Genomic DNA, 56,394 nt, shown 5'->3' on the forward strand with positions numbered 1-56,394 from the left:
ACCAACTGCACGCTGCGCTGTGCGGCGTTGAAGTCCAGGTTGACCGCGCTGGCAGTGTTCAGCCATAACGAACTGCCGTCCGCCAATCGCCATTGGCGCCGCTCGCCGGTGCTGGTGCTATACGTGGCCAACGCCGAACGCACCACAGTGGACTGCGCACCTTGCCACGACAACCCGCCGAGCAGGCCGACGGCGAGCAAGGCCTTGAGCACCTGGCGGCGTTGGTGTGGATCATTGCCGGCAGCTTCCAGCGCCCGTCGCGTGGTGGCATCCGCCAACAGCGTCGCCCCCGGCTGCAACGACAACGGCAAGCTGCTGACGCGCTGCCAGGCGTATTCATGTTCGGTATTGGCTTGGCGCCATTGCTGCAAAGCCAAACAATCGGCAGCGTTCATCAGCCCGGATTGGCTTTTCACCAGCCAGTCGATAGCGCTGTCGCGGACCTGCGGATCAACCGGCAGGCTCATTCAAAACGACTCGCGTAACACACGCTGAACGCCTTGCCCATGGCCCGCTGCACCTGAGCCACGCTGAGGTGCAACTGCGCGGCGATTTGCGGGTAGGTCAAGCCGTCGAGCTGGGACAAAAAGAAAATCCGCCGCACCGGCATCGACAGCCCCACCAGCAATGAGTCGAGTTGCAGCAGGGTCTCGATGGTCAGCAGCCGCTCCTCCGGCGAAGGCTCCAGCGCTTCGGGCCGCGCGGCCAATGCCTCCAGGTAAGCGCGTTCAATCGCCTGGCGCCGCCAGCGGTTGATCAACAGATCGTTGGCAATCTTGGCCAGAAACGCCATGGGCTGGCGCAGCTCGCCCACCTCCTGGCGCGAACACAGCACGCGTACGAAGGTGTCGTGGGCCAGGTCCTCGGCATCGGCACGGTGCCCCAGGCGTCGATGCAACCAGCCCCGCAACCAGGTGCGGTGGCGGGTATATAACTGCTCGACCGGCGAGGCGGTGCTGTCGTTGAACATGTGAGATTCGCTTGGCTTAAATGATAACTCTTCTCATCTTATGGGTTTTGGTTAAGGGTTGTACAGCGCTAAGCAGCGTACGCTTGCGCTCAAATCCACTGATCGTTGACTGCCGTCCGCTCTCCGCCTTCGTGTCCGGTGTTCAAGATGCCCCTTGGCTCGATCATCATCAGCTTGGCTTCTCCCTCGGCCGCCGTCCTGTGCTCAATGCCACGCGGCACCACATACAACTCACCCGGCTTCACATACACCGGGCCATCCGGCAGGTCGATACGCAGCGTGCCTTCAAGCACCAGGAACGCTTCATCGGTTTCCGGGTGCGAGTGCCAAATGAATTCGCCCTCGATGCGCACGACTTTGAACTGGTAGTCGTTCATTTCGGCGACCACTCTTGGGCTCCATTGCTGGTCGATGAGCGAGGCTTTTTGAGCAAGGTTTACAGGCTGTGCTTGAGTCATGCGGGATCTTCCTGTCGATGAGAAGGCCAGACTATCTGGGTCGACAGGTCAGAGGCTTGTACGATCCTGCAACCTCTCCACTCGTACGCTCCCGCATTCCCTATGGGAATGCAGCACATAAAATTAATGCATTTTTCTTACTGCCACGGTTAACGTAATTTGCGTCAAGGCCACGGAGAACCGCCTTGAACTCATCCTCACCCAACTCTGCTGACAAATTCGATACCTCAAGAGCCAACGAGTACGCGCGACAAAGTCGTATCGCGCTGGCGGGCTATGACGCGTGCCAGGATCTGGCAGCCTGCATGATCGCGGCGAGCCTTGGCGATGTCCCATCTGCCAAGATACTTGTGGTCGGCGCCGGCGGTACGGCGCAGGAAATAATCGCCATGGCCAACCTTGAACCGGGCTGGCGCTTCATGGCGGTTGATCCCTCCCAGCCGATGCTGGAAGCGGCAAGGCAGCAGTTGGAAGCCAACCACTTGCTTGATAGAACCACCCTGCATCTCGGGACGCTCGAAGATCTGGCAGCAGACGCGTCATACGACGCCGCCACCTTGATCGGTGTGCTTCACCATCTGGAGGGTGACGACGCCAAGGGCCGGATGCTGCAATCGATTCGGGCGCACCTGAAACCGGGGGCACCGCTGATCGTCGCGGGCAATCACTATGCGTATGCCAGCCAGCCGTTGCTGCTGACGGCATGGGGCCAACGCTGGCGCCAGCATGGCGCCACCCCGGACGAAGTGAAGGCCAAGCTCGGCAAAATCCTTCAAGGCGCTGACCCGCCCCATTCCGAGGCCGCGGTTCAGAAGCTGTTGCATGACGCCGGCTTCGGCGACGCGACCCGTTTCTTCAGCAGCCTGTTCTGGGGGGCTTGGTTGACGTGTAAGGTGCAATAGCGAAGTCAGCAACCCGTGGCACGATTCAGATCGCCCGGAGAGTAGCCAGCCGCCGACGCCAATCGCCGCCATGCCGAAGGTGGCATTCCTCTTCGGAGTCGAAACTGACGCAGCGGGCGATGTTCGGGACGTGCACGTCAGCGTCATCCAGCGCGGCGGTAGTCAGCTCGCGCATACGGGCGTCCGCGCCGGTCGCGAGGGCGTGAGCCTTGCTCGCAACGCTGTCGAACACCCAGATCACCCGCAGACTTTGGGGGAAGGCGCGGTAGTCGACGGTGTGGGTCAACCAGTCGAAGCCCGGGATTTCGGTTTTTGCGATCTCGCAGGCGTCGGTCAGGGCTGCGATGAGGCGGCGTTCGATACGGGCGTGGTCGCGTGAGGCTGGCGGCATAAAGGAAGTCTGTGAGTCCTGGGAGTGGGTTGGGGCTTCAGCCGATAGGCTGATCAGAGCATAGATATCTACACAACTTCGGCACGACGCTAAATCTGTGGCGAGGGAGCTTGCTCCCGTGACGGCCTGACGGCCGGCGCATATCCATCTGACGCTCCGAAATCCAAATGTGGGAGCTGGCCTGCGAAGACGGCCTGCCAGCCGACGCCAATCTACCTGACACTCAGCGATCCAACTGTGGGAGCTGGCTTGCCTGCGATGGCGGCCTGCCAGCCGACGCCAATCTACCTGACACTCAGCGATCCAACTGTGGGAGCTGGCTTGCCTGCGATGGCGGCCTGCCAGCCGACGCCAATCTACCTGACACCCCGCAATCAAACTGTGGGAGCGGGCTTGCTCGCGAAGGCGGCCTTATAGGCGACACAGCTATACCGAGTACATATCCATTCCTGCGGTAACGGCCACTTAGGGTTCCGCCCTGACGGCGGCTCACTTTGCAAAAGCGGCAAAGTAAGCAAAACGCTCTTGCCCCACCACTCGGCACCTCGCCTAGGCTCGGTGTGCCCGTAATCCGCCAGTGATTTGGGGGGCCGCCGCCACGCGCCATCCATGGCGCGGGGCGGCTAAACCGGCATCCCTGCCGGTTTACCCCCCAAATCCCTATCGAATTCCGGCCAGCGTGGTTTAACGGGGCGCCTGAGATCAAGATCAAAAGCAGATCAAGATCAACAGCGGCTCGCTTCGCATCGTGGTTACCGTTGAGCGCTACAGAGTTGTATAGATACCTCTGCTGATCAGAGCGGGCGCTATTGAAGCGAGGGACGCAAGCGTTGCCACTCATTCCAGCAATCCTCGGCAACGATATCCGGGTAACCCCGTTCTTGTTCCATCGCCAACGCGGTGGAGAAGGTTACCGCAATGCAAGTGGCCTGGTCGCGGATATTGCACACTTCGACTTCGCTGAGAGGGGCGCCTTTTTTCGATTCGGCGGCGGTCAGCACGGCTGCCAGGGCGGGTACGAAAACCAGGCAGAGGGGCTCGGTAGACATCAGCTTATTCCTGAGTGGGGTGGGGCGCTTATTGTTCAGGGTTGATCAACGATCTCAACGTATGGTCCTCCCAAACGCCAGCGATTTTCAGATAGGCCCGCGCATGTCCTTCCTTCTCAAACCCCAGCGACTCCAGAAGTCGTTCACTTCGCACATTACGGGGCAAATGATTGGCCATGATCCGATGAAGCCCCAACTGCTCAAAGCAATGACGGTTAGTGACCTGAAGCGTTTTTTTCATCAGGCCGCGACCCTGGGCAGATTCCGCCAGCGAGAAGCCAAGATGACAGGCCTGAAAAACGCCCCTCACAATGTTCGTGTAGTTACACCGCGCTAGAACCTCTCCGCTCTCAGGTTCAAGCAAGAGGAAACACAGAGCGTTGCCAGCGTGCATATTGTTCACCTGTTGCTCGACCCTGGCCTTGGCGTTGCCCATGGTGAAGTATTCCTCATCCCTGAGCGGCTCCCAGGGTTGCAGATGCCTGCGGTTGATGCGCTCGTAACGGCTGACCCTCTCGAAATCGTCACATGCCAATGGCCGAAGGCAGTAGCCCTCAACGCAATACTCCATAAACCCCTCCAGATTTATCAATGGCCCAACCTGACTGCGTAGCCGCAAAGAATAGCGCCGCTGCGCGTAAAGCGACCCCTTTCATGGCAAACAGGTCTACCATGCCAGCCCCGGCAGTGGTTTCACTCGCTCCCGAACTCCATTTTTCAAGGTAGCGATAATGTCCATCGACCAGATCTCCCTCCCCAAAGGCGTCGGCCCCCACGCCGCCAAGCTGCTTGACGCCATTACTGGCGCCTCCACCCATGAAGAACTCAACCGTGCTGGCGGTAAAGCCGAGGGTTTTGTGCTGGGGCTGGAGGCCACCAAGGCGATCAAAAGCCAAATCGCAGAGTCGCTGTATGTGGCGTATGACGACGCGGCGAGCAATCGGGCTGGTGAACTGAAGGGCTAGTGCACGTCAGCCCATGGTTCCGGAATGAGCGCCAATCGCCGGACTAGGCTGACGAACATAATAGTTGTCGAAGTCACTGCTTTCGATGAATTGAAAGCCATGGCGGGTATAAAAGCGATTCGAAGCGCTTTCTTTGAGAGCCCCTACTTTGATAGGAAGCGCAGCCGCATCCGCCTCTTTGAAAATCTGAGTGAGAACAGCAGACCCTACCCCTGACCCTTGCGCGCCCGGCCTTACATACAAGTGGTCGAGCAAGAGTTCATTGGAGTGATGTTTGACCACTACGAAACCCACCCTCTCTCCAGACGCCTCGATATAGCGTGTGTCGCGAGCTTCAAAGCCTCCAACAAACCGCTCCCGCGCACGGGCTGGATCAAATCGCCCAACACGCTCCAGACTTTCGCGCATGGCCTCAATTCGAATGGCTACCAGATTATCCAAGTCGCTTTGTTGAACCGGGACCAAAATGATGGGGGAATTTTGATTGGGTGCGACGGGCATATTGGGTGCTCCAACTACCATCCTGGGGGCTCAGTATAGAGAGCCTGATGCTGATGAAGCGACTCGCATGGTATGTTCACGGCGTACATGGAGTAACGGACCCCAGGAAGGAAATGGCCATGCCAGTGGACACCCACGCAATCCGCATTCTCTCGCAACGCCTTAGCATTGAGCCATTCTGCGAGCAGGACGCTGTTGAGTCTTTCGCTTGTATCACTGCATCTTTGACTCGCTACATGTCCTGGGAACCGTCTGCCTCGCCAGAAGAGTACGCGCAAGTCTGGGGGCGGTGGCTGCCTGCGATAGCGGATGGCAGCGACATCGTGTTCACGATCAGGGAGCGGGTAGGTGCTCGTTTTATCGGCTTGGTCGGGCTGCACCATACCGGCAGTGAAACACCGGAGTTGGGGATCTGGGTTCGTGAAGATAAACATGGGTTGGGGTTTGGTGGTGAAGCGGTGCGGGCGGTTGTTCAGTGGGCTAGCCAGTGGGTGGCGGCAGAGAGCTTCATCTATCCTGTTGCGACGCAGAATCGTGCGAGTCGACGTATTGCTGAAGCTTTGGGGGGAGTTGTCATTGAGAGGCGGATGTCGGAAAAATATGAGTCGGTTGTGTATCAGATACCGGTGGTTTAACTCTGGGTATCAGGTTGGTCGGAGGCCTGTTTTCGGCCAAAAGCGGTCACTTACCGAAGGCAAAGTCGCAGGGGATTCTCACGGAATGCCCCTGGCTGCCCTGGCTGCCCTGGCTGCCTTGAGTGAATTGCGTGTTATCTAAGGTGCATCGCCTTCGTCTTCGCCCTCATAATCGTAGTCAATCAAGCTTGCTGACACTTCACCAAGCTCAAATTTACCTAAAGCTCTGGTGCCGAGCAGCACAGTATTTTTAATTTCGATATTGAATCCAATATCGCGACCGGGAACATCATCATCCCGTCTATGAGAGCCGCTTGCTGAACCAGTAAAAGTAACATTCAAGCCATCATCAAATGTAATAGAGTCTAATTCGCCGATTTCAATTTCGTCAAAGATAGTGTCAGATTCTGCGATGGGCCCTGAGAACTCATCACCATTAAGCAAATCATACTTAAGACTTTCGCAGATATCTCTACAAACCTCTTCTACTTGCTCCTCGGTGAGTAATTTATATTCTAGATCTTCGAAGACTGATATCACATGATCAAATAGAAGGTCGGGCCCTAGGTTCTCGTTGTCGGTTCCTTCGTCTTGCACAATGGTTTCGAGGCTTGACGCAAACTCTTTAGGGTCGTAGTAGATGTATGACACTTGTGATAGCTTTTCATTGTTAAAATTTTCGTCGCGGACTAAGGAGTGAAAGTCTTCGTAGCCAAAAATCATCGCTACGATCTCACCTAGTCCAGCTAGAGATAGTTGAACACCATCTGCTTTCAGGCTTTCTTCGATTGCCAGCATGAAGCTGTAAGATGATGGGAAACGATTTGATGCCTCTGCTGATTTTAGCTGAGCACTTGCCACATTGAATCGTTGTCGTTCGAGTGCAGCATTTTTCTGTTTTTTCTCTTCTTCTAGCTCAGCTTGATTCGCTCGGCTTTTGGCTTCCGCCGCTGAGGCTGTAGCCGCTTCCGATACCGCTATTGCCGCTTCGGCTTTTTCTTTTAGCCTTACACTCCTGAGCCTCAATTGTTCGATTGTTTCTTTTCGGCGGTCAATGTCTAATTGGACGTTTTGCTCTAAAAATTTCTTGTCAGGATTTGCTAGCAGCTTTTGTTTATTCAATATTTCCTGTTGCTTAACCTTGCCGACTTCGATTGATATGGCTTGCTGGTGCAAACGTTCATTTGCAAATTTTTGTATCGATTTCAGCACGAGTGATGCCCAAGGGAAAGCAAACAAGAATAGCAGCGCCATACATAAAGGGATTATAAATATTGTATTTAATCCAATTATGTCGGTCTCCTTAAAGTACTTACCAAGAGCATTAATCCGTTCTGTGGCGGTTCCGTCGCCCCATATTAGGATTGCCAAATGACTCCAGTTGCAGAGTATCCATGCCCCTATGAATGCGCCAATAAATGGATCTTCAACCTTTGTTTTCGTGTTTCCAGAGATTGACTGCATTATATCGTCGAGAAATTTCATTCCGTATGACCTGCTTTCCTATATTCAAAGTGACGCCTGGAGTGGGCTCAAGGCGTATGCGAGTATGGCGATTTTGGGGGATGATCGATACTGCCAGATGACTGCGAAGGCTCACAAATTCGTTACGGTACAGGCCGTACCTCTGCCACTCCTTCATTCAACACACTGGCCTGATAGAGAGAAATGGCTAGTGATCGCCAGGCGTACACAGCAAGAAGGGCCGGATGCCTGAGCCAACATTGAGCCAAAGTGTCCGCTTTGGGTCGTTTTCTGCCTGTGGTGATCGGCCGAAAACGGACAAAACGAGCCAAGGGGCGAGCCTATGAGGTCAGGGCGGTTCATGAATTAAGCACCTTGAAACAGCATTGCGCGATCTAGATTCTGCTAACGTTGACCACTTTAATCCGCCCATTCATTACCTGTGAGGAATAACATTTGAGCTCAGCATATGCCTTTGATCTTAAGTTGGTCTGTGGTGGCTATGGTTACTTTTCAACGCTAACATTAGGTAGCGCACCGGATTCAACCGGCCTTGAGGTTCGCAAGCCATCATTGGTCAACAGCGAAGTGTTTCCTGCCGCCCTTGAAGAATTAGGCGTAAGTTACATCACAGTCAATAATGAAAATAGCTACTACGACTGGACTTGTATCCAGGGGTGGGCGATTGCAGATGAGAAGTTCGTAAGGGAATACATGCCACACTGGATAAAAAAAAGAAGGTGCCTGATTTCTCCTTACGGGTCTTTCACAGATATCGAGCTGGCTTCAGCATCTATTCGAAAAAGAAGTTTTCGAGGAAAGTTCAAAAAAAGAATATTAGATAGAGATGGGAACAAGTGCATTAATTGCCCCGAAACGGATGGGCTAACTTTGCAGCATGTACGACCATACTCACAGGGTGGCGAAACCAGCTTTAGGAATTTAGTGACACTGTGTGAAAGTTGCAATCAGGATATGGGGGCCGAAACTTATAGGGAGCTATACGATCTCGCAAGTTTACGTTATTCGTATGAGCCTTCTTTGCTGAGAAACTCTGAGGTGAATGAGCGAGCAATTCTTCGTGCAGCTCAGTTTTCTAGAAATATTATGCATACCCGGTGTGAGCTTTACTAGGTAGTTCTAGAAAAGGCGCGTTGTAGTGGGCACGTCAAATCTGGACCCTGACGTCCTCTTTTGGTCGACTGTAGCGGATCGCGAAAGACTGGAACCGGCTAAAAGCAGCCCCTCTCAACAGGCTGCTAACGGCCCAAAACTACTGGTCAGCATGTCTTAATCCAGCGGGAATTCCGCCACTTTTTATTCAGTTACCCTAGCGTGGGGCAGCAATCGATCAACTCAATCTTATGGCACGGTGTCATATAAGTAATTAGTCTTTACGAGTTCGCGAGTGCCCGCTTTTCCTCGCGCTGTCTCAGATATCAAAAAAAGATTCTTCCGAGCCCTGGAACAAATTACATAAAGTAGCTTTTTTGCGCTGTCGATCGGCTTGGGATCTGCCCAATGCGGAACCAAGCCCTCGAGCAGGGAAAAAGCGATAACATTGTCAAACTCAGCGCCTTTGATGCCATGAATTGTTGAAATTGTGATGCCCGACCTAGGCCGAAAAGCTCGTTTAAAGTTATCAATGCCCTCGATCAGCTCTAAACCGTCACTTTTAGCGCGCGCTATCTTTTTATGGGCCGTTTCAAAAAATGACAGATAATGATTGTGCAGGCTTGGATAAGTATCAAGTAGAGGTATTCGAATCAGCTCAAGAAATTTCTGGAAGTACTGTTCGAGATACTGCATCCCGTTCTGTTCGGTGAGTTGAATAGCGTTAAGCTCCTTCAACAGGCTTTTCGGAGTGTGACCGCACTTGATTCCCTCGTCAGCGAGAGCATCTACCACCTCTGTAGCCCAACGAACCCTTCTCAGATACATGTCCGGTGCAGGATCTGATAAACATATACGGCTTACTTTATACCAAAAATTGTCAAGTTCCCTTCCAAATGGAATCATGCCTGGACCATCGAAACTACATTCAGGAAGCCTGCTCATTAGCCGCCGGGTCATGGCTGCCAATGACTGCCACTGCGGACCGATAATGCAAATTTCCTCCGGGCGAATCCTTTGCTCGTACAGGCTATGGCGAATCAACCGCTCAACTTCGTCCTCCAGATTGTTCGCAGAGATCGTGTGATCATAGCAAACCACACTGTGATACTCCTTATGCTCGGAACAGGCGGTTATCGGCCCGGGGTGCAATCTATAGTTGGTAAAGTACTTAACAATTTTTGTCGATGAGCGGTAATTGTAGGAAAGCGAGAAGCTCTTAATCGAAAGGAGCGATTTTTGTTTAAAGTCATCGAACGCGATGGCATATCCACCGAGGCTATTAAAAATGGCTTGATCTTGATCGCCCACAATAAATGCTCGTGTCTGGTCAGGGCGGGAAGAAAATATACAGAACAAAATGAGATATTGTATTTCTTTAGTGTCTTGATACTCATCGAGCAATACGATACTAAACAAGTTGTTAAGGTTTTTGGCGATCAGAGGAAAACTGGAGATTAATTTGTGCGCAAAAAACAGAATCAGCTCAAAATCAATTTTCCTTTCTTGCTTCAAAATTGCAAAGTAGCGTCTTAAGACATCGCGCACGTTTGCGTGCTTTTTGATATCAGAGCATAAAAGCGCTATTTTTCCGTCAATAAAGTGATAGCCACAGTCATACGTTTTTATTTTTGGATAGTTTGTAGACTTACAAAGCTCCTCCAGTAACGCCTCTGCATCCGGCTGATTGATGATTGTGAATCCGCTCTCCAACCGGGGCTCATAGATCGCGTAAGGCCGGATAATCCATTCCAGGCAAAACGAGTGTATTGTACCTATCCAGAGCTGTGCAGTTACTAGGCCCAAACGCTCCACGCGTTCAAGGATTTCGTCTGCAGCCCGATGAGTATAGGTGATGGCTACGACGAATTTGCGGTGGTCATCAATTTTCCAGAGCTCTGTGGCAACTTTATAGGTAAGCGTTTTCGTCTTTCCGCTTCCCGGGCAAGCTGTTAAAAACACGCTGCCCGGATGGTTGATGGCCGCAAGCTGTTTGTCGTCAAGGCCCGCACTTGAAAGGTCCATCATTTTAAATGCCCAAGAAAGTTGCTAAGACTGAGTCCTCACTTAGCAGATCGCCAAGTGAGTCCGTCAAAGTGGAAAACGACAGGCTACCTGCTTCATACTGGACTAATAACTCCTTAGCTTGAAGGGCGTAGTTATAAAATTCCTCATAGTAATTTTCTGTGGTCAGGGTAACGATTCGATACTTCAGTATCTTGATTTTTGTCTTTTGCGGCAGTTCTTCACATGCGCCTAAGACAGACTCGAGAATGTACTCAGGAATATTCGTCGCCCGGGTAATACTGTCCGCTAACAATATGGCGAACCAACCTTTGCCGAGGTGATTGGCCATCGTCAGGATTCTTTTTCCAGCCACCCCAATGTCAGCCTCCTCTAGTTCGATTTTCGCGGTGTTACGCGTAGGCAGGTCAGTATAAACACGGTCGACAACGCTTTTAACCTCATGAGTGTTGTCAGTCATCAGGAAATCGACTTCAAAAGTATGTTGTGCGTAGTATGTATTCAGGTAGGGGTTGTCTCGGCCGAAATTTTCCAGACGTGTCCTTCTCGTACGGCCTGACTCTGCTGATCCCGCTACTTTCAATTTATATGCCCTAACGGAGCTACTGTCAGTCTCAAATATGTCCGTCCCAGTGATAGCCATGTCCAGATCAGTAACGATACTGCACCTGCGACGGATTCGAGAGGGGTGGAATACGCAGGCAATGTTTTCAAAGCCTGTACTACGGATATTAATCAAGCTTATGCCCAGCTCGTCGAGGCTCACGCCGATCACCTTCTTTACTAAAGCCGGAATCATAAACTCCTCGGCATCACCCTCAATTAATATAACTCCGCGTGCGAATAAGAGGCTGCTACGTGTCGCATCAAGGTAGCGTTGAAGATGGACAATTTCTGGATGTGTGAGTGAAACTGAAGGTTGATAGGATTCGCAACGGACGCCCTTACGAGCAAGGATATTTACGCTTTCGATGTTACTGACTTCTGCTATTTGGGTCGAGTGAGTCGAATAAATGATCTGGGTGTTGCTGTAGCTTATATTGTCAAACAAGGTTTTCTGAATGTGTGTATGAATGTGGGCTTCTGGCTCTTCTACCAATAGAAAGTTGGCGGCGGTTTCACGTTGTTTTTGATACTTAAACTCCAGAAGTTTCAGGGTCAGATAGATGAGGTTGGCTCCGCCCAAGCTCAGCTCTGAAATGTCCCCAGCATAATTCTCATCTGTTTCGCCGACAAAAAGTTTCAATGATTGAAGTAGCTTTTCTGCTTCGCTTGGTAAATCCGATCTGATATGGAGACTCGCCGGAGCGTATGCGCCACCGGCGGTTTCGCTTATTGTCGCCCTAATATCACCCCTGACATCTTGAACATCTTGGAGTGCCTCAATATCTAAGTTCAATGTTTTTACGGTATTGGTTATGCTCTCATATTTGGTTTTGTCAATTTCTTGGCTTTTGCGTGTCAGCAAGTTAAGAAGCGGGTTTTGACGGTTACCGTTGAAGTCGGACACCACATCCCTCAACGCTTTGACGAAAGTGAAAGAAACCTCCTTGGCAACCGAAAGCTGGTGAGGAATCTTGCTACCGATCAGCTTCGAGTCGAGAGCGGGAAACCAGACGGCGTCGAAGTCACCGACGATCTCCCGATAACGCGCTGGGTCAGTGAAATCGACGTCGCTTCGTCCTGTAAACCAAACTTCATAGTCGTCAATGGTCATTGATTCTTGCAAAGTAGCGAGTCCGGCTTTGTCACCCGCTGGGAGTGCTGACAATTTAGTTCTGATGTGCGAGTTCGGACGGAAAATCAGGTTGTACGTCGCCTTTTTAACCGCGTTTCCGGAGACAATTGCACCGTGATGGACAAACAACGATTGAAGGGATTCGTCGGTGCTAATGTCATCAAACTCGAGGCTGATGACTATCCAATGTCCTTTCCATGATGTCTTCTTTCTGAAGAAGTCGCCCTCAGAGAGCTCGTGTGCCGCCCTGTAGATATTGGAGTCAAGGAGCAGTCTAATAGCTCTGAACAGATTGCTCTTTCCAGAACCGTTTTCCCCGATAATCGTGTTAACACCCGGTTTAAACACGAATTTCGCGAATTCGAAATTCCTGTAATTAACGAGGGAAACCTTGGAAAGGTGCATGCGTGCGGTCCTTGGCAAATGAGTCGCAAAGTTCGACAGTAGCAGATCGCCTGTCGCATGCATTCACATTCCATACGCGTTGCAGGCTGTACCTATTTTTCATGGGTATGCTACGGGAATAACGCGGGTAAAGGACGACTTGTAGCGGGGGGGCGCCAACGAGTGTGGGGGGGGGGCGATTCGGTACCACCAATCGCGGCGAGGAGCCTCAATCTTCACTGCATGATAATTGCAGACGATCTTCAGAGGCCGCTTATGGCAGAAAGCTGACCAGTCTTGAGCGTACGCTTTTGGCCGGTTAGCTAACGTTGCTCCGATTAGCCATCCTTGTCCTTCCACACGTGGAGGACTTGTCATGAACATCATCGCTACCTGCAGACGTCAGCCCTGGAACAAAGGAAAACTGGTCGGGCAGAAAACCCCACTCCGACTGAGAGATATCTGGGCCATCCGAGTAAGGCTTCAAATTGCGGAAAGACCCCGAGATCTGGCTCTCTTCGATCTGGCCATCGACAGCAAGCTTCGCTCCTACGACTTAAACAAGCTCCGCGTGTGCGATGTTGCTTATGGCGAGCACTTATCATCACGAGCCATGGTGATGTAGCAGAAAACGCAGCTGCCTGTGCAGTTTGAGATCACTGATCAAACACGACCTGCTCTCCGGGGCCTGGATACATCGGGCCCAGCTTCGCAGCGAGGACTACCGTTTTCCTAGCCGGCTGCATACTTCAGACCATCTATCTACTCGTCAATACGCTCGTATCGTCAAAGGCTGGGTGAAAGCCGTGGGTCTTGATCCAGCCATGTATTGCACACACACAATGAGACGTACGAAGGCATCACTGATCTATCGCAGGACGAAGAACCTGCGGGCGGTTCAGTTGCTGCTCGGCCATACGAAGCTGGAGAGCACTGTTCGATACCTGGGGATTGAGGTCGATGACGCCCTGGAGATGGCGGAACAGACTGAGGTTTGACCATGCATAGCGACGGTCGAAGTTAGACCGTCGCTAACCGGCCCGCTCGTCGACAAAGACGTCGACTACGCGGACCGGATTGGTATCACTGACGTAGTCGTCAAGGCTTTCGGGAAGCAGGGTGCTTTGTTCGCGATAGTCACCTTGGATGAAACGTTTCATAGGCAATCCTGCGTTATCACTTTGGGCAATCGTAGCAACGTTGGAAGACTCTTGATGTACTCTGATGCAAGAAAGTAATGCTAGTAAATTTGGAGTTTAAGGACCTGCCCATGGATGTGATTTCAGCGCACCTATTTTCTACAAATCACCGTACTCAAATTGAAGCAAGCGATCACTGTGGCTGTTTTTACTGTTTAAGTGTGTTTTCGCCCTCAGAAATCACTGAGTGGGTTGATCTAGATAGCACCGCTCTGTGTCCGAGGTGCGGGATCGACTCGGTCATCGGTTCAGCATCCATTCTGCCGATTACCGCTGTATTTCTTTCGAAAATGCACGAACACTGGTTCTAGAAGATCCCGTCATTCGAGGGCATCCCTTCGGTTTGAGATCTACAGACTAGCTTTACCTCAGTGCCGCACGTTCCTGCTAAGAATTTACACACTCTCGGCCGAAAGTAGTCGCCGCTCTCGTCATCGCAGAGGGCTTTGTGCCGAGGCTGAATCCACCAAAGCCATCAAACGCCAAATCGCCGAGTCGTTGTATGTGGCTTACAACGACGCGGCGAGTCATCGGCCTAACGAGTTGAAGAGCTGCTCATCACCCAGGGCAGGGCGCTTCGCGATCCAGGAGTCTGGCGGTGAGGAGTACACCCAGTTCGCTCAGTTGGTGGATGGCCAGGGCGATGTCGCGGTGTTTGCCGTTGAGGTCTTCGGACAGGTCGAGCAGCAGGGTGCTGACGCTGGTGAATGTTTCGTAGCTGTTGGTGATGAGGGTTTCGTTGCTGGCGTTGGGGGCGACGGTGAAGAGGGTGGTTGAATCGTTAACCATGGTTAAGTTCCTTGCTTGGGCCACTTCCCCATCGCTACTAAACAATAAGGGCGGTAGCTGTACGCAGGTTAGTAGACCGGTGGAACCTAACAAAACCGGCGCGTCCGAGGACGCCCTACGCACAGCCACCATCAAGCACAGACGGGAGCGTCTGATGGATGAAGCGTGTGCACTTGTTAGGTCTAAGGTGGGCTACTAAACCCGATCACTGAACAATTCAGCGACCGAGCCACCTTAGAGACGGGCACTCCAGCGCACAAGCCGGCGGATTCTGACGCATGCGTAGGCAATGGAGCAAGGTGCGGCAGGGGAATCGGATTTTGCCTTCAGTCGCTGCGTGATTGTTTGGGGTTTTCGCGAGCAAGCTCGCTCCTACAGGAGTGTTCATCACCTCAGACGAAATTGTTAGCATTGAACGCGTTTCATATTGGAGGCAGGGATGGATGAAACGATATGAGGTTCAACGGATCACACACCTTCCGCGCCAGATACTAGCGCTGGAAAAGGAAGCCGTTGGCGAGGGTTTCAGGTTCCTCACTCGTCTGATTAACGAATGGCACTCTGGAGCAAACCGCTTTGATGCACCCGGCGAGTGTCTGATGGCGGCCTATTTGAATCAGCAAGTGATAGGCATCGGCGGTCTTTCAGTTGATCCCTATGCTGAAGATAATGTGGCCAGACTGCGACGGGTGTACGTCGCAGCTTCGTCAAGGGGGCAACACGTCGGGCAGGCGCTGGTAAAGGCGCTTGTTGAACGTGCCGCTCTCAGGTTTCAGGTCGTGCGTCTTTTCACGGATACGGCTGAAGGAAGCGCCTTTTATGAGCGCTGTGGCTTCAAGCGAACAGATGAGGCCCAGGCGACTCATATCATGCAGCTTGGAGGTTTCTGAGGGGGGTAGCCGCACCAGTGGACTGCGGAGTCGACATGAACGTGTTTTTGCTTTTCAGCTATGAAGGGCGTATCGAGCGTGCCCAGCGCTATCGACACCCAGTCGGCGAATTCCCCTTGAGACCGCGACCAGAACAATGCCGAGCCGCAGTGCGTGCAAAATTCGCGCAACACTGCCTCTGAGGATGCATAGGTTTTGATGCTGTTGGCGCCGGAAAGTAGGCGTAGTGCGTTACGGGGAACACTGCCGTAAGAAGCGAATGCGGCCCCGTGACTTTTGCGGCACTGGCGGCAATGGCAGTGGCTCACTGACTTTGGCGTGGCGGATAGCTCGTAAGTGACGGCTGCGCATAAGCAGCTTCCCTGATACACCGTTGTCATTCGCTTTTCCCGTCATGCGAAAAACGTCAGCGTAACCGTCCCGCGCTGAGTGATGCCACCACCTTTCCGCTACTAAACAGTGGGTGGCAGCTGTACGCAGGTTAGTAGACCGGTGGATATCTAAAGCCGGCGCGCCCGAAGACGCCCTACGCACAGCCGCCATCAAGCACAGACGCAATGTCTGATTGATGAAACTCATGCACTAATAGATACCCAAGCTCAGGCTACTAAACCCGAATCACTGAACAATTCAGCGACCGAGCCACCTTAGAGACGGCCACCCCAGCGCACAAGCCGGCGGATTCTGACGCAGGCGTAGGCAATGGAGCAAGGTGCGGCAGGGGAATCGGATTTTGCCTTCAGGCGCTGCGTGATCGTTTGAGTTTTTCGCGAGCAAGCTCGCTCCTACAGGAGTGGGTTGTTATCAAGGTGCGGGTAGCTGGACAATAGAGGCCGACGAGCCAGCAACGAAGCACCAGATGTGCGAACTTTTGGTTCGCTCGGCTGGGTTCTACGAACTGCAAGATTACTGATCGGAAAAAAACCAATGCTAGGGAAAGTCAGCAGTAAACATCTCGTCTGGGCCGCAGTCGCACTTTGCGCGACGCTTCTATCCGGGTGCGCGACGTCACGCTACGACGGCAAGCACGCACCGGACCCGAGTAAGGCGATCATCGTCGGTTCGATTGGTGAGAGCTATCTGACGCAGCCCCATGGGCTGGTGGTTGAAATCGACCAACAGGGAGCACCCGGTACCGCATTACGGCTGACGACGTTGGGCAATGAAGATGATCAGCCATCACTCCATTTGCTGGGCCATTACTTCATGTATGAAGTGCCGCCGGGTGAGTATGAGTACACGCAGTGGCATTACGTGTATTACGCGGGTAAGTCGATGCCGCGCCCGGTGCCTGCGGTTTTCTCGGTGAAGGCCGGGGAAACTCTCTATATCGGCGATCTGCGCGTCGATGCCCTGCGCTTTTGCCTGTCCAACGTGAACAATGCCGAGGACACGGTGCAGGCGCTCAAGCGCAAGTACCCGATGCTCAAGGACCGGAACATCGTGAATCTGACGCCGAAGAGCGGTTTTGCGCCTTGGCCGAGTTCTGATGCCACTGACTTCGGTAAAGGGTTGTGCACGATTTGAAGCCGGTACCGGTGACAGTCATCAAACCCGACGCCCATTGATCCACGTTCAAGGAATTCATGCATGAAGCGCTCTACGCTACTCTGGGCCAGCCTGTTCGCAGCCCTGGTCTCACTGACCGGTTGCATCAGCGGTCCGGACCTCAAAGGCCAACCGTTCTTCACGTCACCGGCTGAACCGCGTGCGGATGAGGCCACGGTTTACTTTTATCGCACGGCGGCGAGCATCGGTGGCGGGGTCGCCCCGACTATTCAGGTCGATGGCCGCACCATCGGCAGCTTGCCTTCCGGTAGTTTTTTCAAGGCCGGCATTCCCGCCGGTAAGCACAGCGTCGCCTCCACCTCGCCACCTATCATCAGCGGTATGGTTAACCAGCGTTTCGATATCACCGTCGAGAATGGCAAGGTGTATTACATCGCCGATCAACTCAGTACTTCTGACTACAAGGATGGGCAGACCTTGGGTGAAGTCGACGGCCGTCGTTTCAGCGGAACAATGTTTTACTCGCGCTACGCGCTTGTGCCTGCCGAGGAAGCGCTGCGTTCTATCAAGTGGTGCCAGGAGCTGCCGGCAACCGCACGGTAACCACCCGCCCCACTTCATCAACATCCAACTCGCGGAGTCGTTTTACGTGGATTAGGAAGACACGGCGAGTGGCCGAGCTATTGAGTGAAGGGATAATCATCAGCCAGGGCAGGGCGCTTGGCGGGCAAGCTTGCTCCTACAGGAGTGCCATATTCAGATGTTATGGTTGGCGCTGACGATGGAGGACTGAACATGACATTGACGGTCGACACCCTGCTCGAATTGGCCATGGCCAACCCTATCAATGCGCAACTCACCGCGCGCCTGCCGGATCTTGGTGTGCAGCAGTGCATGCTCACGGCGGGCTGTTTGTTCCAGGCGGTGTGGAACCATCAGGCGAATCTGCCGGCGGCTCAGGGCGTGAAGGACTACGACGTTTTTTACTTTGACGAGGACCTGTCCTACGAGGCGGAAGACGCGGTAATTCGTGCGGCGCAGGGGCTGTTCCAAGACCTGGGGGTGAATGTGGAGGTCAGGAATCAGGCGCGGGTGCACCTTTGGTATGGTCAGCGGTTTGGCCGGCCTTACCCGCAGTTGCATTCGGCTCGGCAGGGGGTTGACCGTTACCTGGTGGCGGGTACGTGCATTGCGCTGGATATTGCCTCGGGCGAGCTGTATGCGCCTTATGGATTGGAAGATGTGGAGCAGGGCGTGCTGCGCATCAATCCGCTGCACGCGGAGCCCGAGCTGTTTTTGCACAAGGCCCGGAGTTATCAGGCGCGTTGGCCATGGCTCAAGATTGTCGAGCCAGGCTGAGCCCCAATGCTGTAGGAGCGAGCTTGCTCGCGAAAATCGTTAACAATAACGCGTGCTTCCTGAATAAACGCGGCGCCTGTGAGTTTTTCGCGAGCAAGCTCGCTCCTACAAAAGTGCCGCGCCGAGTAGGCCGCAACTTATCACCACCAGCCATGGCGGCAGCTTCCACACCATCAACGCGACCAGTGCCAGCAACGCCAGGGCGAGGTCATACCCATTGAAAATCGCACTGGTCCACACCGGCTGGTACAGCGCCGCCAACAACAGGCCAACCACTGCCGCGTTTACTCCGGCCAGCGCCGCCTGGGTACGCGGGCTGCTGCGCAGGTTGGCCCAGAAGGGCAAGGCGCCGAAGATCAGCAGGAACGACGGGGCGAAGATCGCCAGCAGCGCGAGCACCCCGCCAAGCCAACCGCTCGGGGCGTGGGTCATCGAGGCGCCGAGGAAGGCGGCGAAGGTGAACAGCGGGCCGGGCACGGCCTGGGTGGCGCCGTAGCCGGCGAGGAAGACGTCGTTGCTGACCCATTGGCTGGGCACCACTTCGGCTTGCAGCAACGGCAGCACCACGTGGCCGCCGCCGAATACCAGGGCACCGGTGCGGTAGAAGGCGTCCACCAGCGCCAGTGTGGGGTTGAGCGCCCATGTGGCGAGGATTGGCAAACCCACCAGCAACAACAAAAACAGCATCAACCACAGGGCTCCGGCGCGGCGGCTGATGGCGATGGGCAGGGCGTCGGGTTCGGCGCTGCTCTCGGGCTTGAACAGCAGCAGGCCGGCCACGCCTGCGACCACCATGACTCCGACCTGAGCCCAGGCGGAGGGCGCCAACAGCACCACGCAGGCGGCGGTCAACATCAACGCCACCCGCAAAACACCTCGGCACAGGTTGCGCGCCATGCCCCACACGGCCTGGGCCACCACCGCTACGGCGACAACCTTGAGCCCGTGCAGCGCGCCAGGGGGCAGGGCGCTGCCGTAGTGGGCCAGCCCCAGGGCAAACAGGATCAGGGCGATGGCCGACGGCAAGGTGAACCCGGCCCAGGCTGCCGCCGCGCCCCGGTAACCTGCTTGGGACAGGCCCAACGCGATACCGACCTGGCTGCTGGCCGGGCCTGGGAGGAACTGGCACAGGGCGACCAGTTCGGCATAGCTGCGCTCGCTGAGCCAGCGGCGGCGGGTGACGAACTCTTGGCGAAAATAGCCCAGGTGCGCAATCGGCCCGCCGAAGGAGGTAAGGCCCAGGCGCAGGAAAATCAGGAACACTGACCAGGGGCGGCTGCGGTGATCGGCAAGCTGGGGCAAGGGGATGTCTCGGGCAACGGTGCTGGATGTTACCGACCATAACCAATTTTCATGACGCGTAGAAGCGTGGGTATTTTGCCGCCACCATTGAATTTATCCGCGGTTGCTTGAGTCACTTAAAAGCAGTGTACTGTTTTCCATCCACTGGACCTCAAGGACCGACCATGACCTTTTTCATCTTCCTGCTTGCCTGCGCCGCCGCCGCCAGCACTGGCGTGATCTTCAAACCCGGCGCCTGGTACGAATCCCTGGTCAAGCCCAGCTTCACCCCGCCTAATTGGCTGTTCCCGGTGGCATGGACGATCATCTACCTGCTGCTGGCCTGGGCCGGTTACCGCTTGACCCTGATCCCCGGCAGCGAAATGGTGTTGGCCTTGTGGGCGGCGCAGATTGCGTTGAACACGCTGTGGACGCCGGTGTTCTTTGGTGCCCATCGGTTGTTCGCCGGGATGGTAATTATCGTGCTCTTGTGGCTCACCGTCGCGGCGATGGTGGTGCTGGCCGTGCGCCTGGATTTGATCACCGGCCTGATCCTGTTCCCGTACCTGGCGTGGCTGTGCGTGGCCGCGGCGTTGAACTTCTCGATCCTGCGTAATAATCGCTGATGGCTTACCAGCATTGGCCCGCCAGCGAGCCCGAACTGGCCCAGATGCGCCGCTTCAATCAGAAACTGGCGTGGATGCCGCGCTTTAAAATCCGCAACCGCGTGACGCCGCGCATGATCCAGGCACTGCTACGCGCCAGCCAGACGTTCAAGAAGGCGCCCGTGGTTGAGCTGAAAAGGCTGGGCACAGTCCCCGTGCGCATCTTGCGCCCCAGTGGCAAGCCCAAAGGCGTGGTGCTGGATATCCACGGCGGTGGCTGGGTGATTGGCAATGCGCAAATGGATGACGACCTTAACCTCGGCATGGTCAACGCGTGCGATGTGGCGGTGGTGTCGGTGGATTATCGGCTGGCGGTGGATACGCCGATTGAAGGGCTGCTGGAAGACTGCCTGACGGCTGCGCGCTGGCTTTTGGCGGACTGCCCGGAGTTTGCCGGCCTGCCGGTGTTTTTTGTCGGTGAGTCGGCCGGCGGGCACCTGGCGGCGGCCACTTTGTTGGCGCTCAAGCAATGGCCGGAGTTGCTCCAGCGGGTCAGCGGCGCGGTGTTGTATTACGGCGTCTACGATTTGACCGGCACCCCCAGTGTGCGCACGGCCGGGCCGGACACCTTGTTGCTGGACGGGCCGGGCATGGTTCAGGCGCTGCGCCTGCTGACGCCGGGGATCAGCGACGAGACGCGCCGACAGCCGCCGTTGTCGCCCTTGTATGGGGACTTTGAGGGGCTGCCGCCAGCGTTGATGTTCGTGGGCGAACTGGACCCGCTCAAGGATGACACCCTGCTGATTGCCGAGCGATGGCCAACGGTGGAGGCTCATTTGCTGCCGGAAGCGGCCCATGGGTTTATTCACTTTCCGGTGGCGATGGCCGATCGCGTGTTGGCTTACGCGCGCCAGTGGATAACGAGCCGCATCCTTGGCGATGAGCGTTAGTATCGAGGCGGTGCAGGCCGCTGACATTCCCCAGGTGCTGAGCTTCGCTTTGCAGGCGCGGGATGAACTGTTTCCTACGCTCAGTGCCACCGGTGTCCCCCACGATCTGGCGCAGTTTGAAGCCATCTACCTTGAGGGCGGCGGGCGATTTTTGATTGCTCGTGCCGAAGGCCGGATCGTTGCCTCGGTGGCTTATCGGCCCTACGACGGCCGCTTCCCGCAGTTGAACTACCAGGGGCGCAAGACAGTGGAAGTGGTGCGCCTGTATGTGCTCCCGGCTGTGCGACGCTTGGGCCTGGCGGGCCGGTTATACCGCTCGCTGGAAGCGCTGGCGCGGGCCGATGGCGTAGAGGTGATGTACCTGCACACCCATCCGTTTCTGCCCGGCGCGATTGATTTCTGGCGCAGGCAGGGGTTTGAGGTGGTGGATGTCGAGGCCGACCCGATTTGGCAAACCACCCACATGCACCTGCCTCTGTAGAACCAATGTGGGAGGGGGCTTGCCCCCAGTGGCCGTTACCGCAGGAATGGATATGTACACGGTCCAACTGTGTTGACTGTCAAGCCGTCTTCGCAGGCAAGCCAGCTCCCACATTTGGATCGCGGTGCGTCAGTTAGATCTGCGTCGGCTGCCAGGCCGTCGCGGGAGCAAGCTCCCTCGCCACAGGTTTAGCGTCGTACCGAAGTTGTGTAGATACCTATGCTCATCGGGGGCAAGCCCCCTCCCACATTTGGACCACAGTTGGCCGTCAGACCGTCACCAGAGCAAGCTGCCCCAACGTACGGATTCAGTTGGAGCGCAGGCGCAGGATTTGCGCGCCGTCGAACGGGTCTGTCAGGTAATGCCCCTGCACCCCGAATGTCTCCTGCAAACGCTGCGGCGTCAGCACCTCCAGCGGCGCGCCCAGCGCCACCAGTTGCCCGCGATCCAGCACGGCCAGGCGATCACAGGTCAATGCCTGATTCAGATCATGCAGGGCAATCAAGGTGGTCACCGGCAAGCCTTGCACACCTTTGAGGATCGCCAGTTGATGCTGGATATCCAGGTGATTGGTCGGCTCATCCAGCAATAAAATCTGCGGGCGTTGCGCCAGGGCGCGGGCGATGTGTACGCGCTGGCGCTCGCCACCGGAGAGGCTGCGCCAGGCGCGTTGGCTCAGGTGGGTGGCGTCTACGTCATGCAGGGCCTGGTGCACGATGGCGTCGTCTTCACGCGACCACGGGCTCAGCGCCGACAGCCACGGCGTGCGACCCAGGGCCACGGCATCGAACACGCGGATGGCGTCGTCGGTGTCGGCCTGTTGCTCCACAACCGCCAATTGCTGCGCGATGGTGCGGCGCGACAACTCACCCAGCCGCTTGCCACCCAGGCGAACCTCACCGCTGGCCGGCACACGCAAACCAGCCAGCAATTTGAGCAGGGTGGATTTGCCCGAACCATTGGGCCCGACGATGCCGAGGGTTTCACCCAACTGCACGTCCAGGTCAATGTCACGCAGCAACTGCGCGTCACGCACTTTGAAGCCCAGGCCGCGGCAACTGAGTACGCTCATCGCGCATTCCTCCGGCCAATCAGGATCAGCGCAAACACTGGCGCGCCCACCAATGCCGTCACCACACCCACCGGAATCACCTGGCCCTTGATCAAGGTGCGCGACAGCACGTCCGCAGCGATCAAAAACAGCGCGCCCCCCAAGGCGCTGGCCGGCAGCAAGCGCGAATGCCCGGTGCCAAGCAACAGGCGCACCGCATGGGGAATCACCAAGCCGACAAACCCGATGGAGCCGACGATGGACACCATCACCGCCGTCACCAGCGCGGCGCAGGCCACCAGCACAAATTGCACGCGGCGCACCGGGATGCCGAGGGAGGCCGCCGAGTCGCTGCCGAAGGTGAACGCATCCAGTGCACGCCGGTGCCACAGGCACACCGCGAGCCCCACGACCGCCACCGGCACCGCCAACCACACCGACGGCCAGCGCACGCCGCTGAGGTTGCCCAGCAGCCAGAACATAATGCCGCGGGCTTGTTCGGAGCTGGCCGACTTGGTGATCAGGAAGGCCGTCAGGGCATTGAACAACTGCGAACCGGCGATGCCCGCGAGGATGATCTGCCCGGTACCGCTGGACGATCCGCTGGCCCGCGCCAGCAGCGTCAGCAGCGCAAAGGCCGCCATCGCCCCCACAAACGCGCCGGCCGACAACGACACCAGGCCACCGCCCACGCCAATCAAGGCCACGAGTACCGCGCCGGTTGACGCGCCGGCGCTGATGCCCAGCAGGTACGGGTCGGCCAGCGGGTTACGCAGCAGCGATTGCAGGATCACCCCGCACGTCGCCAACCCTGCGCCGCAGGCTGCGGCCACCAATGCACGGGTGAGGCGGTAGTTCCACACCACGCCTTCGTCGATGGGGTCCAGTACGTAGCCGGCGCTCCAGAGTTTATTGGCGAGCACCTGCAGCACCACCTGCGGTTCGATGGCGGTTTCACCGATGGCAACGCCAGCGAGCAGGGCGAGCAACAGCAGCGCCAGGGCAAGGAGGGTACGCATCATTGGCCCAGGTGGTAGCCGTCGATGGCGGCGGCCAGTTGTTCAAGGCCTTCGAAGGTGCGCAGGCTCGCCTGCAAGGCCAGAGCGTCGAGGATGATGATGCGGTTGTTTTTCACCGCGTCCATATTGCGGGTCACGGGGTCGCTGCGCAGGAAGGCGAGTTTCTTTTCATGGTCGTCGGCCGGGTAGCGACGGCGGTCCATGCGTGCGATCACCAGGAAGGTGGGATTGGCCTTGGCGATGGTTTCCCAGCCGACAGCGGGCCACTCCTCATCGGACTGCACCACGTTACGCAGGCCAAGGGTTTGCAGCATGAATTGCGGCACACCCTTATGACCAGCTACGTAAGGGTCGCTGGCCATTTCGGCGCTGGAGAACCACACCAGTGCGCTGGCTTGCTGCAAGCCCTTGCCCTGGGCCGTGGCGACGGATTTGGCCAGGCGCGCCTTGAGTTCGTCGGTCAGTTGTTGGCCGCGATCCTGCACGTCGAAAATCTGCGCCAGTTGGTGAAGGCTCTGGTAGATCGTCTCGATGCGAAAGGGCTCCAATCGCGTGCCGTCGGCACCCACCAGGTTGTCCTTGCCTTCGCAGTCGGACGGCAACAGGTAGGTGGGGATCTTCAGTTCATGAAACTGCTCACGGGTACCAACCACGCCTTGGGGGCCCACCACCCATTCCAGCTCGGCGGCCACCAGTTGCGGGCGCTTGGCGAGTACGGCTTCGAAGCTGGGCTCGTTGTTGGCCAGGCGCTCGATGCGGTCGTCCTGGGCCTTGTACTGCGCCGCCACGTTGTTGAACCACAGCGAAGTGCCGACCACCTTGTCGCCCACGCCCAGGGCGTAGAGCATCTCGGTGGCGGCCTGGCCGATGGTGACGCTGCGGGCGGGGGCGTGCTGGAAGGTCAGGGTGCTGCCGCAGTTTTGCAGGGTCAGCGGGTACTGAGTGGGCGCGGCTTGCGCCAGGGCACACACACTCAAGCCTGCGATCAGGGCGGTAACGCGTGGCAGCATGAGGCGATCTCCTTGTGAACCGTAGGTGCAGCAGGGGAGGTACGGCTCGGAAATACGCCCATGGAGGCTGCTGAAGCGCAGGGCCAGGATGTCCTTCCCGGACACCCCGCCGGTTAGTGAGTTAGCTGGGCCGGCAGGTCTCCTGACTGATGCGTCGTCGCCATGCCCCGCCTTCCCGGACGTGGTCCAGTGGCATTCAAGGGCAGGCTCGGCATCTACAGTTGCGGGGGCAGTTTCGGTTCACGCCGCGTGCGGCGTTTCGAATTCCCTGTTAGTCCCATACGGGAACCGGCGGCCGTATGGTAAGCGATCACCCCCTGTAGGAGCGAGCTTGCTTGCGAAGGTCGTCAACGATAACGCTGGGCACCTGATGCCCCGCGGCGCTTTCCTGTTCTTCGCGAGCAAGCTCGCTCCTACAAAAGAAGCGTCAGAGCCGAATATCCTGGGGGCCGCGGATCAGCGCTTCGATCCGGGTGCCTGTGGCGCGCTCTTCATTGCTGAACCCGTCGTAGTCGGCCAGGTTGGCGAAGCGGATGCCGGTCAATTGTTCGATCGCGATCACGCTGCGCTGGTAGGTTCTGAGTTGGCCGAACACCAGGTCCAACTGATCCAGCTCGCGGCGCTGGTCGATCATGTAGGCACTGGCGGACGGTTTGCCGTCGTCGCTGAGGTAGGCCACCACTTTCCAGAATGCCTGGGGGATTTTTACCCCGCGATAAACGCGGTCGTTGTCGCTGAACACCGGGCCGCTGAACACCGTGGCCCGAGCTTTCCAGCGCTGGGTGTTGTCGAGAATGTAGTCTTCGAGTTCCAGCCAGGTCTTCTGGTTGAAGCCGCTCATTTGGGGTGAGCAATTGGTGAAGTGAAAGGTGTCGAAGTTGGCGGTGGTCGCCTCGTCGCCCCAATTGGGATCCTGGCGCCGTACCAGGTGGCCGCGGTCCAGGCCATTGCCGGCATAAAGGTCTTCACCTACCTGCGCCTCCAGGGGCAAGCGACCATCGTAGGCCCAGGTGTCATTGTTGCGGGTGATGTCCACATGCTTGGCGCCGTCGATATTTACCCCCACGTACAGCGCCAGTCGTCGAGCGCGCGACATTGTGATGGAGAAATGCGTGTAGTCCAGGCGCTTGGGTTGCACGTCGCCCGCCAGTGGCTGGTCAACCGTGGGCCATGGCACCACGAAGTCGCTGAGGAAGTCGTCGGCATAGCCCGCGCGGTTTTTGAGGTCCTTGGCGGGGGTGACGCGCGGCGTCGCGGCTCTGGCTTCCAGCAGGGTGGGGCTGGCCGCGACCAATGGGCGCAGGTCGGCAAGCCTTGGGCGATGGGAAAGGTCGATGTTGGTTGTGCGGGCGGGCATGGGCATGTTCCTTATGGGCCTCGGATAAACACCACTGAAACACAAACTCATGACAATTTGGCCCAGGTGGCGAACGCAGGGCTATCCTGAAAACCGTTACCCGGACGTTCATCACACGCCAAAAAGGAGCCAGCTCATGTGTGTTCACCCGCCACGCAATCCAATTTTTTGCCTGATCCCGCCGTACATGCTCGACCAGATCGCCCGCCACGGCGACAAAGCCCAACGGGAGGTCGCCCTTCGCACGCGCGCCAAGGACAGCACGTTCCGCTCGTTGCGCATGGTCGCGGTACCCGCCAAGGGCCCGGCCCGCATGGCACTGGCCGTGGGCGCCGAGAAGCAACGCTCGATCTACAGCGCCGAAAACACCGACAGCCTGCCCGGCAAGCTGATCCGCGGTGAAGGGCAGCCCGCCAGTGGTGATGCCGCGGTGGATGAAGCCTATGACGGCCTGGGTGCGACGTTCGATTTTTTTGAACAGGTATTCGATCGCAACTCCATCGACGATGCAGGTATGGCGCTGGACGCCACGGTGCACTTCGGCCAGGACTATAACAATGCCTTCTGGAATTCGACCCAGATGGTGTTCGGCGATGGCGATCAGCAGTTGTTCAACCGCTTCACCGTGGCACTCGACGTTATCGGCCATGAGTTGGCCCATGGCGTGACCGAAGATGAGGCCAAGCTGATGTACTTCAACCAGTCCGGCGCGCTGAACGAGTCGTTGTCGGATGTGTTTGGCTCGTTGATCAAGCAGTACGCGCTGAAGCAAACGGCCGAGGACGCCGACTGGTTGATCGGCAAGGGGCTGTTTACCAAAAAGATCAAGGGCACGGCGCTGCGCTCGATGAAGGCGCCAGGCACTGCGTTTGATGACAAGCTGCTGGGCAAAGACCCACAGCCTGGGCACATGGATGATTTTGTGCACACTTACGAGGACAATGGTGGCGTGCATATCAATTCCGGCATTCCCAACCATGCGTTCTATCAGGTGGCCACCCGGATTGGCGGGTTCGCCTGGGAGCGTGCCGGGCGTATCTGGTATGACGCACTGCGCGATTCGCGGTTGCGACCCAATTCCGGGTTTTTGCGTTTTGCGCGCATTACCCAAGATATTGCCGGTCAGCTTTATGGTGTGAACAAAGCTGAGCACAAGGCAGTCAAGGAAGGCTGGAAAGCGGTAGGCATAAACGTTTGACAAAGCCGCCTGAGCGGCGAGGAAAAACCATGCGAATTTCAATCAAGGAAAGCGGCGGACCGGCGTTTTTCCCCGGGTTGGCCAAGGCGCGCACGGTAGAGCTGGACGCGCTGCCCGAGCCTGATCAGCAGGAGTTGCGGCAACTGATTGAAGCGTCGGATTTTTTCCAGTTGCCGCAAAGCACCGATCCCGAGCCTGGCAACCCAGGCCGGGTGCATTACACCCTGACAGTTGCGGAGGGCAAGCGCGAGCACACAGTCTGTGTACTCGCGCCGGTGAATCCCCCGGCACTGGACGGGTTGGTGCAGTGCGTGCGACGGCATATTAATTGTTGAAGCGCCAATGCTGGCAGGCTACTTACGATCCAGCCACACCGTCTGCGCATTGCAGAACTCGCGTACACCGAAGTGCGACAGCTCGCGGCCGAACCCGCTCTTCTTCACGCCGCCAAACGCCACCCGCGGGTCTGAGACGCTGAACGCGTTGACGAATATCCCGCCGGTTTCCAACTGGTCGGCAATCGCCCGCGCCTTTGCGGAATCGGCTGTGAAGATACTCGCGGTCAGGCCAAACTCGCTGTCATTGGCCAGGGCCACGGCGTGGTCGGCGTCGCGGGCGGTGATGATCGAGGCCACGGGGCCGAACAGTTCCTGTTTGAACGACGTCATTTGGTCGGTGACGTCAGCCAGTACGGTCGGTTCGTAGTAATTGCCCGCGCCCGCGACTTTATGGCCGCCCAGCAGCAGCGTGGCGCCTTCTTCCAGGGTCGCCTGGACCTGACCGTGCAGTTCGTCACGCAGATCAAAGCGCGCCATGGGGCCGATATAGGTGGTGTCCGAGGTGGGCTCGCCCATCACCAGAGCGCGGCTGGCTTCAAGGAATTTGGCGGTGAAGGCTTCAGCCACGCCTGCTTCGATGATCAAGCGCTTGGCGGCGGCGCAAACTTGGCCGCTGTTCTGGAAGCGGCCGATGACGGCGGCTTGCACGGCGGCGTCGAGGTCGGCGTCGTTGAGCACGATAAACGGGTCGGAGCCACCCAGTTCCAGCACGCATTTTTTCAATGCGGCCCCGGCCTGTGAGCCGATGGCAATACCGGCGCGCACGCTGCCGGTGAGGGTCACGGCGGCGATGCGCGGGTCGGCGATGGCGGTGGACACGCCGTCCTGGGTTACGTTGATCACTTCAAACACGCCTTCGGCAAAACCGGCTTTGCGCAATGCTTGCTGGATGAGGTAGGCGCTGCCCATCACGTTGGGCGCATGTTTGAGCACGTAGGTATTGCCGGCGAGCAGGGTCGGCACGGCGCCGCGCAGCACTTGCCACACCGGGAAGTTCCACGGCATCACCGCGAGAATCGGGCCCAGTGGGCGGTATTCGATCCGGGCGCTGCCGTTGTCCACCAGGGTGGGCTCCGGGGCGAGCATGGCCGGGCCGTGGGCGGCGTACCATTCGCTCAGTTGCGCGCACTTTTCGATTTCGGCGCGGGCCTGGGCGATGGGTTTGCCCATTTCCAGGGTGATCATTTGCGCCATGTCTTCGGCTTGCTCACGCAGGGCGGTGGCCAGGGCCAGCAGGTAGTCGGCGCGCTGGCTCACAGGCGTGCGGCGCCAGGTACGGAAGGCAGTGGTCGCGCGGGCGAGGGCGGCATCCAGTTGTGCCGCGCTTTCATAGGGGTAGCTGCCGACCGTTTCACCGTTGGCCGGGTTGATCGATAAGGCGTGGGTCTGGTGGGAAATAGCGTTCATGGCACCGTCCGGATGAATGAGTGGATGACGGTGAGCGTACGGGGTTGTACCTTTTCTGGAAACTGAATAATATTGATCGATACATTCACGATTGGAGAATGACTTGGATCTGGTGCAGCTGGAAATCTTCAAGGCCGTTGCCGAGCAAGGCAGCATCAGCGCTGCCGCCCAGTTGATTCATCGGGTGCCGTCGAACCTCACCACGCGCATCAAGCAGCTGGAGCAGGATTTGGGCGTGGAGTTGTTTATCCGCGAAAAAAGCCGCTTGCGGTTGTCCCCGGCCGGGTGGAATTTCCTCGGCTATACGCGGCGTATTCTCGACCTGGTGCAGGAAGCCCGCGCCACGGTGGCGGGGGAGGAGCCCCAGGGCGCGTTTGCCTTGGGCTCGCTGGAAAGCACGGCAGCGGTGCGCATCCCCGCGTTGCTCGCGGCGTATAACCAGCAGTACACCAAGGTCGAGCTGGACCTGAGCACGGGACCGTCGGGCACCATGATTGAGGGTGTGCTGTCCGGGCGGTTGACGGCGGCCTTTGTCGACGGGCCGGTGCTGCATTCCACGCTGGAGGGTGTGGCGGTCTTCGAGGAAGAGATGGTGGTGATTGCGCCGCTGCACCATGCGCCGATCACCCGCGGCCAGGATGTGAATGGCGAGAACATCTATACGTTCCGTTCGAACTGTTCGTACCGGCATCACTTCGAACGCTGGTTTTCAGAGGATGGCGCGGTACCGGGCAGGATCTTCGAGATCGAGTCGTACCATGGCATGTTGGCCTGTGTCAGCGCCGGGGCCGGGCTGGCGCTGATGCCGCGCAGTATGCTGGAGAGTATGCCGGGGTGTGCGGCGGTGAGCGTGTGGCCGCTGCCCGACACATTCCGTATCTTGAATACCTGGCTGATCTGGCGGCGGGGCACGGTGTCGCAGAGTTTGAACAGCTTCGTAAAACTGCTGGAAGAACGCAATCTGCCAGCATCCTAGATCAAATGTGGGAGCTGGCTTGCCTGCGATAGCGGTGTGTCAGTCAATGAGTCTTTAACTGAACCGCCGCTATCGCAGGCAAGCCAGCTCCCACAGGTGTCTTACATCAGCCGCCGAACTGGAGGGTGCCCATGGCCAGCTTGGCCATGATTGCCGTGGCGCCCAGTTGTACCAGCCATAACGCCAACCCACCGAGGAATACTCCCAGCGCTACCTGCAGCACCAAGCTCTTCTGGCGCTTGGCTTGCGGTGCGCGTGGGGCGTAGTCGTGCAGTTCGTCGCGGTCGGCGCGCAGGTCCAGGTCATCGTTTCTCATAGGGTTCTCGCAGCAAGGAGGCAGTCGGCGTTCAGTCTAGTGTGTTCGCCAATAAAAAGGGGGAAGCCAATGGCTTCCCCCTTCGTCTTACGTTTACCGGCTTGCTTACAGCACCTCGACAATCGCCTTGGTCACGGCACCAATGTTCGATTGGTTCAGCGCCGCTACGCAGATACGGCCGGTATCCAGTGCGTAGATACCAAACTCGCTGCGCAGACGGGTGACTTGCTCAACGGTCAGGCCGGAGTAGGAGAACATCCCGCGCTGGCGGCCAACGAAGCTGAAGTCGTGACCTGGCGCGGCCTTGGCCAGTTCGGCGACCATCTGCTCGCGCATACCGCGGATACGCAGGCGCATCTCGGCCAGTTCGGCTTCCCACTGGGCGCGCAGTTCCGGGTTGTTGAGTACCGCGGCAACGATGGCTGCGCCGTGGGTGGGCGGGTTGGAGTAGTTGGTGCGGATCACACGCTTGACCTGGGACAGGATGCGCGCGCTTTCTTCCTTGGACTCGCTGACGATCGACAGCGCGCCTACGCGTTCGCCATACAAGGAGAACGACTTGGAGAACGAGCTGGACACAAAGAAGGTCAGGCCCGACTCAGCGAACAGGCGCACCGCAGCGGCGTCTTCGTCGATGCCGTCGCCAAAACCCTGGTAGGCCATGTCGAGGAACGGTACCAGGTTTTTCGCCTTGACCACGTTCAGCACGTCTTGCCAGTCGGCCGGGCTCAGGTCGACGCCGGTCGGGTTGTGGCAGCAGGCGTGCAGTACCACGATGGACTGTGGCGGCAGGGCGTTGAGGTCTTCGAGCAGGCCGGCACGGTTCACGTCATGGGTGGCGGCGTCGTAGTAGCGGTAGGTCTGCACCGGGAAACCGGCTTTTTCGAACAGCGCCTGGTGGTTTTCCCAGCTCGGGTCGCTGATGGCGACGACGGCGTTGGGCAGCAGTTGTTTGAGGAAGTCGGCGCCGATTTTCAGCGCGCCAGTGCCGCCCACGGCCTGGGCGGTAATCACACGGCCGGCGCTCAACAGCGGCGACTCAGCGCCAAACAGCAGCTTTTGCACGGCCTGGTCGTAGGCCACGATGCCGTCGATCGGCAAGTAGCCACGGGCGGCGTGTTGCGCCACGCGAATGGCTTCCGCTTCGGCAACGGCACGCAAGAGTGGAATTTTCCCCTCCTCGTTGCAGTAAACGCCCACGCCAAGGTTCACCTTGGTGGTTCGTGTATCGGCGTTGAATGCTTCGTTGAGGCCCAGGATTGGATCGCGTGGTGCCATTTCGACAGCGGAGAACAGGCTCATTTTTGCGGCAGCTCTATGGGGGGTAGGAGGGACGTGTCGCGCTCCAGCCGAATGCACTAGAGCGGTGCACAAACGGGGAGCTAGTATAGAGGCCATCACGGCTGAGAGCGACAACGGAAACGGCTTTTCGGCCAAGTTTTTCGGTTTATTTGCTGACCGTTAGTCTTATTGCAACATTGACGAGAAAGGTCGTGTAGGAAGACGGCCTTGAAACCCGTCACATTCGACACCACTTCTACAGCTATCATGGTTTTTTCCTGCAACCTGCGATGATCATTCGCGGGTTGCTGAGCTATTTCGTCCCTGGCGGTGTCGAGTCTGGGGTGACTTCACGAGGTACGTTATGTCGGATTTCCAGCTCGTTACCCGTTTTGAACCCGCCGGCGATCAACCGGAAGCCATTCGTCAGATGGTCGAAGGCATTGAAGCCGGCCTGGCGCACCAGACGCTGCTTGGGGTGACCGGTTCCGGCAAGACCTTCAGCATCGCCAACGTGATCGCCCAGACCAACCGCCCGACCCTGGTGCTGGCGCCGAACAAGACCCTGGCCGCGCAGCTCTACGGCGAGTTCAAGGCGTTCTTCCCCAATAACGCGGTGGAGTACTTCGTTTCCTACTACGACTACTACCAGCCCGAAGCCTATGTGCCGTCGTCCGATACCTTTATCGAGAAGGATGCTTCGATCAACGACCATATCGAGCAGATGCGCCTGTCGGCGACCAAGGCGTTGCTGGAGCGCAAGGACGCGATCATCGTCACCACGGTGTCGTGCATCTATGGTCTGGGTAGCCCGGAAACCTATTTGAAGATGGTGTTGCACGTTGATCGCGGCGATAAACTCGACCAGCGCGAACTGCTGCGCCGTCTGGCGAGCCTGCAGTACACCCGTAATGACATGGACTTTGCCCGCGCCACCTTCCGGGTGCGCGGTGATGTGATCGACATCTACCCGGCCGAATCCGACCTGGAAGCGATCCGCATCGAGCTGTTCGATGATGAAGTTGAAAGCCTGTCGGCCTTCGACCCGTTGACCGGCGAGGTGATCCGCAAGCTGCCGCGCTTTACCTTCTACCCGAAAAGCCACTACGTGACCCCGCGTGAAACCCTGATGGGCGCCATCGAGGGCATCAAGGTCGAGTTGGCCGAACGCCTGGAATACCTGCGTTCCAACAATAAGCTGGTGGAAGCCCAGCGCCTGGAGCAGCGCACCCGTTTTGACCTGGAGATGATCCTGGAGCTGGGCTACTGCAACGGCATCGAAAACTACTCGCGCTACCTGTCGGGCCGCGAATCCGGGGCGCCACCGCCGACGCTTTATGATTACCTGCCGCCGGACGCGTTGTTGGTCATTGACGAATCCCACGTCAGCGTGCCGCAGGTGGGGGCCATGTATAAGGGCGACCGCTCGCGTAAGGAAACCCTGGTGGAGTATGGCTTCCGCCTGCCGTCGGCGCTGGACAACCGACCAATGCGCTTTGACGAGTGGGAAGCCATCAGCCCGCAGACCATCTTCGTGTCGGCGACGCCCGGCAACTATGAAGCCGAACATGCCGGTCGCGTGATCGAGCAGCTGGTGCGACCGACTGGTTTGGTGGACCCGGAAATCGAAATCCGCCCCGCGCTGACCCAGGTCGACGATCTGCTGTCGGAGATCAACAAGCGTGTGGCCCTGGAAGAGCGGGTGCTGGTCACCACGCTCACCAAGCGCATGTCCGAAGACTTGACTGATTACCTGGCCGACCACGGCGTACGCGTGCGCTACCTGCACTCGGACATCGACACCGTGGAGCGTGTGGAAATCATCCGCGACCTGCGCCTGGGTACCTTTGATGTGCTGGTGGGGATCAACCTGCTGCGCGAAGGCCTGGACATGCCGGAAGTATCGCTGGTGGCGATTCTGGATGCGGACAAGGAGGGCTTCCTGCGCTCCGAACGCTCGCTGATCCAGACCATCGGCCGAGCGGCGCGTAACCTCAATGGGCGGGCGATCCTGTATGCGGACCGCATCACCGGCTCCATGGAGCGTGCAATTGGCGAGACCCAGCGTCGTCGCGACAAGCAGATCGCGTTCAACCTGGAACACGGCATCACCCCCAAGGGCGTGTTCAAGGACGTTGCCGACATCATGGAAGGCGCCACCGTGCCCGGCTCGCGCAGCAAGAAGCGCAAGGGCATGGCCAAGGCGGCCGAAGAGAGCGCCAAGTACGAAAACGAACTGCGCTCGCCGAGTGAGATCACCAAGCGGATTCGGCAGTTGGAAGAGAAGATGTACCAGTTGGCACGGGATCTGGAGTTTGAAGCGGCGGCGCAGACGCGTGATGAGATTGGCAAGTTGCGCGAGCGCCTGTTGGCTGTTTGATTTGCGTTGATTGGGCAGGCCCCATCGCGGGCAAGCCCGGCTCCCACATTGATCTGTGAACGCGGTCAAAATGTGGGAGCTGGCTTGCCTGCGATGGTCGCGCCTCGGTTTTCCAGAAATCCCCCAGGCTGTTACCATTCGCCCCTTGTTTCAATTTTCAGTTTTATCGCCCATTCGAGACCTGCCATGACCACCGTCCGCACGCGCATTGCGCCATCGCCTACTGGGGATCCCCACGTCGGTACTGCTTACATCGCCTTGTTCAACTACTGCTTTGCCAAGCAGCATGGTGGTGAATTCATCCTGCGGATCGAAGATACCGATCAACTGCGTTCCACCCGTGAGTCCGAACAGCAGATTTTCGATGCCTTGCGCTGGTTGGGCATTACCTGGGCTGAAGGCCCGGACGTTGGCGGCCCGCATGGCCCGTATCGCCAGAGCGAGCGCAGCGACATCTACAAGCAGTACACCCAGCAACTGGTCGATATGGGCCATGCCTTCCCGTGCTTCTGCACCGCCGAAGAACTGGACCAGATGCGCGCCGAGCAACAGGCCCGTGGCGAAACCCCGCGCTACGATGGCCGCGCGCTGCTGTTGTCCAAGGAAGAAGTGGCTGCGCGCCTGGCGGCCGGTGAGCCTCACGTTATCCGTATGAAGGTGCCAAGCGAAGGCGTGTGCGTGGTGCCGGACATGCTGCGCGGTGACGTCGAAATCCCGTGGGACCGCATGGACATGCAAGTGCTGATGAAGACCGACGGCTTGCCGACGTACTTCCTGGCCAACGTGGTCGATGACCATCTGATGGGCATCACCCATGTGCTGCGCGGCGAAGAGTGGCTGCCATCGGCGCCGAAACTGATCCTGCTGTATGAATACTTCGGCTGGGAGCAACCGCAGCTGTGCTACATGCCGCTGCTGCGTAATCCGGACAAGAGCAAGCTGTCCAAGCGCAAGAACCCCACGTCGGTGACGTTCTACGAGCGCATGGGCTTTATGCCTGAGGCGATGCTCAACTACCTGGGCCGCATGGGCTGGTCGATGCCGGACGAGCGCGAGAAGTTCTCGTTGCAGGAAATGGTCGACAACTTCGACCTGTCCCGCGTCTCCCTCGGTGGGCCGATCTTCGATATCGAGAAGCTGTCGTGGCTCAACGGCCAGTGGCTGCGTGACTTGCCCGTGGAGGAGTTTGCCTCCCGTGTGCAGCAGTGGGCGTTGAACCCCGAGTACATGATGAAGATCGCGCCACTGGTGCAGGGCAGGGTAGAGACGTTCAGCCAGGTCGCACCCTTGGCCAATTTCTTCTTTGCCGGTGGTGTGAATCCCGATCCCAAGCTGTTCGAGTCCAAGAAGCTTTCCGGTGACCAGGTGCGCCAGCTGATGCAGTTGATCCTGTGGAAGCTTGAAAGCCTGCGTCAGTGGGAGAAGGATGCGATCACGGCCACGATCCAGGCGGTGGTGGAATCCCTTGAGCTGAAACTGCGCGATGCCATGCCGCTGATGTTTGCCGCGATCACCGGGCAAGCCAGTTCGGTGTCTGTGCTTGATGCGATGGAAATCCTCGGTCCGGACCTGACCCGTTTCCGTCTGCGCCAAGCCCTTGATTTGCTTGGTGGTGTGTCGAAGAAAGAAAACAAGGAATGGGAAAAGCTGCTGGGCGCTATCGCTTAAGCAGGCCGTTGCAGCGACGAAACCCCGGTTTTCCGGGGTTTCGTCGGTAAGTGATTGTTATCCCGGCAAAAAATTTTGGAAATTGTTGAAAATAAATTTGACACGTTTCCAAACCGCCATTAAGATTCGCCCCGTCCTCACCGATGAGGGGCTATAGCTCAGCTGGGAGAGCGCTTGCATGGCATGCAAGAGGTCAACGGTTCGATCCCGTTTAGCTCCACCAATTTACAGGTTCAAGGTTCCGGCCACACCGTCCTTGAATTGATCAGGTCTCAGCTCTGATCAGATGTACAGAAGGTTTTGTCCCCTTCGTCTAGTGGCCTAGGACACCGCCCTTTCACGGCGGTAACAGGGGTTCGAGTCCCCTAGGGGACGCCAGTTTCAACAAGCAGCTCGAAAGGTCTGCTGCGTCGCGAGACGAAAAATCCGGGGCTATAGCTCAGCTGGGAGAGCGCTTGCATGGCATGCAAGAGGTCAACGGTTCGATCCCGTTTAGCTCCACCAATTTTACAGGTTCAAGGTTCCGGCCACACCGTCCTTGAATCGATCAGTTCTCAGCGCTGATCAGTTGTATAGAAGGTTTGTGTCCCCTTCGTCTAGTGGCCTAGGACACCGCCCTTTCACGGCGGTAACAGGGGTTCGAGTCCCCTAGGGGACGCCACGATTACCCGCTCTGCGGGATTTTTAAGGGTCATTCAATTATTGAATGGCCCTTTTGTTTGTCTGGCGTTTGGCCATTTCCCTGATTGATTCCATTTTTTTGTTCTGACCGGCGGTCGTGCCTTTCGCTTGCGCAATATTATTGTGGTAATAATATCCAACCCATGAAAGTCGGAGGCCTCGATGAGCGATAAAAAAGCGCAAACCCGCGAACGAATTTTGCAGGCTGCCAGCGCTGCATTGATCCAGCGCGGCCCCGCCGAGCCGAGTGTGGGCGAGGTCATGGGGGCCGCAGGGCTGACCGTCGGTGGTTTCTACGCGCACTTTGAAAGCAAGGACGCGTTGATGCTGGAGGCTTTCAGCCAGTTGCTGGCGCAGCGTCGCGCCTCTATCGACGATCTGGACACCCAGCTCACCGGCGAAGAACGTCGGGCGTTGGTGGCGGCTTTCTATCTGTCGCGCAAACATCGAGATTCCACCTCCCAGGCCTGCCCCTTGCCAGCCACGGTTGGCGAGATGGGCCGCTTGCCCGACGCCTTTCGCGAGGTCTTGGGCGAGCATGTGGAGCTGATGATTGCGCAATTGGCCGACAGCCCGGAAGACATCGACAAAGCGCTGGCGGACCTGGCCTTGATGGTGGGGGGGCTGACACTGGCCCGTGCACTTGGGCCGGGCGAATTGTCGGATCGCGTGATACGTGCGGCCAAATCGGCGGTACGCTGAAGACGGGTCTTATCTTGCTGATACACTGCCCCGCCGACATCAATCGACTGGAGCAAGGCATGGGCTGGGATTTGGCAACGCCGTTTATCATTGATCTGCAGGTCGCGCCTGAAGACATCGACGGCCTGGGGCACGCCAACAACGCGGTGTACGTGTCCTGGCTGGAGCGTTGCGCCTGGCGCCACTCCCAGCGCCTGGGGCTGGACCTCACCGAATACCGTCGCCTGGACCGTGCCATGGCGGTTGTGCGCCATGAGATCGACTACCTGGCGGCCGGTTATGAAGGCGATGAGTTGCAACTGGCCACCTGGATCGTCGACTGGGACCAGCGCCTGAAAATGACCCGTCGATTCCAGCTTGTACGCCCTCGCGACGGCGCGACGCTGCTGCGCGCGCAAACCACCTTTGTGTGCATCGAGCTGTCCAGCGGCAAACCCAAGCGCATGCCCGCCGAGTTTATCGAAGGTTACGGTCCCGCCCTGACAGGGGGTTAACGGTTGTCGCAGGAAACCCAGTAAACTGCGCCACGATTTTTGTTGAGTGTTTTCCATGCAAATTGCTTTGGCGCCCATGGAGGGGTTGGTCGACAACATCCTGCGGGACGTGCTGACCCACGTGGGCGGTATCGATTGGTGCGTGACCGAGTTCATTCGCGTCAACGACCGCCTGCTCACCCCGGCCTATTTCCACAAGCTCGCTCCGGAACTGCTGCACGGTGCCCACACCGCAGCGGGTGTGCCTTTGCGCGTGCAATTGCTCGGCTCCGACCCGGTGTGCCTGGCCGAAAATGCCGCCCTGGCCTGCGAGTTGGGCTCTGAGGTGATTGACCTCAACTTTGGTTGCCCGGCCAAGACCGTCAACAAATCCCGGGGTGGCGCGGTGCTGCTCAAGGAGCCGGAGTTGCTCAATCAGATCGTCGAGCACGTGCGTCGCGCGGTACCTGCCCATATTCCCGTGACTGCCAAGATGCGCCTGGGCTTCGATAGCCCGGATGGCGCGCTGGTATGCGCCACTGCGCTGGCCGAGGGCGGCGCTGCGCATATCGTCGTGCATGCACGCACCAAGGCTGATGGCTACAAGCCGCCAGCCCATTGGGAGTGGATCCCGCGGGTTCAGGACGTGGTCAAGGTGCCGGTATTTGCCAATGGTGATATCTGGAGCGTCGAGGATTGGCGGCGTTGCCGTGAAATCAGTGGCGCCGAAGACATCATGCTGGGCCGTGGCCTGGTGGCGCGTCCTGACCTGGCGCGGCAGATCGTGGCGGCAAAGGCCGGTGAGGAAGTGGTCGAGATGACCTGGGCGCAGATGCAGCCGATGCTTCAGGAGTTCTGGCGCCAATCGGTGGCGCAACTGACTGAAAAGCAGGCCCCCGGCCGCTTGAAGCAATGGCTGGCAATGTTGACGCGCAACTACCCGCAGGCGGTGGAGCTGTTCACGGCCCTGCGCCGCGAAACCGACCTGCAATGCGTCAGCCGTCTGCTGGGCATGCAGCATCCGGCCCCGCTTGACCCTATTCCAGCAACCGCCTGAACCCCTCTATCGGCAGCGGACGGCTGTGCAGATAACCCTGGAATAAATGGCAGCCCAGCTTTTGCAGGAACGCCAGTTGTTCCGGGGTTTCCACGCCTTCGGCGATCACTTCCAGATTCAAACTGCTCGCCATGGCCACGATAGCGCGGATGATTTCTGCATCATTGGGGTCGTGAGTGGCATCACGCACGAACGACTGATCGATTTTCAACGCATCCACCGGCAGGCGCTTGAGGTAGGTCAGGGATGAGTAGCCGGTGCCGAAGTCATCCATTGCGAAGCTCACCCCAAGTCGTTTCAGGCGACGCATTTTCGCCACGGTATCGTCCAGATTCTGGATCACGATGCCTTCGGTAATCTCCAGTTTCAGCAGGCTGGAGGGCAGTTGATGTTGTTTGAGGCAGTGTTCTACCCGTTCCACAAAATCATTCTGGCGAAACTGCCGCGGGCTGATATTCACGCACAGGCTGAAAGTGAGCGGGTCCACCAGACCGTCGGCAATCAGCTGGGCAAACGCGCCACAGGCTTCATCGAGAATCCAGGTGCCAACTTCCAGAATCAGGCCGCTGTCTTCCAATACCTTGATAAATTCCGTCGGCGACTGCGCGCCCAACTGCGGATGATGCCAGCGGACCAAGGCTTCGGCCCCGATAATCCGGTTGCCGCGTGCATCCACCTGGGGTTGGTAATGCACGCTGAACTCGCCGCGTGACAGGGCCAGGCGCAGGTCGGTCTCCATGCGCAGGCGCTCACTGGCGGTTTTTTGCATGCTGTTGTGGAACATCTGCGTGGTATTGCGCCCTGAATCCTTGGCGCGATACAGGGCGATGTCGGCACGCTTGAGCAAATCGGCTGGCGTGGTGCCGTGGTCGGGAATCAGCGCCACGCCGATGCTGGGCGTAACCTGCAAGCGATGGCCGTCAAGGAACATCGGCTCCGACAGCAACTCGCGCAATGTATCGGCCAGGATTTGCACCTGGTCGCTGACTTCCTGGCGCTTACCCTCAAGACCGCTGAGCAGTACCACAAACTCATCGCCACCCAGGCGTGCCACGGTGTCCTCCATGCGCACGCTGGCTTCCAGGCGTGCGGTGACGATTTTCAACACGGTATCGCCCACCGGGTGGCCGAGGGAGTCGTTGATGTGCTTGAAGTGGTCAAGGTCAAGAAACAGCAGGGCGCCGCGCAGGTTGTGGCGTTTGAGCAGGGCGATCTGCTGGCTCAGACGGTCCATCAGCAGCGCACGATTGGGCAGGTTGGTGAGCGGGTCGTGATAGGCCAGGTGACGGATCTGCGCCTGGGCGTTTTTCAACAGGCTCACGTCCCGCGCGGTCAGCAGCAGGCAGGGGGTTTCATTCAGGGTGATCGGCTCGACCGAAACCTCCACCGCCAGCACCTCGCCCCGTTTGTTGTGCCAGAGCATTTCCAGGTGGTGGATGCGGCCCTTGAGCTGCAATTCGGCCAGCAATGCCGCGCGCTGGTTTTCATCAGCCCAGATGCCGATCTGATACAGGGTCAGGCCGATGGCCTCTTCGGTGCGATAACCGGTCAGGCGGCAAAAGCCTTCATTGACCTCCACATAACGACCGGTGTCGCGCTCGGTGATGGAAATTGCGTCGGGGCTGGAATGGAACGCTTTGGCGAACTTCTCTTCACTGGCCTTGAGGGCGGCTTCCGAGCGTTGCTGCTGAGTGATATCGCGCAGGGTGGTGACGATGCAGGGCTGGTCGCTGACCTTGATCAAGCGGCTGGAGATTACGCACGTCAGGCTTTGGCCTTCCTTGTTATGCACCGTGATGGCCACATTGCTCAGGGCCTGCTCGCGAATCACCTGCTCGATGCGTTGCAGACGCTTGCTGGAGTCGTCCCACAGGCCGATTTGTTCGGCGCTTTTGTCCAGTACTTCGGCGGCCGTCCAGCCGAAGGTCTGGGTAAACGCCGGGTTGATCTCGATAAAGGCACCGCTTTGAAGGCAGGTCACGCAGATCGGGTCGGGGCTGGCCTGGAACAGGCTGGCAAACTTTTCCTCGGAGGCGGTGAGGCGTTGCTCGCGTTCGACCTGATCGGTGATATCCAGCAAGGTGCCGGCCATGCGCAGGGGCTTGCCGGTTTCGTCGCGGTACAGGCGCGCACGGCTTTCCAGGTAACGTGGGCTGCCGTCCTCCAACTGCACGCGGTAGGTCAATTGGTAATTGCCGTCCGGGCCTTCACGCAAGCTGCGGTAAGCGTTGCGCATGCCCTCGCGGTCCTGGTCGGATATGCCTTCGAAAAACGCATCGAAGGATTCATGAAAAGGCGCGGGTTCGAGCCCGTGCAGTTGGGCGGCCCGGGCCGAGCCGTAGAGCATGCCGCTGGGGATGTGCCAGTCCCAGGTGCCCAGTTGCGCGGAATCCAGGGCCAGGTCCAGGCGCTCCTGGCTGTCCTTGAGCGCTTGTTCGGCGTTTTTACGCTCTGTGGTGTCCAGGAACGTGCTGATCAGGTAAGCCTCGCCGTCCAGTTCTACCTTTTGAGCACTGAGCGTACCGTCGTGGATCTGGCCGTTGCTGGCGCAGAACTGCACCTCCATGGTGATGGGTTCGCCTTTGCGCTGGGTGGCCTTGACCAGCAGCGTACGCTGTTCCGGATGGCGCCACAGGCCCAGTTCCAGGGTGGTACGGCCAATGACATCGGCCACCGGCCAGCCGAACAGCATTTCAAAATACTGGTTGGCTTCGCTGATCAACCCGTCGGCCTGGCGCGTCAGCAGCACCATGTTCGGGCACAAGTGGAACAGCGTGGCGAAGCGCTTTTCAGAGTGGCTGAGGGCGTGCTCGCGATCGCGCTGATGGGTGATCTCGCGGATTACCCCGATCATGCGACGCCGTCCGGCTTTTTCCGGCGCCAGGCTGCCGCTGATTTCCAGCCAGTGCAGGCTGCCGTCGGGCCACTGGATGCGGTGGTGCATGGCGCGTTCGAACGGCTCTCCGGCCAGGACCGCGTGAAAACCGCGCAACACCCGCGCGCTGTCCTGCGGGGCCAGCAGGTCGAGATAATCGAGGTCCTTGGGCAAAGGTTGGTGAGGGTCAAAGCCGAATAGCGCTTGAGTCCCCCGTGACCAACTGATTCTTCCCGTGTCGATTTCCCAGCACCAGGCCCCCAGCCGGGCGGCATTGAGGGCTGCCAGCAATTGCGGGGCACTGTCCCAGCTTTGTTCCGCCGCTTGGGGGTCCAGGGCGTAGATGCGGGGCAGGGGCGGTACGGGGTCGCCGGGGTTGCGCATTGTCAATGGGCCTTGGCTCGTTGAGAAGACAGCGCGGTTTTCCTTGAAACCCGAGGCCGCACAGTGTCATGCCGGTAACCCTGGCAGATCGACTTGTGCATCCAGCAGGCTCATGAAAGCCCGCGCAGCGTTCGATAGCGTCCTTTCTGTATGCACGATATAGCCTAGCTGGCGACTGAGCTGTATGCCCGGCAAAGCGATACTTGCCACCTGTTCATCGAGCATGGTGCGCGGTAAAACGCTCCAGGCCAGGCCGATGGACACCATCATCTTGATGGTTTCCAGGTAGTTAGTGCTCATCGCGATATTCGGCGCAAGCCCCTGGGCCTCGAACAGGCGGCTGACAATATGGTGCGTAAAGGTGTTGCCGCCGGGAAACACGGCCGGATGCCCGGCGATATCGGCCAGGCTGACGGATCCGTTGCTGATCAGGCTGTGTTCCGGCGCCACCACAAAATCCAGCGGGTCGTCCCACACCCGGGTAGCACATACCAGGTTGTGGGGCTCAGGCGCCAGGGTGATTACCGCGACTTCCGCACGGCCATGGAGGATTTCTTCGTAGGCCACTTCTGAATCCAGAAACTGAATATCCAGTGCCACGTTTGGGTACTGCCGCGTGAAGGTGCGCAGGATCGGTGGCAGGCGATGCAGGCCGATATGGTGGCTGGTGGCCAGAGTGAGGCGCCCGCTGACTTCGCCGGTGAGGTTGGTCAGGGCGCGGCGGGTATCGTCCAGCACGTTGAGGATTTGATAGGCGCGCGGCAGCAAGGCCCGGCCGGCTTCGGTCAAGCCGACTTCACGGCCCAAACGATCGAACAAGCGCACCTTCAATTGCTGCTCCAGACCAGCGATGCGTTTGCTGATGGCGGGCTGGGTCAGGTGCAGGCGTTCGCCGGCACCCGAGAAGCTGCCAGTCTCGGCGATGGCGATAAAGGCATTAAGGTTGGCCAGGTCCATGGTGCTATTCCAGTTGGTAATCCAAAGCATAAAAAATATGAATTTGAGTTATTTAATGTAGCGCCATACCATCAGCCTCACAAGCCAAAGGGTTATTGAAAAGCCCGGCGCATAGAAACACCGCTGATGAGGACCGACTGATGGCCGGCAAAACGCTTTACGACAAACTTTGGGATTCCCATGAAGTGAAACGTCGCGATGATGGATCGTCGCTGATCTACATCGACCGTCACATCATCCATGAAGTGACCTCGCCCCAAGCGTTCGAAGGCCTGCGACTGGCCGGGCGCAAGCCTTGGCGCGTCGATTCCATCATCGCCACGCCGGACCACAACGTGCCGACCACCCCTGAGCGCAAGGGCGGTATTGAAGCCATTGCCGATCAGGTCTCGCGTTTGCAGGTGCAGACCCTCGACGACTATTGCGACGAATATGGCATCACCGAATTCAAAATGAATGACGTGCGCCAAGGCATCGTCCACGTGATCGGCCCGGAGCAGGGTGCGACCTTGCCGGGCATGACCGTGGTCTGCGGTGACTCCCACACCTCTACCCACGGTGCGTTCGGCGCCCTGGCCCATGGCATCGGCACCTCCGAGGTGGAACATGTGTTCGCCACCCAGTGCCTGGTCGCCAAGAAAATGAAGAACATGCTGGTGCGCGTCGAAGGCCAATTGCCGTTTGGCGTAACCGCCAAGGACATCGTGCTCGCCGTGATCGGCAAGATCGGCACCGCCGGCGGTAACGGCCATGCCATCGAGTTCGCCGGCAGTGCAATCCGTGACCTGTCCATTGAAGGCCGCATGACCATTTGCAACATGTCCATCGAAGCCGGTGCCCGTGTGGGCATGGTGGCGGCGGACGAAAAAACCGTCGAATACGTCAAGGGCCGCCCCTTCGCGCCGCAAGGTGCCGATTGGGACGCCGCCGTCGAAGCCTGGAAAGATCTGGTGTCCGACGCCGATGCGGTGTTCGACACCGTGGTTGAACTCGACGCTGCACAGATCAAGCCGCAAGTCAGCTGGGGCACTTCGCCGGAAATGGTCTTGGCCGTTGACCAGAACGTACCGGACCCGGCCAAAGAAGCCGACCTGGTCAAGCGCGGCTCCATCGAGCGCGCCTTGAAGTACATGGGCTTGAAAGCCAACCAGGCGATCACCGACATCCAGTTGGATCGTGTGTTTATCGGCTCCTGCACCAACTCGCGGATCGAAGACCTGCGCGCCGCGGCGGTGATCGCCAAGGGCCGCAAGGTGGCCTCGACCATCAAGCAAGCCATTGTGGTGCCAGGTTCGGGCCTGGTGAAGGCGCAAGCCGAAGCTGAAGGCCTGGACAAGATCTTCCTCGAAGCCGGTTTTGAGTGGCGTGAACCGGGCTGTTCGATGTGCCTGGCGATGAACCCGGACCGCCTGGAGTCGGGCGAGCATTGCGCGTCCACCTCCAACCGTAACTTCGAAGGGCGTCAGGGCGCCGGTGGCCGCACCCACCTTGTCAGCCCGGCCATGGCCGCCGCCGCTGCCGTCAACGGTCGTTTCATCGACGTTCGCGAATTGATCTGAAGGAAAATCCGATGAGAGCTTTTACCCAACACACAGGTCTTGTAGCGCCGTTGGACCGTGCCAACGTGGACACCGACCAGATCATCCCCAAGCAGTTCTTGAAGTCGATCAAGCGCACCGGTTTTGGCCCCAACCTGTTCGATGAGTGGCGCTACCTGGACGTGGGCTACGCCTATCAAGACAACTCCAAGCGCCCGCTGAACAAGGACTTTGTGCTCAACGCCGAGCGTTATCAAGGCGCCAGTGTGTTGCTGGCCCGGGAAAACTTCGGTTGCGGCTCCAGCCGTGAACACGCGCCGTGGGCCCTGGAAGAGTACGGCTTTCGCAGCATCATCGCGCCCAGCTATGCCGACATCTTCTTTAACAACAGCTTCAAGAACGGCCTGTTACCGATCATCTTGAGCGATGCCGAAGTGGACGAGCTGTTCCAGCAAGTGCAAGCCAATGTGGGCTACCAACTGACGGTGGACCTGGCCGCGCAGACCGTGACCCGACCGGATGGCAAGGTGTACCACTTTGAAGTGGATGCCTTCCGTAAGCACTGCTTGATCAACGGCCTGGACGACATCGGCCTGACCTTGCAGGACGGTGATGCGATTGCCGCGTTTGAAACCAGGCACCGGGCGAGCCAGCCCTGGCTGTTTCGCGATGCCTGATTTGCGGTAACCGTGCGGGCCCCATCGCGGGCAAGCCCGCTCCCACAGGGATCGAGGTTCGCCTGAGCACCTCGGTCAACGGTGGGAGCTGGCTTGCCTGCGATAGCGCCAGTGCAACCACCACAAACCCCAAGGAAAGCCACCATGACCACCACCGCCCACACCCAAGTCGTGCAAAAACAATTCGGCGAGCAAGCCTCGGCCTACCTGAGCAGTGCCGTGCACGCCCAGGGCACCGAATTCGCGCTGCTACAGGCCGAACTGGCCGGGCAGGGCGCTGCACGCCTGCTGGACCTGGGCTGCGGCGCCGGTCATGTCAGCTTCCAGGTGGCGCCTCTGGTCAAAGAGGTGGTGGCCTATGACTTGTCCCAGCCTATGCTCGACGTGGTCACCGCCGCCGCGAAAGATCGTGGCCTGAACAATATCCGCACCGTCCAGGGCGCCGCCGAGCGCCTGCCGTTCGCCGATGGCGAGTTCGACTTCGTGTTCAGCCGTTATTCGGCCCACCACTGGAGCGACCTGGGCCTGGCCCTGCGTGAAGTGCGCCGCGTGCTCAAGCCCGGCGGGGTCGCTGCGTTTGTGGATGTCTTGTCACCGGGCAGCCCATTGCTGGACACTTACCTGCAAACCGTCGAAGTGCTGCGCGACACCAGCCATGTGCGTGATTACTCCGGCGCCGAGTGGATGCAGCAACTCAGCGAGTCGGGCCTGCATGTGCGTAACAGCCTGCGTCAGCGCCTGCGCCTGGAATACACCTCGTGGGTCGAGCGTATGCGCACGCCGCAGGTACTGCGTGCAGCAATCCTTGAGCTGCAAAAGGCGATGGGCCAGGAAGTGCGCGATTATTACCAAATTCAGGCCGACGGCACCTTCAGCACCGATGTGCTGGTGGTCTTCGCCGAACGCTGATTGATTTTTCCCGACCTGCCCACGGGCGGGTCGCTTGATGAAATGAGGAACCCATGAGCAAGCAGATTCTGATTCTCCCTGGCGACGGTATTGGTCCGGAAATCATGGCCGAAGCGGTCAAGGTCCTTGAGCTTGCCAACAGCAAGTACAGCCTGGGCTTCGAACTGAGCCACGACGTGATCGGCGGCGCCGCCATCGACAAGTACGGCGTGCCGCTGGCCGACGAAACCCTGGACCGTGCCCGCGCCGCCGATGCGGTGTTGCTCGGCGCGGTGGGTGGCCCGAAGTGGGACAAGATCGAGCGTGACATCCGCCCTGAGCGCGGCCTGCTGAAAATTCGTGCGCAACTGGGCCTGTTCGGCAACCTGCGTCCGGCCATCCTCTACCCGCAACTGGCTGACGCGTCGAGCCTCAAGCCGGAAGTGGTGGCAGGCCTGGATATCCTCATCGTGCGTGAGCTGACCGGCGGTATCTACTTCGGCTCGCCACGGGGCGTGCGCGAGTTGGAAAATGGTGAGCGTCAGGCCTATGACACGCTGCCATACAGCGAGAGCGAAATCCGCCGTATCGCCCGTGTCGGTTTCGACATGGCGCGCGTGCGCGGCAAAAAAGTCTGCTCGGTGGACAAGGCCAACGTGCTGGCTTCCAGCCAACTGTGGCGCGAAATCGTCGAAGAAGTGGCCAAGGACTACCCGGACGTCGAACTGAGCCATATGTACGTCGACAACGCCGCCATGCAGCTGGTGCGTGCGCCCAAGCAGTTCGACGTGATCGTCACGGATAACCTGTTCGGCGACATTCTGTCCGACCAGGCGTCGATGCTCACCGGTTCCATCGGCATGTTGCCTTCGGCGTCCCTGGACACCAATAACAAAGGCATGTACGAGCCGTGCCACGGTTCGGCGCCAGACATCGCGGGGCAGGGCATTGCCAACCCGCTGGCGACGATTTTGTCGGTGTCGATGATGCTGCGTTACAGCTTCAACCTGAGTGATGCGGCAGACGCGATCGAGAAAGCCGTCAGCCTCGTACTGGATCAGGGCCTGCGTACCGGTGACATCTGGTCCCAGGGCTGCACCAAGGTCGGAACGCAAGAAATGGGCGACGCAGTAGTCGCCGCGCTGCGGAATCTGTAATCTCTCGGGCCCACTTGCAGTTGTTGCTGCAAGGCGGCCCACTTTTTAACAAGGTGTAGTTGCGATGAAACGTGTAGGTCTGATCGGTTGGCGCGGTATGGTCGGTTCCGTGCTCATGCAGCGGATGCTGGAAGAGCAGGATTTCGATCTTATTGAGCCGGTGTTTTTCACCACTTCGAACGTAGGTGGCCAAGGGCCGTCCGTGGGCAAGGATATTGCCCCGCTCAAGGACGCCTACAGCATTGAAGAGTTGAAGACCCTCGACGTGATCCTGACGTGCCAGGGTGGCGACTACACCAGCGAAGTCTTCCCCAAGCTGCGCGAAGCCGGCTGGCAGGGTTACTGGATCGACGCTGCTTCCAGCCTGCGCATGCAGGATGACGCGGTGATCATCCTTGACCCGGTCAACCGCAAGGTCATCGACCAGCAACTGGATGCCGGCACCAAGAACTACGTGGGCGGCAACTGCACCGTCAGCCTGATGCTGATGGGCCTGGGTGGCCTGTTCGAAGCTGGCCTGGTCGAGTGGATGAGCGCCATGACCTATCAGGCGGCCTCCGGCGCCGGTGCGCAGAACATGCGCGAGCTGATCAAGCAGATGGGCGCGACCCATGCCGCTGTCGCCGATCAACTGGCTGACCCGGCCAGCGCGATTCTCGACATCGACCGTCGTGTGGCCGAAGCCATGCGCAGCGAGGCCTACCCGACCGAGAACTTCGGCGTGCCATTGGCCGGTAGCCTGATCCCGTGGATCGACAAGGAACTGCCCAACGGTCAGAGCCGCGAGGAGTGGAAGGCACAGGCCGAGACCAACAAGATCCTCGGTCGCTTCAAGAACCCGATCCCGGTAGACGGCATCTGCGTGCGCATTGGCGCCATGCGTTGCCACAGCCAGGCGTTGACCATCAAGCTGAACAAAGACGTGCCGATCGCCGATATCGAAGGCTTGATCAGCCAGCACAACCCATGGGTCAAGCTGGTGCCGAACAACCGCGATATCAGCATGCAGGAGCTGAGCCCAACCAAGGTCACCGGCACCTTGAATGTACCGGTGGGGCGTCTGCGTAAGCTGAACATGGGCAGCCAGTTCCTCGGTGCGTTTACCGTGGGCGACCAGTTGCTGTGGGGCGCGGCTGAGCCGTTGCGTCGCATGTTGCGGATTTTGCTGGAGCGTTGATCGCATAAGGCAATAAGAGAAACCCGCGTTCTGGTGACAGGCGCGGGTTTTTTGTTGGTCTTCCGGGCCTTATCGGGGGCAAGCCTCCTCCCACATGTTGATAGGTGAACGCATTCAAGTGTGGGAGGGGGCTTGCCCCCGATGGCGGCCTAAGAACCGACCAGGATGCTGGATCAGACCGAGTACATATCCATTCCTGCGGTAACGGCCACTTAGGGTTCCGCTTTTACAGCGGGTCACTTTCGAAAAGCGCGAAAGTAACCAAAGCGCTCTTGCCCCACCACTCGGCACCTCGCTTAGGCTCGGTGTGCCCGTAATCCGCCATGGATTTGGGGGGCCGCCGCCACGCGCCATCCATGGCGCGGGGCGGCTAAACCGGCATCCCTGCCGGTTTACCCCCCAAATCCCTGGCGAATTCCGGCCAGCGTGGTTTAACGGGGCGCCTGAGATCAAGATCAAAAGCAGATCAAAAGCAGAGCAAGAGCGGCTCGCTTCGCATCGTGGTTACGGTTGGCAGTGGCTACAAAAGTTGTGTAGATACCCATGCCCCGATAGGGCCATCAGCCACACCACATAGCCCAGGTTAATTGCCTCACCCCCAGCCACCCGGTAAAGTGCCGCTCCCCCCGCAATGCCCGAGGCAGTTCCCATGACCCAGACCTTTGAAATCGCCGTGATCGGCGCCACCGGCACCGTCGGTGAAACCCTGGTGCAGATCCTCGAAGAGCTGGATTTTCCGGTGGGCACCCTGTATTTGCTGGCGGGCAGCAACTCGGCAGGGGCTTCGGTGCCGTTTCGTGGCAAGAACGTGCGGGTCAAAGAGGTCGACGAGTTTGATTTCAGCAAGGCGCAGTTGGCGTTCTTCGCCGCCGGCCCGGCGGTGACCCTCAGTTTCGCCCCGCGCGCTACAGCCGCTGGTTGTTCGGTGATCGACTTGTCCGGTGCATTGCCCGCCGAACAGGCGCCGCCAGTGGTGCCGCAGGCCAACGCCCAGGTGTTGAGCGGTTTGAAAAAGCCGTTCCAGCTCGGCAGCCCAAGCCCGTCTGCCACCTACCTGGCGGTAGTCCTCGCGCCGTTGCGGGGTTTGGTGGATATCCAGCGCGTGAACGTCACCGCCAACCTGGCGGTCTCTGCCCAGGGTCGGGAGGCTGTCAGCGAGTTGGCGCGCCAGACCGCTGAGCTGTTGAACGTGCGCCCCCTGGAACCTAAATTCTTCGACCGGCAAATGGCCTTCAACCTGCTGGCTCAAGTCGGTACGCCAGACGCCCAAGGTCATACAGCCCTGGAGAAACGCCTCGTACACGAACTGCGTGCGGTGCTGGAAACACCTTTGCTGAAGATTTCCGCAACCTGCGTTCAAGCCCCGGTGTTTTTCGGCGATAGCCTGACAGTGTCGCTGCAATTGGCCGCGCCGGTCGATCTGGCCGCAGTAAACCGTGCACTCGATGCTGCGCCGGGTATCGAGCTGGTTGAGGAGGGCGATTACCCAACGGCTGTAGGCGATGCGGTCGGCCAGGATGTGGTTTACGTAGGACGCGTACGTGCAGGTGTCGACGACCCTGCGGAACTAAATCTGTGGTTGACGTCAGATAACGTACGCAAGGGCTCGGCCCTGAACGCTGTGGAACTGGCGCAGTTGTTGATAAAAGGCCTTGTGTAAAAGATACTTGGCGGCAATTTGTAGATTGATTCTAGCCAGGCGCTATGCTTGGTCCCAAGTGAAACACAAGCGCGTCGGTGACCTATCGGCTCGCCATGCCTTATGGCAGCGGTTACCAACCTTCTCGCAGGGCGGGGAGCGTTCAAACAAAGGATGAGGCTATGGTTCAAGTTCGCAAACTGGTGTTAGCAATAGCGGCCGCCTCGGCGCTGTCCTCCGGTATGGCGCAGGCGCTGCAACTTGGGGAGATGACCCTCAAGTCGAAGTTGAACCAGCCGCTGTCGGTGGAAATCGAATTGCGTGATGTGGGCGGCCTCACGGCGGCCGAGATCACGCCGAGCCTGGCTTCTGCCCAGGCTTTTGTGGATGCGGGCGTTGACCGCCAGGCGTTTCTCGATGACCTGACGTTCACCCCGGTGATCAACCCCGAAGGTCGCAGCGTGGTGCGCGTGACCTCCAGCAAGCCGCTGCCCGATTCCTATGTGCGCTTCCTGCTGCAGGTGCAATGGCCCAATGGCCGTTTGATGCGTGACTACAGCGTACTGCTCGACCCGGCCAAGTTCGACCAGCCGGCACCGACTGCCAGCGCGCCTGTCAGCACCGCGCCTGCCGCCAGCACGGCTGCTCAGCACACCACCACGTCCCGCGACACCTTATGGGAAATTGCCGCGAAGAATCGTAACGGCGCTTCGGTCCAGCAGACGATGCTGGCGATCCAGGCGCTCAACCCTGACGCCTTTGTCGATGGCAATATCAACCGCTTGAAAACCGGCCAGGTCCTGCGCCTGCCGGATACCACGCAAAGTACCGCGCTGGCGCAGCCTCAAGCGATCGCCGAAGTGAGCGCGCAGAACGCCGCCTGGCGTCAGGGGCGTCGTACTCCCAAGAGCCAAGTGGCCGGCAAGGCGCAGTTGGACGCGACCAAGCGCACCCAGGCCGGCAATGCACCGTCGAGCACTCAGACCAAGGACAACTTGAGCCTGGTGTCGGCCGAGGCCGCCAAAAAAGGCGTGAACGGCAAGGCCGGCGATAACCGTGCGTTGAGCGACAAGCTGGCGATGACCCAGGAAGAACTGGACACCACCCGCCGCGATAACGAAGAACTGAAAAGTCGCGCCGCCGACTTGCAGAGCCAGTTGGACAAGTTGCAAAAGCTGATTCAGCTGAAGAATGACCAATTGGCGCGCTTGCAGGCGGAGAAAGGTGAGCCGGCTACGGCGGCAATCCCCGCGCAGCTGCCGGGTGAGCCCGCAGCAGAGCCTGCGCAGCCCGTTGCAGCCCCGGCGCCCGTCGCTGAGCCGCCCAAGCCGGTCGCCGCACCTGCTACCACCGAAGGCAAGTTCAATGACTTGCTGACCAACCCTATTATCCTCGGCATCATTGGCGGGGCAGGCATCCTGGTGGTGCTGCTGCTTCTGTTGCTGTGGGCGCGTCATCGTAATGCCCGTCGCGAAGAGGAAAAGCATCTGCGCATGGCGCGGGCGTTGGCCGAAGAGCCTGAGTTCGCGTCCAATATTGACCAGGACCTGCCGCCCGACAGCTTCGAAGGCCTTGAAGTGCCGCCGCCGAGCGTCAAGCTGGCAGCCGCACCAGCGCCAGCCCCGGTGGTTGAGCCGGTTGTCGTGCCGACTGTCGCCTCCGTACTCGCGCCGCTGGCCGTTGCCGTTGCTCAGGAGAACTCCAGCGATGCGCTGGCCCAGGCTCAGTCCCATATCGACCGTGGTCACCTGAACCAGGCGGCTGACGTGCTTGAGCAAGCGATCAAGCATGAGCCCAAGCGCAGCGACCTGCGTTTGAAGTTGATGGAAGTCTACGGCTTGCAGAACGACAAGGACGGCTTCGTCACCCAGGAGCGCCAATTGGTCGCCAACGGTGAGAACCATGCCCAGGTCGAGCAGCTCAAGAGCCGCTTCCCGGCCATGGCCGTGCTGGCGGCGGGCGTCAGCGCCGCGGTGGCGGCTGCGGCCCTGGATGCGCAATACGTCAAGGACTTGCTCGATGACAAGCCGGCCGCGCCTGAACCTGCGGACGCCTTCGACAACGATTTTGACCTTAGCCTGGACGAGCTGGAAGCTGCCTCGCCGGCCGAGATCGCGCAGGACCAGCAAACCTTTGAGGCGCTGCTGCAACAACAGACTGAAGCCAAGGCCGATGCGCAGGATCTTTCGGACTTTGACCTGGACCTGCAACTGGATCCGCCAGCGTCGAAATCCGATGACGATTTTCTTTCGGGCCTTGAAGAGCAGATGAAGGACGTGCCGCCCGTCGAGCCGCCCACCCTGACGCCGGCCGCGCTGGACGAATTCGAGTTGCCGGAAGACTTTGACCTGTCCCTGGCTGATGAGCCGACGGCTCCGGCAGCCAAGCCCGATGCGTTTGCCTCGGAGCTCGATGACGTCAACGCCGAGTTGGATCGTTTGTCCCAGAGCCTGGAGCATCCGCCGATCGAGCCGAGCTTCACGGCTGAGGATGCAGCGCTGGGCGGTGATGACGAGCCGGATTTCGATTTCCTCTCCGGCACCGATGAGGTCGCCACCAAGCTCGACCTGGCCCAGGCTTACATCGACATGGGTGATGCCGATGGTGCTAAAGACATCCTTAACGAAGTCTTGGTAGAAGGCAACGAAGGTCAGCGTGGCGAAGCCAAGGAAATGCTCGGTCGCATCTAAAGCCGGGCGTTGTAACAGTGTGGGAGGGGGCTTGCCCCCCCGATAGCCATGGGTATCTACACAACTTTTGTAGTCACTGCCCACGCTAACCACGATGCGAAGCGAGCCGCTCTTGCTCTTGATCTGCTTTTGATCTTAGGCGCCCCGTCAAACCACGCTGGCCGGAATTCGCCATGGATTTGGGGGGTAAACCGGCAGGGATGCCGGTTTAGCCGCCCCGCGCCATGGATGGCGCGTGGCGGCGGCCCCCCAAATCCATGGCGGATTACGGGCACACCGAGCCTAAGCGAGGTGCCGAGTGGTGGGGCAAGAGCCTTTTGGTTACTTTTGGGCTCTTTCAAAAGTGACCCGCTGTAAAAGCGGAACCCATAGCAGCCGTTACCCAAATAACGGATATGTACTCGATCAAAGTCCAGCATCCCGGTCGGCTCTCAGGCCGCCATCGGGGGCAAGCCCCCTCCCACAGGTCCGGCGTCGCCCCAACAAGTTGTGTAGATACCTATGCCCCGATAGCGGGAGCAAGTCGAATTGTCGCACCGCCCCTCCCGCATTTGTTTGGCATCGATCCATAACAAAACGCCCGTCAGGCATCCGGCGCCTTTATAATGCCCGCCTTTGCGCAACTCATCAGGCTCTCAGTTCTTGGCAAATATAGATAACGCAGCCGCCGAAATGGCGGCCGCCGGCTTTTACCGCATCGCCCTGGGCGTGGAATACAAAGGCTCGCGCTATCGCGGCTGGCAGCGTCAAGCCTCCGGTGTGCTGACGGTGCAGGAAACCCTGGAAAATGCCCTCTCCAAAGTGGCGGACTCGCCGGTGTCGCTGATGTGCGCCGGGCGTACCGACGCTGGCGTACACGCGTGTGGTCAGGTGGTGCACTTCGACACCCAGGCCGAGCGGTCGATGAAGGCGTGGGTGATGGGGGCGAATATCAATTTGCCGCACGACGTGAGTGTGAGCTGGGCCAAGGTCATGCCTGCGCATTTTCATGCGCGTTTCAAGGCCATCGCCCGGCGTTATCGCTATGTGATCTATAACGATCAGATCCGTCCGGCGCACCTGAACGAAGAAATCACCTGGAACCACCGCCCGCTGGACGCCGAGCGCATGGCCGAGGCCGCGCAGCATCTGGTGGGCGTGCATGACTTCAGCGCCTTCCGTGCCGGTCAGTGCCAAGCCAAGTCGCCGATCAAGGAAGTTCATCACCTGCGAGTCACCCGCCACGGCAAGATGATCGTGCTGGATATTCGCGCCGGGGCTTTCCTGCATCACATGGTGCGCAACATTGCGGGCGTGCTGATGACCATCGGCGCCGGCGAGCGCCCGGTGGAGTGGGCCAGGGAAGTGCTGGAAAGCCGTATTCGACGTACCGGCGGTGTCACGGCGCACCCGTTTGGCCTGTATTTGGTGGATGTGGAGTACCGCGACGAGTTCCAATTGCCGGAACGCTTTATCGGGCCGCACTTCCTCACAGGTTTCAGCGAACTTGGCGGCTGACGCCCGGAAAAGCATTTGTTAACATCCGGGACTTTCTCGGTCCAACCCTGAGGTTCCTACGACATGTCAGCCGTTCGCAGCAAGATTTGCGGGATTACCCGCATAGAAGACGCGCTGGCGGCAGTCGAGGCAGGGGCCGATGCCATCGGTCTGGTGTTTTATGCCAAAAGCCCGCGGGCGGTGAATGTGTTGCAGGCGCGGGCGATCATCGCCGCGCTGCCGCCGTTCGTGACCACCGTGGGACTGTTCGTCAACGCCAGCCGCTGCGAGCTCAATGAAACCCTCGATGCGGTGCCGCTGGACCTGTTGCAGTTTCACGGCGACGAAACCCCGGAAGAATGCGAAAGCTTCCAGCGCCCGTACATCAAGGCGTTGCGGGTCAAGGCGGGCGACGATATCGCTGCCGCGTGTGCAGCGTATGCCAATGCTCGCGGGATCCTGCTCGACACCTACGTCGAAGGCGTACCGGGTGGTACGGGTGAGGCGTTCGACTGGTCGCTGATTCCCGAGGGGCTGAGCAAGCCGATCATCCTGGCCGGTGGGCTCAACCCAGCGAATGTCGGGGCCGCCATCGAGCAGGTGCGGCCCTATGCCGTGGACGTCAGCGGTGGGGTAGAGCAGGGCAAGGGCATCAAGGATCACAGCAGGATTCGCGCGTTCATGCAGGCCGTGCGCAACAGCAGTGGCGGGATGTGACGGCTGGCAGTCTGCCGCCGTCCATAACTACCACTGTGTAAAACAGCCCGGCGCCGCCTGTAGGTGGCCCGGACATGAAGTGGCAACCCTGCGCTGGCAGGTTGTCTGGAAGGCTGAGGATACAGGCGGGAAATGGCAGGTCCAACGTCTGACCCCGTCCCGCAGGTATCATCGCCACATATGAATTTAGCTCAAGGGCATACGCGGGGCTGTGTTCAAGCCACCGGTACTGGAGAAAGAAAGCATGAGCAACTGGTTAGTAGACAAACTGATCCCTTCGATCATGCGTTCCGAGGTGAAGAAAAGCTCGGTTCCTGAAGGTCTGTGGCACAAGTGCCCGTCCTGCGATGCGGTGCTGTACCGCCCGGAGCTGGAAAAGACCCTGGATGTTTGCCCCAAGTGCAATCACCACATGCGTATCGGCGCACGTGCGCGCATTGACATCTTTCTGGATGCCGACGGCCGTAACGAACTGGGCGCTGACCTGGAGCCGGTCGACCGTCTCAAGTTCCGCGACAGCAAGAAGTACAAGGACCGTCTGGTCGGTGCGCAGAAGCAGACCGGCGAGAAGGACGCGCTGATCTCGGTCAGCGGCAAGCTGCTGGGTATGCCGGTGGTGGTCTCGGCCTTCGAGTTTTCCTTCATGGGCGGCTCCATGGGTGCCATCGTCGGTGAGCGCTTTGTGCGTGCTGCCAACTACGCCCTGGAAAACCGCTGCCCGATGATCTGCTTCGCCGCCTCCGGTGGTGCGCGTATGCAGGAAGCGCTGATTTCCCTGATGCAAATGGCCAAGACCTCGGCGGTACTGGCGCGTCTGCGCGAAGAAGGCATTCCGTTCATCTCCGTACTGACCGACCCGGTCTACGGCGGCGTATCCGCCAGCCTGGCGATGCTCGGTGATGTGATCGTCGGCGAGCCAAAAGCCCTGATCGGTTTTGCCGGCCCGCGCGTGATCGAGCAAACCGTGCGCGAGAAACTGCCGGAAGGCTTCCAGCGCAGCGAGTTCCAGCTGGAGCACGGTGCAATCGATTTGATCATTGCGCGTGGCGAACTGCGCCCACGTCTGGGCAGCCTGCTGGCGCAAATGATGGGCCTGCCGACGCCTGTGTACGTCGCGCCTAAAGTCGAGCCAATCGTCGTGCCGCCGGTGCCTGCAAACCTATGACCCAACGTACCCTGGGCGAATGGCTCGCCTACCTTGAGCAGTTGCATCCGTCCGCCATCGACATGGGCCTGGAGCGCTCGCAACAGGTAGCGGCCCGCCTCGGGTTGGGCCAGCCGGCACCGCGTGTGATCACGGTGACCGGCACCAACGGCAAGGGCTCTACCTGCGCCTTTGTCGCCGCGCTGTTGCAGGCCCAGGGCCTCAAAGTCGGCGTATACAGCTCGCCGCACCTGCTTCGCTACAACGAGCGGGTGCAGCTCAATGGCGTCGAAGCCACGGACGAGCAGTTGTGCGCAGCCTTCGCTGCCCTGGATGCCGGGCGTGGCGATACTTCCCTGACCTATTTCGAGATGGGCACCCTGGCGGCGTTCTGGCTGTTCGAGCGTGCGCAACTGGATGTGGTCGTGCTGGAGGTTGGCCTTGGCGGGCGTCTGGATACGGTCAACGTGGTGGATGCCGACCTGGCGCTGGTCACCAGCATT

General features: G+C 58.8%; 52 protein-coding genes, 4 tRNA genes, 2 pseudogenes and 1 riboswitch (2 of these 59 only partly in view). Of the genes and pseudogenes, 35 read left to right on the forward strand and 23 right to left on the reverse strand.

From position 1 onward, the window contains the following. The 3 genes from JFT63_RS00985 to JFT63_RS00995 form a co-directional block, all read right to left on the reverse strand. A protein-coding gene (locus JFT63_RS00985) for a FecR domain-containing protein (RefSeq protein ID WP_198707925.1) crosses the window boundary here: on the reverse strand, positions 1-467 show its start. It extends 496 nt beyond the left edge of the window; only the first 467 of its 963 coding nucleotides appear in the window; its start codon is at positions 465-467; its stop codon lies beyond the left edge, outside the window. Beyond that, positions 464-970 carry a sigma-70 family RNA polymerase sigma factor gene (locus JFT63_RS00990; protein WP_198843221.1) on the reverse strand — a complete coding sequence of 169 codons (507 nt, stop codon included), beginning with the start codon at positions 968-970 and terminating at the stop codon, positions 464-466. The genes JFT63_RS00985 and JFT63_RS00990 overlap by 4 nt, the downstream gene beginning before the upstream one ends. 89 nt (positions 971-1,059) lie before the next feature. Beyond that, positions 1,060-1,428 carry a cupin domain-containing protein gene (locus JFT63_RS00995; protein ID WP_198843222.1) on the reverse strand — a complete coding sequence of 123 codons (369 nt, stop codon included), beginning with the start codon at positions 1,426-1,428 and terminating at the stop codon, positions 1,060-1,062. A gap of 185 nt (positions 1,429-1,613) precedes the next feature. On the opposite strand from JFT63_RS00995, the gene JFT63_RS01000 reads away from it, so the two are divergent. Then, a complete protein-coding gene (locus JFT63_RS01000) occupies positions 1,614-2,330 on the forward strand; it encodes a class I SAM-dependent methyltransferase (protein WP_198843223.1) in 717 nt (238 codons plus the stop codon). Between the two features lie 25 nt (positions 2,331-2,355). Here JFT63_RS01000 and JFT63_RS01005 read toward each other — a convergent pair whose 3' ends face one another. From JFT63_RS01005 to JFT63_RS01015, 3 genes are all read right to left on the reverse strand, one after another. Next, positions 2,356-2,721: a hypothetical protein gene (locus tag JFT63_RS01005; protein ID WP_057700788.1), complete on the reverse strand. Its 366-nt coding sequence runs from the start codon at positions 2,719-2,721 to the stop codon at positions 2,356-2,358. A gap of 806 nt (positions 2,722-3,527) precedes the next feature. Continuing rightward, positions 3,528-3,770 carry a hypothetical protein gene (locus tag JFT63_RS01010; protein ID WP_057700787.1) on the reverse strand — a complete coding sequence of 81 codons (243 nt, stop codon included), beginning with the start codon at positions 3,768-3,770 and terminating at the stop codon, positions 3,528-3,530. Positions 3,771-3,798: 28 nt separating this feature from the next. Continuing rightward, a complete protein-coding gene (locus JFT63_RS01015; protein ID WP_198707892.1) occupies positions 3,799-4,341 on the reverse strand; it encodes a GNAT family N-acetyltransferase in 543 nt (180 codons plus the stop codon). A 160-nt stretch (positions 4,342-4,501) separates the two neighbouring features. On the opposite strand from JFT63_RS01015, the gene JFT63_RS01020 reads away from it, so the two are divergent. Beyond that, a complete protein-coding gene (locus tag JFT63_RS01020; RefSeq protein WP_003192651.1) occupies positions 4,502-4,735 on the forward strand; it encodes a hypothetical protein in 234 nt (77 codons plus the stop codon). A gap of 6 nt (positions 4,736-4,741) precedes the next feature. Here the strand turns inward: JFT63_RS01020 and JFT63_RS01025 are convergent, their stop codons facing one another. Then, complete coding sequence (locus tag JFT63_RS01025; RefSeq protein ID WP_198843224.1) at positions 4,742-5,236, reverse strand: GNAT family N-acetyltransferase; 495 nt, start codon at positions 5,234-5,236, stop codon at positions 4,742-4,744. Between the two features lie 119 nt (positions 5,237-5,355). Between JFT63_RS01025 and JFT63_RS01030 the strand changes: the two genes are divergently transcribed. After that, on the forward strand, positions 5,356-5,871 hold the full coding sequence (locus tag JFT63_RS01030; protein ID WP_198843225.1) for a GNAT family N-acetyltransferase: 516 nt from the start codon (positions 5,356-5,358) through the stop codon (positions 5,869-5,871). 138 nt (positions 5,872-6,009) lie between these two features. On the opposite strand, the gene JFT63_RS01035 is transcribed toward JFT63_RS01030, so the two are convergent. Next, a complete protein-coding gene (locus tag JFT63_RS01035) occupies positions 6,010-7,356 on the reverse strand; it encodes a hypothetical protein (RefSeq protein WP_198843226.1) in 1,347 nt (448 codons plus the stop codon). A gap of 435 nt (positions 7,357-7,791) precedes the next feature. Here JFT63_RS01035 and JFT63_RS01040 point away from each other — a divergent pair, with 435 nt between their 5' ends. Further along, positions 7,792-8,469: an HNH endonuclease gene (locus tag JFT63_RS01040; protein WP_198843227.1), complete on the forward strand. Its 678-nt coding sequence runs from the start codon at positions 7,792-7,794 to the stop codon at positions 8,467-8,469. Positions 8,470-8,697: 228 nt separating this feature from the next. On the opposite strand, the gene JFT63_RS01045 is transcribed toward JFT63_RS01040, so the two are convergent. Both JFT63_RS01045 and JFT63_RS01050 read right to left on the reverse strand, forming a co-directional pair. Continuing rightward, a complete protein-coding gene (locus tag JFT63_RS01045; RefSeq protein ID WP_198843228.1) occupies positions 8,698-10,476 on the reverse strand; it encodes a UvrD-helicase domain-containing protein in 1,779 nt (592 codons plus the stop codon). 1 nt (position 10,477) lies between these two features. Next, complete coding sequence (locus tag JFT63_RS01050; protein ID WP_233102182.1) at positions 10,478-12,616, reverse strand: ATP-dependent nuclease; 2,139 nt, start codon at positions 12,614-12,616, stop codon at positions 10,478-10,480. A 355-nt stretch (positions 12,617-12,971) separates the two neighbouring features. Here JFT63_RS01050 and JFT63_RS01055 point away from each other — a divergent pair. Next, positions 12,972-13,593: pseudogene (locus JFT63_RS01055) on the forward strand (tyrosine-type recombinase/integrase). Positions 13,594-13,638: 45 nt separating this feature from the next. Here JFT63_RS01055 and JFT63_RS29410 read toward each other — a convergent pair. Both JFT63_RS29410 and JFT63_RS01060 read right to left on the reverse strand, forming a co-directional pair. Further along, positions 13,639-13,755 (reverse strand): annotated as a pseudogene (locus JFT63_RS29410) (hypothetical protein); the annotation flags it as partial. A 597-nt stretch (positions 13,756-14,352) separates the two neighbouring features. Beyond that, the gene (locus tag JFT63_RS01060; RefSeq protein ID WP_057700777.1) at positions 14,353-14,583 is read right to left on the reverse strand and encodes a DUF6124 family protein; all 231 of its coding nucleotides are present in this window, start codon (positions 14,581-14,583) and stop codon (positions 14,353-14,355) included. Positions 14,584-15,026: 443 nt separating this feature from the next. On the opposite strand from JFT63_RS01060, the gene JFT63_RS01065 reads away from it, so the two are divergent. Continuing rightward, entirely contained in the window at positions 15,027-15,473 is a 447-nt protein-coding gene (locus JFT63_RS01065) for a GNAT family N-acetyltransferase (protein WP_198843230.1), read from the forward strand. Here JFT63_RS01065 and JFT63_RS01070 read toward each other — a convergent pair. Beyond that, on the reverse strand, positions 15,446-15,853 hold the full coding sequence (locus tag JFT63_RS01070; RefSeq protein WP_198843231.1) for a GFA family protein: 408 nt from the start codon (positions 15,851-15,853) through the stop codon (positions 15,446-15,448). The genes JFT63_RS01065 and JFT63_RS01070 overlap by 28 nt on opposite strands. Positions 15,854-16,400: 547 nt before the next feature. Here JFT63_RS01070 and JFT63_RS01075 point away from each other — a divergent pair. From JFT63_RS01075 to JFT63_RS01085, 3 genes are all read left to right on the forward strand, one after another. Then, positions 16,401-17,000, forward strand: a complete 600-nt coding sequence (locus JFT63_RS01075) for a hypothetical protein (RefSeq protein ID WP_198843232.1) — start codon at positions 16,401-16,403, stop codon at positions 16,998-17,000. Between the two features lie 63 nt (positions 17,001-17,063). Beyond that, positions 17,064-17,585 carry a DUF2846 domain-containing protein gene (locus tag JFT63_RS01080; protein ID WP_168426450.1) on the forward strand — a complete coding sequence of 174 codons (522 nt, stop codon included), beginning with the start codon at positions 17,064-17,066 and terminating at the stop codon, positions 17,583-17,585. A gap of 192 nt (positions 17,586-17,777) precedes the next feature. Beyond that, positions 17,778-18,341: a nucleotidyltransferase family protein gene (locus tag JFT63_RS01085; RefSeq protein WP_198843233.1), complete on the forward strand. Its 564-nt coding sequence runs from the start codon at positions 17,778-17,780 to the stop codon at positions 18,339-18,341. A 105-nt stretch (positions 18,342-18,446) separates the two neighbouring features. Here the strand turns inward: JFT63_RS01085 and chrA are convergent, their stop codons facing one another. After that, positions 18,447-19,643, reverse strand: a complete 1,197-nt coding sequence (gene chrA / locus JFT63_RS01090) for a chromate efflux transporter (protein ID WP_198843234.1) — start codon at positions 19,641-19,643, stop codon at positions 18,447-18,449. A 164-nt stretch (positions 19,644-19,807) separates the two neighbouring features. Between chrA and tspO the strand changes: the two genes are divergently transcribed. Genes tspO through JFT63_RS01105 form a run of 3 tightly spaced genes read left to right on the forward strand, consistent with a single transcriptional unit; the run spans position 19,808 to position 21,658 of the window. Next, positions 19,808-20,248, forward strand: a complete 441-nt coding sequence (gene tspO, locus JFT63_RS01095) for a tryptophan-rich sensory protein TspO (protein ID WP_003192600.1) — start codon at positions 19,808-19,810, stop codon at positions 20,246-20,248. Further along, positions 20,248-21,177: an alpha/beta hydrolase gene (locus JFT63_RS01100; RefSeq protein ID WP_057700764.1), complete on the forward strand. Its 930-nt coding sequence runs from the start codon at positions 20,248-20,250 to the stop codon at positions 21,175-21,177. The genes tspO and JFT63_RS01100 overlap by 1 nt, the downstream gene beginning before the upstream one ends. Further along, the gene (locus JFT63_RS01105) at positions 21,167-21,658 is read left to right on the forward strand and encodes a GNAT family N-acetyltransferase (protein WP_198843235.1); all 492 of its coding nucleotides are present in this window, start codon (positions 21,167-21,169) and stop codon (positions 21,656-21,658) included. Before JFT63_RS01100 ends, JFT63_RS01105 begins: the two co-directional genes overlap by 11 nt. Positions 21,659-21,965: 307 nt before the next feature. On the opposite strand, the gene JFT63_RS01110 is transcribed toward JFT63_RS01105, so the two are convergent. From JFT63_RS01110 to JFT63_RS01125, 4 genes are all read right to left on the reverse strand, one after another. Then, positions 21,966-22,730 (reverse strand): ABC transporter ATP-binding protein, encoded by a 765-nt coding sequence (locus JFT63_RS01110; protein ID WP_054898581.1) that lies wholly within the window; start codon positions 22,728-22,730, stop codon positions 21,966-21,968. Continuing rightward, the gene (locus JFT63_RS01115; RefSeq protein ID WP_198843236.1) at positions 22,727-23,731 is read right to left on the reverse strand and encodes a FecCD family ABC transporter permease; all 1,005 of its coding nucleotides are present in this window, start codon (positions 23,729-23,731) and stop codon (positions 22,727-22,729) included. Before JFT63_RS01115 ends, JFT63_RS01110 begins: the two co-directional genes overlap by 4 nt. Next, positions 23,728-24,738, reverse strand: a complete 1,011-nt coding sequence (locus JFT63_RS01120) for an ABC transporter substrate-binding protein (protein ID WP_198843237.1) — start codon at positions 24,736-24,738, stop codon at positions 23,728-23,730. The genes JFT63_RS01115 and JFT63_RS01120 overlap by 4 nt, the downstream gene beginning before the upstream one ends. Before the next feature lie 115 nt (positions 24,739-24,853). Continuing rightward, positions 24,854-25,046, reverse strand: a riboswitch (cobalamin riboswitch). 119 nt (positions 25,047-25,165) lie between these two features. Beyond that, entirely contained in the window at positions 25,166-26,095 is a 930-nt protein-coding gene (locus JFT63_RS01125; protein ID WP_198843238.1) for a DNA/RNA non-specific endonuclease, read from the reverse strand. A 136-nt stretch (positions 26,096-26,231) separates the two neighbouring features. Between JFT63_RS01125 and JFT63_RS01130 the strand changes: the two genes are divergently transcribed. Next, a complete protein-coding gene (locus JFT63_RS01130) occupies positions 26,232-27,293 on the forward strand; it encodes a M4 family metallopeptidase (protein ID WP_198843239.1) in 1,062 nt (353 codons plus the stop codon). A gap of 29 nt (positions 27,294-27,322) precedes the next feature. Next, positions 27,323-27,628 (forward strand): protealysin inhibitor emfourin, encoded by a 306-nt coding sequence (locus tag JFT63_RS01135; RefSeq protein WP_057700758.1) that lies wholly within the window; start codon positions 27,323-27,325, stop codon positions 27,626-27,628. Between the two features lie 18 nt (positions 27,629-27,646). Here JFT63_RS01135 and JFT63_RS01140 read toward each other — a convergent pair whose 3' ends face one another. Next, on the reverse strand, positions 27,647-29,038 hold the full coding sequence (locus tag JFT63_RS01140; RefSeq protein ID WP_198843240.1) for an aldehyde dehydrogenase family protein: 1,392 nt from the start codon (positions 29,036-29,038) through the stop codon (positions 27,647-27,649). Between the two features lie 103 nt (positions 29,039-29,141). Here JFT63_RS01140 and ptrR point away from each other — a divergent pair, with 103 nt between their 5' ends. After that, complete coding sequence (ptrR, locus tag JFT63_RS01145; protein ID WP_057700756.1) at positions 29,142-30,014, forward strand: putrescine utilization regulator PtrR; 873 nt, start codon at positions 29,142-29,144, stop codon at positions 30,012-30,014. Between the two features lie 106 nt (positions 30,015-30,120). On the opposite strand, the gene JFT63_RS01150 is transcribed toward ptrR, so the two are convergent. Continuing rightward, the gene (locus JFT63_RS01150; protein WP_005789784.1) at positions 30,121-30,330 is read right to left on the reverse strand and encodes a hypothetical protein; all 210 of its coding nucleotides are present in this window, start codon (positions 30,328-30,330) and stop codon (positions 30,121-30,123) included. A 105-nt stretch (positions 30,331-30,435) separates the two neighbouring features. Further along, positions 30,436-31,632, reverse strand: a complete 1,197-nt coding sequence (locus JFT63_RS01155) for an amino acid aminotransferase (protein ID WP_057700755.1) — start codon at positions 31,630-31,632, stop codon at positions 30,436-30,438. 343 nt (positions 31,633-31,975) lie between these two features. Between JFT63_RS01155 and uvrB the strand changes: the two genes are divergently transcribed. From uvrB to JFT63_RS01200, 9 genes are all read left to right on the forward strand, one after another. Next, positions 31,976-33,991 (forward strand): excinuclease ABC subunit UvrB, encoded by a 2,016-nt coding sequence (gene uvrB, locus JFT63_RS01160; protein ID WP_005789781.1) that lies wholly within the window; start codon positions 31,976-31,978, stop codon positions 33,989-33,991. Positions 33,992-34,177: 186 nt separating this feature from the next. Next, positions 34,178-35,659: a glutamate--tRNA ligase gene (gene gltX / locus JFT63_RS01165; RefSeq protein WP_198707908.1), complete on the forward strand. Its 1,482-nt coding sequence runs from the start codon at positions 34,178-34,180 to the stop codon at positions 35,657-35,659. Positions 35,660-35,806: 147 nt separating this feature from the next. Further along, positions 35,807-35,882, forward strand: a tRNA-Ala gene (locus JFT63_RS01170). 79 nt (positions 35,883-35,961) lie between these two features. Continuing rightward, positions 35,962-36,037, forward strand: a tRNA-Glu gene (locus JFT63_RS01175). A gap of 50 nt (positions 36,038-36,087) precedes the next feature. Beyond that, positions 36,088-36,163, forward strand: a tRNA-Ala gene (locus tag JFT63_RS01180). Between the two features lie 81 nt (positions 36,164-36,244). Continuing rightward, positions 36,245-36,320, forward strand: a tRNA-Glu gene (locus JFT63_RS01185). A 182-nt stretch (positions 36,321-36,502) separates the two neighbouring features. After that, on the forward strand, positions 36,503-37,042 hold the full coding sequence (locus JFT63_RS01190; protein ID WP_186563322.1) for a TetR/AcrR family transcriptional regulator: 540 nt from the start codon (positions 36,503-36,505) through the stop codon (positions 37,040-37,042). Between the two features lie 59 nt (positions 37,043-37,101). Beyond that, positions 37,102-37,536, forward strand: a complete 435-nt coding sequence (locus JFT63_RS01195) for an acyl-CoA thioesterase (RefSeq protein WP_005789778.1) — start codon at positions 37,102-37,104, stop codon at positions 37,534-37,536. Between the two features lie 55 nt (positions 37,537-37,591). Then, positions 37,592-38,572 carry a tRNA dihydrouridine synthase gene (locus JFT63_RS01200; protein WP_198843241.1) on the forward strand — a complete coding sequence of 327 codons (981 nt, stop codon included), beginning with the start codon at positions 37,592-37,594 and terminating at the stop codon, positions 38,570-38,572. On the opposite strand, the gene JFT63_RS01205 is transcribed toward JFT63_RS01200, so the two are convergent. Continuing rightward, positions 38,553-41,831 (reverse strand): EAL domain-containing protein, encoded by a 3,279-nt coding sequence (locus tag JFT63_RS01205; protein WP_198843242.1) that lies wholly within the window; start codon positions 41,829-41,831, stop codon positions 38,553-38,555. The genes JFT63_RS01200 and JFT63_RS01205 overlap by 20 nt on opposite strands. A gap of 66 nt (positions 41,832-41,897) precedes the next feature. Next, entirely contained in the window at positions 41,898-42,788 is an 891-nt protein-coding gene (locus JFT63_RS01210; RefSeq protein ID WP_198843243.1) for a LysR family transcriptional regulator, read from the reverse strand. Between the two features lie 140 nt (positions 42,789-42,928). On the opposite strand from JFT63_RS01210, the gene leuC reads away from it, so the two are divergent. From leuC to folC, 11 genes are all read left to right on the forward strand, one after another. Beyond that, entirely contained in the window at positions 42,929-44,347 is a 1,419-nt protein-coding gene (gene leuC / locus JFT63_RS01215) for a 3-isopropylmalate dehydratase large subunit (protein ID WP_005789773.1), read from the forward strand. Between the two features lie 11 nt (positions 44,348-44,358). Then, positions 44,359-45,003 carry a 3-isopropylmalate dehydratase small subunit gene (leuD, locus tag JFT63_RS01220; protein WP_057700750.1) on the forward strand — a complete coding sequence of 215 codons (645 nt, stop codon included), beginning with the start codon at positions 44,359-44,361 and terminating at the stop codon, positions 45,001-45,003. A gap of 144 nt (positions 45,004-45,147) precedes the next feature. Continuing rightward, on the forward strand, positions 45,148-45,912 hold the full coding sequence (locus JFT63_RS01225; RefSeq protein WP_057700749.1) for a class I SAM-dependent methyltransferase: 765 nt from the start codon (positions 45,148-45,150) through the stop codon (positions 45,910-45,912). A 53-nt stretch (positions 45,913-45,965) separates the two neighbouring features. Then, positions 45,966-47,048, forward strand: a complete 1,083-nt coding sequence (gene leuB, locus JFT63_RS01230; RefSeq protein ID WP_198708854.1) for a 3-isopropylmalate dehydrogenase — start codon at positions 45,966-45,968, stop codon at positions 47,046-47,048. A 64-nt stretch (positions 47,049-47,112) separates the two neighbouring features. Continuing rightward, the gene (gene asd / locus JFT63_RS01235) at positions 47,113-48,225 is read left to right on the forward strand and encodes an aspartate-semialdehyde dehydrogenase (protein ID WP_056861238.1); all 1,113 of its coding nucleotides are present in this window, start codon (positions 47,113-47,115) and stop codon (positions 48,223-48,225) included. A 649-nt stretch (positions 48,226-48,874) separates the two neighbouring features. Beyond that, on the forward strand, positions 48,875-49,885 hold the full coding sequence (locus tag JFT63_RS01240; RefSeq protein WP_057700747.1) for an aspartate-semialdehyde dehydrogenase: 1,011 nt from the start codon (positions 48,875-48,877) through the stop codon (positions 49,883-49,885). A gap of 161 nt (positions 49,886-50,046) precedes the next feature. Further along, positions 50,047-52,554 (forward strand): FimV family protein, encoded by a 2,508-nt coding sequence (locus JFT63_RS01245; protein WP_198843244.1) that lies wholly within the window; start codon positions 50,047-50,049, stop codon positions 52,552-52,554. 672 nt (positions 52,555-53,226) lie between these two features. Next, positions 53,227-54,051: a tRNA pseudouridine(38-40) synthase TruA gene (gene truA / locus JFT63_RS01250; RefSeq protein WP_103733785.1), complete on the forward strand. Its 825-nt coding sequence runs from the start codon at positions 53,227-53,229 to the stop codon at positions 54,049-54,051. 63 nt (positions 54,052-54,114) lie between these two features. Next, entirely contained in the window at positions 54,115-54,747 is a 633-nt protein-coding gene (locus tag JFT63_RS01255; RefSeq protein WP_057700744.1) for a phosphoribosylanthranilate isomerase, read from the forward strand. Positions 54,748-54,991: 244 nt separating this feature from the next. After that, positions 54,992-55,912 carry an acetyl-CoA carboxylase, carboxyltransferase subunit beta gene (accD, locus tag JFT63_RS01260; RefSeq protein WP_198843245.1) on the forward strand — a complete coding sequence of 307 codons (921 nt, stop codon included), beginning with the start codon at positions 54,992-54,994 and terminating at the stop codon, positions 55,910-55,912. Further along, a protein-coding gene (gene folC / locus JFT63_RS01265) for a bifunctional tetrahydrofolate synthase/dihydrofolate synthase (protein WP_198843246.1) crosses the window boundary here: on the forward strand, positions 55,909-56,394 show its 5' end (the start). It continues 822 nt past the right edge of the window; the window shows 486 of its 1,308 coding nt (coding positions 1-486); it begins with the start codon at positions 55,909-55,911; the stop codon falls past the right edge of the window. Before accD ends, folC begins: the two co-directional genes overlap by 4 nt.

Source organism: Pseudomonas sp. MF7453, assembly GCF_016405455.1.
Taxonomy (GTDB): domain Bacteria; phylum Pseudomonadota; class Gammaproteobacteria; order Pseudomonadales; family Pseudomonadaceae; genus Aquipseudomonas; species Aquipseudomonas paralactis.

Bases quoted from the DNA above. Each gene is read 5' to 3' on its own strand.
- JFT63_RS00990 (WP_198843221.1), bottom strand. From the start codon at position 970: ATGTTCAACGACAGCACCGCCTCGCCGGTCGAGCAGTTATATACCCGC.
- JFT63_RS00995 (WP_198843222.1), bottom strand. From the start codon at position 1,428: ATGACTCAAGCACAGCCTGTAAACCTTGCTCAAAAAGCCTCGCTCATC.
- JFT63_RS01005 (WP_057700788.1), bottom strand. From the start codon at position 2,721: ATGCCGCCAGCCTCACGCGACCACGCCCGTATCGAACGCCGCCTCATC.
- JFT63_RS01010 (WP_057700787.1), bottom strand. From the start codon at position 3,770: ATGTCTACCGAGCCCCTCTGCCTGGTTTTCGTACCCGCCCTGGCAGCC.
- JFT63_RS01015 (WP_198707892.1), bottom strand. From the start codon at position 4,341: ATGGAGTATTGCGTTGAGGGCTACTGCCTTCGGCCATTGGCATGTGAC.
- JFT63_RS01020 (WP_003192651.1), top strand. From the start codon at position 4,502: ATGTCCATCGACCAGATCTCCCTCCCCAAAGGCGTCGGCCCCCACGCC.
- JFT63_RS01025 (WP_198843224.1), bottom strand. From the start codon at position 5,236: ATGCCCGTCGCACCCAATCAAAATTCCCCCATCATTTTGGTCCCGGTT.
- JFT63_RS01030 (WP_198843225.1), top strand. From the start codon at position 5,356: ATGCCAGTGGACACCCACGCAATCCGCATTCTCTCGCAACGCCTTAGC.
- JFT63_RS01035 (WP_198843226.1), bottom strand. From the start codon at position 7,356: ATGAAATTTCTCGACGATATAATGCAGTCAATCTCTGGAAACACGAAA.
- JFT63_RS01045 (WP_198843228.1), bottom strand. From the start codon at position 10,476: ATGATGGACCTTTCAAGTGCGGGCCTTGACGACAAACAGCTTGCGGCC.
- JFT63_RS01050 (WP_233102182.1), bottom strand. From the start codon at position 12,616: ATGCACCTTTCCAAGGTTTCCCTCGTTAATTACAGGAATTTCGAATTC.
- JFT63_RS01060 (WP_057700777.1), bottom strand. From the start codon at position 14,583: ATGGTTAACGATTCAACCACCCTCTTCACCGTCGCCCCCAACGCCAGC.
- JFT63_RS01065 (WP_198843230.1), top strand. From the start codon at position 15,027: ATGAAACGATATGAGGTTCAACGGATCACACACCTTCCGCGCCAGATA.
- JFT63_RS01070 (WP_198843231.1), bottom strand. From the start codon at position 15,853: ATGACAACGGTGTATCAGGGAAGCTGCTTATGCGCAGCCGTCACTTAC.
- JFT63_RS01075 (WP_198843232.1), top strand. From the start codon at position 16,401: ATGCTAGGGAAAGTCAGCAGTAAACATCTCGTCTGGGCCGCAGTCGCA.
- JFT63_RS01080 (WP_168426450.1), top strand. From the start codon at position 17,064: ATGAAGCGCTCTACGCTACTCTGGGCCAGCCTGTTCGCAGCCCTGGTC.
- JFT63_RS01085 (WP_198843233.1), top strand. From the start codon at position 17,778: ATGACATTGACGGTCGACACCCTGCTCGAATTGGCCATGGCCAACCCT.
- tspO (WP_003192600.1), top strand. From the start codon at position 19,808: ATGACCTTTTTCATCTTCCTGCTTGCCTGCGCCGCCGCCGCCAGCACT.
- JFT63_RS01100 (WP_057700764.1), top strand. From the start codon at position 20,248: ATGGCTTACCAGCATTGGCCCGCCAGCGAGCCCGAACTGGCCCAGATG.
- JFT63_RS01105 (WP_198843235.1), top strand. From the start codon at position 21,167: ATGAGCGTTAGTATCGAGGCGGTGCAGGCCGCTGACATTCCCCAGGTG.
- JFT63_RS01110 (WP_054898581.1), bottom strand. From the start codon at position 22,730: ATGAGCGTACTCAGTTGCCGCGGCCTGGGCTTCAAAGTGCGTGACGCG.
- JFT63_RS01115 (WP_198843236.1), bottom strand. From the start codon at position 23,731: ATGATGCGTACCCTCCTTGCCCTGGCGCTGCTGTTGCTCGCCCTGCTC.
- JFT63_RS01120 (WP_198843237.1), bottom strand. From the start codon at position 24,738: ATGCTGCCACGCGTTACCGCCCTGATCGCAGGCTTGAGTGTGTGTGCC.
- JFT63_RS01125 (WP_198843238.1), bottom strand. From the start codon at position 26,095: ATGCCCGCCCGCACAACCAACATCGACCTTTCCCATCGCCCAAGGCTT.
- JFT63_RS01130 (WP_198843239.1), top strand. From the start codon at position 26,232: ATGTGTGTTCACCCGCCACGCAATCCAATTTTTTGCCTGATCCCGCCG.
- JFT63_RS01135 (WP_057700758.1), top strand. From the start codon at position 27,323: ATGCGAATTTCAATCAAGGAAAGCGGCGGACCGGCGTTTTTCCCCGGG.
- JFT63_RS01140 (WP_198843240.1), bottom strand. From the start codon at position 29,038: ATGAACGCTATTTCCCACCAGACCCACGCCTTATCGATCAACCCGGCC.
- JFT63_RS01150 (WP_005789784.1), bottom strand. From the start codon at position 30,330: ATGAGAAACGATGACCTGGACCTGCGCGCCGACCGCGACGAACTGCAC.
- JFT63_RS01155 (WP_057700755.1), bottom strand. From the start codon at position 31,632: ATGAGCCTGTTCTCCGCTGTCGAAATGGCACCACGCGATCCAATCCTG.
- uvrB (WP_005789781.1), top strand. From the start codon at position 31,976: ATGTCGGATTTCCAGCTCGTTACCCGTTTTGAACCCGCCGGCGATCAA.
- gltX (WP_198707908.1), top strand. From the start codon at position 34,178: ATGACCACCGTCCGCACGCGCATTGCGCCATCGCCTACTGGGGATCCC.
- JFT63_RS01190 (WP_186563322.1), top strand. From the start codon at position 36,503: ATGAGCGATAAAAAAGCGCAAACCCGCGAACGAATTTTGCAGGCTGCC.
- JFT63_RS01195 (WP_005789778.1), top strand. From the start codon at position 37,102: ATGGGCTGGGATTTGGCAACGCCGTTTATCATTGATCTGCAGGTCGCG.
- JFT63_RS01200 (WP_198843241.1), top strand. From the start codon at position 37,592: ATGCAAATTGCTTTGGCGCCCATGGAGGGGTTGGTCGACAACATCCTG.
- JFT63_RS01205 (WP_198843242.1), bottom strand. From the start codon at position 41,831: ATGCGCAACCCCGGCGACCCCGTACCGCCCCTGCCCCGCATCTACGCC.
- JFT63_RS01210 (WP_198843243.1), bottom strand. From the start codon at position 42,788: ATGGACCTGGCCAACCTTAATGCCTTTATCGCCATCGCCGAGACTGGC.
- leuC (WP_005789773.1), top strand. From the start codon at position 42,929: ATGGCCGGCAAAACGCTTTACGACAAACTTTGGGATTCCCATGAAGTG.
- leuD (WP_057700750.1), top strand. From the start codon at position 44,359: ATGAGAGCTTTTACCCAACACACAGGTCTTGTAGCGCCGTTGGACCGT.
- JFT63_RS01225 (WP_057700749.1), top strand. From the start codon at position 45,148: ATGACCACCACCGCCCACACCCAAGTCGTGCAAAAACAATTCGGCGAG.
- leuB (WP_198708854.1), top strand. From the start codon at position 45,966: ATGAGCAAGCAGATTCTGATTCTCCCTGGCGACGGTATTGGTCCGGAA.
- asd (WP_056861238.1), top strand. From the start codon at position 47,113: ATGAAACGTGTAGGTCTGATCGGTTGGCGCGGTATGGTCGGTTCCGTG.
- JFT63_RS01240 (WP_057700747.1), top strand. From the start codon at position 48,875: ATGACCCAGACCTTTGAAATCGCCGTGATCGGCGCCACCGGCACCGTC.
- JFT63_RS01245 (WP_198843244.1), top strand. From the start codon at position 50,047: ATGGTTCAAGTTCGCAAACTGGTGTTAGCAATAGCGGCCGCCTCGGCG.
- truA (WP_103733785.1), top strand. From the start codon at position 53,227: ATGGCGGCCGCCGGCTTTTACCGCATCGCCCTGGGCGTGGAATACAAA.
- JFT63_RS01255 (WP_057700744.1), top strand. From the start codon at position 54,115: ATGTCAGCCGTTCGCAGCAAGATTTGCGGGATTACCCGCATAGAAGAC.
- accD (WP_198843245.1), top strand. From the start codon at position 54,992: ATGAGCAACTGGTTAGTAGACAAACTGATCCCTTCGATCATGCGTTCC.